49 protein-coding genes and 1 riboswitch (1 of these 50 running past the window's edge) are annotated in these 57,671 nt (G+C 58.2%); of the genes, 23 read left to right on the forward strand and 26 right to left on the reverse strand.

All coding sequences use genetic code 11. The features are described from left to right. Positions 1 to 295 (forward strand): transposase (locus KEHDKFFH_RS20355; RefSeq protein WP_241956433.1); only part of this gene is annotated, 295 nt, incomplete at its 5' end. Positions 296 to 297: 2 nt separating this feature from the next. Here KEHDKFFH_RS20355 and KEHDKFFH_RS04650 read toward each other — a convergent pair. From KEHDKFFH_RS04650 to KEHDKFFH_RS04680, 7 genes are all read right to left on the reverse strand, one after another. Continuing rightward, positions 298 to 453: a type II toxin-antitoxin system RelE/ParE family toxin gene (locus tag KEHDKFFH_RS04650; protein ID WP_198412745.1), complete on the reverse strand. Its 156-nt coding sequence runs from the start codon at positions 451 to 453 to the stop codon at positions 298 to 300. 114 nt (positions 454 to 567) lie between these two features. Continuing rightward, on the reverse strand, positions 568 to 840 hold the full coding sequence (locus tag KEHDKFFH_RS04655; protein WP_104320837.1) for an antitoxin: 273 nt from the start codon (positions 838 to 840) through the stop codon (positions 568 to 570). After that, on the reverse strand, positions 837 to 1,115 hold the full coding sequence (locus KEHDKFFH_RS04660) for a BrnT family toxin (protein WP_104320838.1): 279 nt from the start codon (positions 1,113 to 1,115) through the stop codon (positions 837 to 839). Before KEHDKFFH_RS04660 ends, KEHDKFFH_RS04655 begins: the two co-directional genes overlap by 4 nt. 226 nt (positions 1,116 to 1,341) lie before the next feature. Beyond that, positions 1,342 to 2,106, reverse strand: coding sequence for an ABC transporter ATP-binding protein (locus tag KEHDKFFH_RS04665; RefSeq protein ID WP_104320839.1), 765 nt, complete (start codon positions 2,104 to 2,106; stop codon positions 1,342 to 1,344). Next, complete coding sequence (locus KEHDKFFH_RS04670; protein ID WP_104320840.1) at positions 2,106 to 3,080, reverse strand: FecCD family ABC transporter permease; 975 nt, start codon at positions 3,078 to 3,080, stop codon at positions 2,106 to 2,108. The genes KEHDKFFH_RS04665 and KEHDKFFH_RS04670 overlap by 1 nt, the downstream gene beginning before the upstream one ends. Next, positions 3,067 to 3,951 carry a cobalamin-binding protein gene (locus KEHDKFFH_RS04675; RefSeq protein WP_104320841.1) on the reverse strand — a complete coding sequence of 295 codons (885 nt, stop codon included), beginning with the start codon at positions 3,949 to 3,951 and terminating at the stop codon, positions 3,067 to 3,069. Before KEHDKFFH_RS04675 ends, KEHDKFFH_RS04670 begins: the two co-directional genes overlap by 14 nt. 30 nt (positions 3,952 to 3,981) lie before the next feature. Next, entirely contained in the window at positions 3,982 to 5,820 is a 1,839-nt protein-coding gene (locus KEHDKFFH_RS04680) for a TonB-dependent receptor plug domain-containing protein (RefSeq protein WP_104320842.1), read from the reverse strand. Between the two features lie 135 nt (positions 5,821 to 5,955). Further along, a riboswitch (cobalamin riboswitch) is annotated at positions 5,956 to 6,178 on the reverse strand. 122 nt (positions 6,179 to 6,300) lie between these two features. Here KEHDKFFH_RS04680 and KEHDKFFH_RS04685 point away from each other — a divergent pair. Continuing rightward, complete coding sequence (locus KEHDKFFH_RS04685) at positions 6,301 to 8,175, forward strand: putative nucleotidyltransferase substrate binding domain-containing protein (protein ID WP_104320843.1); 1,875 nt, start codon at positions 6,301 to 6,303, stop codon at positions 8,173 to 8,175. Then, positions 8,168 to 8,896, forward strand: a complete 729-nt coding sequence (locus KEHDKFFH_RS04690; protein WP_104320844.1) for a 3'-5' exonuclease — start codon at positions 8,168 to 8,170, stop codon at positions 8,894 to 8,896. Before KEHDKFFH_RS04685 ends, KEHDKFFH_RS04690 begins: the two co-directional genes overlap by 8 nt. 67 nt (positions 8,897 to 8,963) lie before the next feature. On the opposite strand, the gene msrB is transcribed toward KEHDKFFH_RS04690, so the two are convergent. The 3 genes from msrB to KEHDKFFH_RS04705 all read right to left on the reverse strand — a co-directional run bounded on the left by msrB (position 8,964) and on the right by KEHDKFFH_RS04705 (position 12,479). Next, on the reverse strand, positions 8,964 to 10,196 hold the full coding sequence (gene msrB / locus KEHDKFFH_RS04695; RefSeq protein WP_104320845.1) for a peptide-methionine (R)-S-oxide reductase MsrB: 1,233 nt from the start codon (positions 10,194 to 10,196) through the stop codon (positions 8,964 to 8,966). Between the two features lie 79 nt (positions 10,197 to 10,275). Further along, the gene (locus KEHDKFFH_RS04700) at positions 10,276 to 11,775 is read right to left on the reverse strand and encodes a sensor histidine kinase (RefSeq protein WP_104320846.1); all 1,500 of its coding nucleotides are present in this window, start codon (positions 11,773 to 11,775) and stop codon (positions 10,276 to 10,278) included. A 2-nt stretch (positions 11,776 to 11,777) separates the two neighbouring features. Next, complete coding sequence (locus KEHDKFFH_RS04705) at positions 11,778 to 12,479, reverse strand: response regulator transcription factor (protein ID WP_104321088.1); 702 nt, start codon at positions 12,477 to 12,479, stop codon at positions 11,778 to 11,780. 160 nt (positions 12,480 to 12,639) lie between these two features. On the opposite strand from KEHDKFFH_RS04705, the gene KEHDKFFH_RS04710 reads away from it, so the two are divergent. After that, complete coding sequence (locus KEHDKFFH_RS04710) at positions 12,640 to 13,221, forward strand: QsdR family transcriptional regulator (protein ID WP_104320847.1); 582 nt, start codon at positions 12,640 to 12,642, stop codon at positions 13,219 to 13,221. 312 nt (positions 13,222 to 13,533) lie between these two features. On the opposite strand, the gene KEHDKFFH_RS04715 is transcribed toward KEHDKFFH_RS04710, so the two are convergent. From KEHDKFFH_RS04715 to KEHDKFFH_RS04735, 5 genes are all read right to left on the reverse strand, one after another. Next, the gene (locus tag KEHDKFFH_RS04715; RefSeq protein ID WP_104321089.1) at positions 13,534 to 14,949 is read right to left on the reverse strand and encodes an aldehyde dehydrogenase family protein; all 1,416 of its coding nucleotides are present in this window, start codon (positions 14,947 to 14,949) and stop codon (positions 13,534 to 13,536) included. A gap of 10 nt (positions 14,950 to 14,959) precedes the next feature. Next, positions 14,960 to 16,066, reverse strand: coding sequence for a zinc-binding dehydrogenase (locus KEHDKFFH_RS04720; protein ID WP_104320848.1), 1,107 nt, complete (start codon positions 16,064 to 16,066; stop codon positions 14,960 to 14,962). A 104-nt stretch (positions 16,067 to 16,170) separates the two neighbouring features. Then, positions 16,171 to 17,355: an acetyl-CoA C-acyltransferase gene (locus KEHDKFFH_RS04725; RefSeq protein WP_104320849.1), complete on the reverse strand. Its 1,185-nt coding sequence runs from the start codon at positions 17,353 to 17,355 to the stop codon at positions 16,171 to 16,173. A 248-nt stretch (positions 17,356 to 17,603) separates the two neighbouring features. Further along, on the reverse strand, positions 17,604 to 19,697 hold the full coding sequence (locus KEHDKFFH_RS04730) for a 3-hydroxyacyl-CoA dehydrogenase NAD-binding domain-containing protein (RefSeq protein WP_104320850.1): 2,094 nt from the start codon (positions 19,695 to 19,697) through the stop codon (positions 17,604 to 17,606). A gap of 309 nt (positions 19,698 to 20,006) precedes the next feature. Next, a complete protein-coding gene (locus tag KEHDKFFH_RS04735; protein WP_104320851.1) occupies positions 20,007 to 20,831 on the reverse strand; it encodes an IclR family transcriptional regulator in 825 nt (274 codons plus the stop codon). 276 nt (positions 20,832 to 21,107) lie between these two features. Between KEHDKFFH_RS04735 and KEHDKFFH_RS04740 the strand changes: the two genes are divergently transcribed. Beyond that, positions 21,108 to 22,037, forward strand: a complete 930-nt coding sequence (locus tag KEHDKFFH_RS04740; protein ID WP_104320852.1) for a 2-hydroxyacid dehydrogenase — start codon at positions 21,108 to 21,110, stop codon at positions 22,035 to 22,037. Here the strand turns inward: KEHDKFFH_RS04740 and KEHDKFFH_RS04745 are convergent. Beyond that, a complete protein-coding gene (locus KEHDKFFH_RS04745; protein WP_192875750.1) occupies positions 22,031 to 23,380 on the reverse strand; it encodes a hypothetical protein in 1,350 nt (449 codons plus the stop codon). The two genes, KEHDKFFH_RS04740 and KEHDKFFH_RS04745, sit on opposite strands and share 7 nt — an antisense overlap. Positions 23,381 to 23,572: 192 nt before the next feature. On the opposite strand from KEHDKFFH_RS04745, the gene KEHDKFFH_RS04750 reads away from it, so the two are divergent. From KEHDKFFH_RS04750 to KEHDKFFH_RS04770, 4 genes are all read left to right on the forward strand, one after another. Beyond that, positions 23,573 to 24,742 carry an acyl-CoA dehydrogenase gene (locus KEHDKFFH_RS04750; protein WP_104320854.1) on the forward strand — a complete coding sequence of 390 codons (1,170 nt, stop codon included), beginning with the start codon at positions 23,573 to 23,575 and terminating at the stop codon, positions 24,740 to 24,742. A gap of 30 nt (positions 24,743 to 24,772) precedes the next feature. Further along, positions 24,773 to 25,969, forward strand: coding sequence for an acyl-CoA dehydrogenase family protein (locus KEHDKFFH_RS04755; RefSeq protein ID WP_104320855.1), 1,197 nt, complete (start codon positions 24,773 to 24,775; stop codon positions 25,967 to 25,969). 10 nt (positions 25,970 to 25,979) lie between these two features. Then, positions 25,980 to 27,116: an acyl-CoA dehydrogenase family protein gene (locus KEHDKFFH_RS04760; RefSeq protein WP_104320856.1), complete on the forward strand. Its 1,137-nt coding sequence runs from the start codon at positions 25,980 to 25,982 to the stop codon at positions 27,114 to 27,116. An 87-nt stretch (positions 27,117 to 27,203) separates the two neighbouring features. Next, positions 27,204 to 27,758, forward strand: a complete 555-nt coding sequence (locus KEHDKFFH_RS04770) for a MaoC family dehydratase (RefSeq protein ID WP_241956434.1) — start codon at positions 27,204 to 27,206, stop codon at positions 27,756 to 27,758. 4 nt (positions 27,759 to 27,762) lie between these two features. Here KEHDKFFH_RS04770 and KEHDKFFH_RS04775 read toward each other — a convergent pair whose 3' ends face one another. The 6 genes from KEHDKFFH_RS04775 to KEHDKFFH_RS04800 all read right to left on the reverse strand — a co-directional run bounded on the left by KEHDKFFH_RS04775 (position 27,763) and on the right by KEHDKFFH_RS04800 (position 33,989). Then, on the reverse strand, positions 27,763 to 29,430 hold the full coding sequence (locus KEHDKFFH_RS04775; RefSeq protein ID WP_104320858.1) for a long-chain fatty acid--CoA ligase: 1,668 nt from the start codon (positions 29,428 to 29,430) through the stop codon (positions 27,763 to 27,765). 22 nt (positions 29,431 to 29,452) lie between these two features. Beyond that, positions 29,453 to 30,232, reverse strand: coding sequence for a 5'/3'-nucleotidase SurE (surE, locus tag KEHDKFFH_RS04780; RefSeq protein ID WP_104320859.1), 780 nt, complete (start codon positions 30,230 to 30,232; stop codon positions 29,453 to 29,455). Continuing rightward, the gene (locus KEHDKFFH_RS04785) at positions 30,229 to 31,293 is read right to left on the reverse strand and encodes a phosphotransferase (RefSeq protein WP_104320860.1); all 1,065 of its coding nucleotides are present in this window, start codon (positions 31,291 to 31,293) and stop codon (positions 30,229 to 30,231) included. Before KEHDKFFH_RS04785 ends, surE begins: the two co-directional genes overlap by 4 nt. Before the next feature lie 171 nt (positions 31,294 to 31,464). Then, positions 31,465 to 32,232, reverse strand: coding sequence for an SDR family NAD(P)-dependent oxidoreductase (locus KEHDKFFH_RS04790; protein WP_104320861.1), 768 nt, complete (start codon positions 32,230 to 32,232; stop codon positions 31,465 to 31,467). Positions 32,233 to 32,274: 42 nt separating this feature from the next. Continuing rightward, the gene (locus tag KEHDKFFH_RS04795; protein ID WP_104320862.1) at positions 32,275 to 33,477 is read right to left on the reverse strand and encodes an acyl-CoA dehydrogenase family protein; all 1,203 of its coding nucleotides are present in this window, start codon (positions 33,475 to 33,477) and stop codon (positions 32,275 to 32,277) included. A gap of 71 nt (positions 33,478 to 33,548) precedes the next feature. After that, positions 33,549 to 33,989: a PaaI family thioesterase gene (locus KEHDKFFH_RS04800; protein WP_104320863.1), complete on the reverse strand. Its 441-nt coding sequence runs from the start codon at positions 33,987 to 33,989 to the stop codon at positions 33,549 to 33,551. Positions 33,990 to 34,423: 434 nt separating this feature from the next. On the opposite strand from KEHDKFFH_RS04800, the gene dctP reads away from it, so the two are divergent. The 4 genes from dctP (at position 34,424) to KEHDKFFH_RS04820 (ending at position 38,097) form a co-directional block, all read left to right on the forward strand. Then, positions 34,424 to 35,470, forward strand: coding sequence for a TRAP transporter substrate-binding protein DctP (gene dctP, locus KEHDKFFH_RS04805; RefSeq protein WP_104320864.1), 1,047 nt, complete (start codon positions 34,424 to 34,426; stop codon positions 35,468 to 35,470). Between the two features lie 85 nt (positions 35,471 to 35,555). Further along, positions 35,556 to 36,104 carry a TRAP transporter small permease subunit gene (locus tag KEHDKFFH_RS04810; RefSeq protein ID WP_104320865.1) on the forward strand — a complete coding sequence of 183 codons (549 nt, stop codon included), beginning with the start codon at positions 35,556 to 35,558 and terminating at the stop codon, positions 36,102 to 36,104. Then, entirely contained in the window at positions 36,101 to 37,411 is a 1,311-nt protein-coding gene (locus KEHDKFFH_RS04815) for a TRAP transporter large permease (RefSeq protein WP_104320866.1), read from the forward strand. Before KEHDKFFH_RS04810 ends, KEHDKFFH_RS04815 begins: the two co-directional genes overlap by 4 nt. Before the next feature lie 101 nt (positions 37,412 to 37,512). After that, on the forward strand, positions 37,513 to 38,097 hold the full coding sequence (locus tag KEHDKFFH_RS04820; protein ID WP_104320867.1) for a hypothetical protein: 585 nt from the start codon (positions 37,513 to 37,515) through the stop codon (positions 38,095 to 38,097). Positions 38,098 to 38,188: 91 nt separating this feature from the next. On the opposite strand, the gene KEHDKFFH_RS04825 is transcribed toward KEHDKFFH_RS04820, so the two are convergent. The 3 genes from KEHDKFFH_RS04825 to KEHDKFFH_RS04835 form a co-directional block, all read right to left on the reverse strand. Beyond that, positions 38,189 to 39,586 (reverse strand): sodium-dependent transporter, encoded by a 1,398-nt coding sequence (locus KEHDKFFH_RS04825; protein WP_104320868.1) that lies wholly within the window; start codon positions 39,584 to 39,586, stop codon positions 38,189 to 38,191. Positions 39,587 to 39,751: 165 nt separating this feature from the next. Continuing rightward, positions 39,752 to 41,326: a methyl-accepting chemotaxis protein gene (locus tag KEHDKFFH_RS04830; protein WP_104320869.1), complete on the reverse strand. Its 1,575-nt coding sequence runs from the start codon at positions 41,324 to 41,326 to the stop codon at positions 39,752 to 39,754. Between the two features lie 153 nt (positions 41,327 to 41,479). Further along, positions 41,480 to 42,352, reverse strand: coding sequence for a carboxylate/amino acid/amine transporter (locus KEHDKFFH_RS04835; protein WP_104320870.1), 873 nt, complete (start codon positions 42,350 to 42,352; stop codon positions 41,480 to 41,482). A gap of 85 nt (positions 42,353 to 42,437) precedes the next feature. On the opposite strand from KEHDKFFH_RS04835, the gene KEHDKFFH_RS04840 reads away from it, so the two are divergent. Then, positions 42,438 to 43,859, forward strand: a complete 1,422-nt coding sequence (locus KEHDKFFH_RS04840; RefSeq protein WP_104320871.1) for an MATE family efflux transporter — start codon at positions 42,438 to 42,440, stop codon at positions 43,857 to 43,859. On the opposite strand, the gene KEHDKFFH_RS04845 is transcribed toward KEHDKFFH_RS04840, so the two are convergent. Next, a complete protein-coding gene (locus KEHDKFFH_RS04845; protein WP_104320872.1) occupies positions 43,823 to 44,833 on the reverse strand; it encodes a GGDEF domain-containing protein in 1,011 nt (336 codons plus the stop codon). The genes KEHDKFFH_RS04840 and KEHDKFFH_RS04845 overlap by 37 nt on opposite strands. Before the next feature lie 389 nt (positions 44,834 to 45,222). Between KEHDKFFH_RS04845 and KEHDKFFH_RS04850 the strand changes: the two genes are divergently transcribed. The 9 genes in view from KEHDKFFH_RS04850 to KEHDKFFH_RS04890 are tightly spaced (at most 12 nt apart) and all read left to right on the forward strand, a layout consistent with a single transcriptional unit that may run on beyond the window. After that, on the forward strand, positions 45,223 to 46,074 hold the full coding sequence (locus KEHDKFFH_RS04850; RefSeq protein WP_198412747.1) for a sensor histidine kinase: 852 nt from the start codon (positions 45,223 to 45,225) through the stop codon (positions 46,072 to 46,074). Between the two features lie 2 nt (positions 46,075 to 46,076). Then, entirely contained in the window at positions 46,077 to 47,450 is a 1,374-nt protein-coding gene (gene nosR, locus KEHDKFFH_RS04855) for a response regulator c-di-GMP phosphodiesterase, NosR family (RefSeq protein ID WP_104321090.1), read from the forward strand. Next, positions 47,447 to 47,977, forward strand: a complete 531-nt coding sequence (locus KEHDKFFH_RS04860; protein WP_104320874.1) for a response regulator — start codon at positions 47,447 to 47,449, stop codon at positions 47,975 to 47,977. The genes nosR and KEHDKFFH_RS04860 overlap by 4 nt, the downstream gene beginning before the upstream one ends. A gap of 11 nt (positions 47,978 to 47,988) precedes the next feature. Beyond that, entirely contained in the window at positions 47,989 to 48,663 is a 675-nt protein-coding gene (locus KEHDKFFH_RS04865) for a GTP-binding protein (RefSeq protein WP_104320875.1), read from the forward strand. After that, positions 48,650 to 49,807 (forward strand): sensor histidine kinase, encoded by a 1,158-nt coding sequence (locus KEHDKFFH_RS04870; RefSeq protein ID WP_104320876.1) that lies wholly within the window; start codon positions 48,650 to 48,652, stop codon positions 49,805 to 49,807. The genes KEHDKFFH_RS04865 and KEHDKFFH_RS04870 overlap by 14 nt, the downstream gene beginning before the upstream one ends. Beyond that, positions 49,808 to 52,054, forward strand: a complete 2,247-nt coding sequence (locus tag KEHDKFFH_RS04875; protein WP_104320877.1) for an ATPase, T2SS/T4P/T4SS family — start codon at positions 49,808 to 49,810, stop codon at positions 52,052 to 52,054. It abuts the gene before it with no gap. Beyond that, complete coding sequence (locus KEHDKFFH_RS04880; protein WP_104320878.1) at positions 52,047 to 55,688, forward strand: PAS domain S-box protein; 3,642 nt, start codon at positions 52,047 to 52,049, stop codon at positions 55,686 to 55,688. The genes KEHDKFFH_RS04875 and KEHDKFFH_RS04880 overlap by 8 nt, the downstream gene beginning before the upstream one ends. Then, on the forward strand, positions 55,681 to 56,130 hold the full coding sequence (locus KEHDKFFH_RS04885) for a response regulator (RefSeq protein WP_104320879.1): 450 nt from the start codon (positions 55,681 to 55,683) through the stop codon (positions 56,128 to 56,130). Before KEHDKFFH_RS04880 ends, KEHDKFFH_RS04885 begins: the two co-directional genes overlap by 8 nt. A gap of 12 nt (positions 56,131 to 56,142) precedes the next feature. Further along, positions 56,143 to 57,671 carry the 5' portion of an EAL domain-containing protein gene (locus tag KEHDKFFH_RS04890; RefSeq protein WP_104321091.1) on the forward strand. It continues 1,336 nt past the right edge of the window, so only the first 1,529 of its 2,865 coding nucleotides appear in the window; its start codon is at positions 56,143 to 56,145; its stop codon lies off the right edge, out of view.

A 57,671-nucleotide genomic window follows, 5' to 3' on the forward strand; every position in this document is an offset into this window, starting at 1 on the left:
GCTCTACAAACGACGGCAGGAAACCGTGGAGCGATCGTTCGCCGATGCCAAGCAGTTACATGGTCATCGTTACGCTCGCTTGCGAGGGCTCTCGAAGGTGCGTGAGCAATGCCTGTTGGCCGCCGCAGCCCAGAATATGAAGAAGATCGCGCAGATCCTGGCGCGTCTTTTAGGGCTCAAATCCCTTGGGATACCTGGCTTGCAGCGCCAAATTCAGAAATGGGCCCGGAAACTGGCTTATCTGGCGTATTGGCAATCCGATCGGGAATACTGGTCTCAATCCACCGTCAACTGAATTTAAAGCGCCCAAATACAACAAACCCCGGAAAAACCGGGGTTCGTCAGCAATCTGAGCTGCATACGCAGCTTTTTGGCGTGGTCGGGTTGAATGCCAGACGTGTGGCCGGTCGAGTAAAACCGCCTCAGTCCTTTGTGACGGAATGATTTAATCATGAGGGAATAATAGCATGTTGCGCACCACGCAACAATAGAGCTTAACGCCCGCCCCACCGGTGACAGAACCGCAGCGAACAGGAGGTTTCGGCATCCGGCGCATGGCCTGGTTAGCTATCGATCCTCGTGCAAGCGACCTTCCACATATTTATGAAGGATACTGGCAACAAGTGTTTGGTAGGGGATTCCTTCTGCCAGGGCTTTCTTCTGGAGCCCCCTAAGATCCTTGGAGGATAGTCTGATGTTAATACGGGCATCTTTCTTAAACATAGCCTCGGCGTACTGTTGATGCCTCGCTTTCCTGTCTTCACTGTCTGGCGCCCGCTGCAGCTCTCCTGCATCGAATGCATCCAGGATTTCCTGCTCTTCTTTATCCAGCCTACTCATTTTGGACCTCCCAAATAGGTTTTGGTCGCTTTCCGGCTCGGGATGATCGTTTTCAGAAAAACCTCATCCTCTGACTCCACAAAGGGCACCAAATACGCATACCCCTCAATCTCAATCACATGAATTTGTTGCCCCGGATATCGCTCCTGATCTGGATGCTCGAACGTATCCAAGATGCCTCCAACCGAGATATGCAAAACCACATCCTCGAAAGAGACGTTCCGTTCTGCTTGGAGAAGCTTGTTCTTCTCTGGGTTCCATGTGATAGGTTTCATGGGTCAAAGCTTAGCACATTGTGTGCTTTTTGTACTCAACAGCTAATTCAACGACAAATGACATCTATCCCAACTTCACCTTTCCACCACTCGGCGCATTAGATTTCGACGCTGCATCAAATAATTACCAGCCTTAAACCGTAGCCGGGCCGGGGATGGGCGTCAATTTTCGTCCGGCCGCCTGCTCGTTTATTCCCAGGCTCTTTGTGGTCCGTGATTTTGGCCTTTAGCCCGGCACAAACACCGGAAAACCATCCAGTTCAGCAGATAGCAAACGCTGGCCAAACAGGCTCTCAAGCGCCGAGGTAACGAGCATGTCGCGGGCCGGGCCCCAGCAGGCCTGGCCGTCGGGGTACAGGAGGAGGATCTGGTCGCACCATCGGGCGGCCAGATTGAGGTCGTGGAGGCACATGAAGACAGCCCGATCGCAGGCTGCCTGCTGGCGCAGCAGCTTCATAACGGCGGTCTGGTGCTGTAAATCCAGGTGATTGGTGGGTTCGTCCAGGAGCCAGATTTCCGGGCTTTGGGTCATCAGGGTGGCAATGGCTACCCGCTGGCGTTCGCCGCCGGATAGGGTGTTCACCAGGCGATCTTTCAGGTGGATCACGTCCAGGGCTTCAAGGGCCCGTTCTGCAATCGCCAGATCCTCACCACTCTCCATCTGCCAGGGTGACAGCCAGGGGTGGCGACCGATCAGGGCGGTTTCCAATGCCGTTGCCGGGAATCCATCCTGCCGGTCCTGAAATACCAGGCCCATCCGTTGCGAGACGGTCTTGCGGCGGATGTTGCCCAGCGGCGTGCCGTCGAGCAATAGTTGTCCGCTTCGGGGCTCCCGCAATCCTGCCAGGGTATGAAGCAAGGTGGTTTTGCCCACGCCGTTGGGGCCCAGCACGCCCCAGACCTGTCCCGGTTCGATGGCCAGATTCAGGGGAACAACTGAGGCGCGCCCCGGAATGTCGATGATCAGCGCTTCGGTGGTCAGGCGTGTCATCATCGGCTCCTATACAGCAGATACAGGAAGGTCGGGACGCCGATCAGCGCGGTGATCACTCCAACCGGCAACTGTTCCGGTGCGATGACCACCCGCGCCAGGGTGTCTGCCAGCACCAGCAGCGTGCCGCCAGCCAGTGCGCAAGCCGGCAGAATCAGCCGCTGGTCGTTGCCCAGCACCAGCCGCAACATGTGCGGCACTACCAGACCAACAAAGCCTACCGAACCGGCCATGGTGACGGCGGTTGCGGTCAGCAGGCTGGCCATCAGGTAGATCGACCATTCCAATGGCCGCACCGAAACACCCAGGGCGGCTGCCTGCAGGGAACCCCGGGCCAATACGTTCAGGGCCCGGCCCAGCGGAAACACCATCAGGCATACCAGCAACAAAATGATCAGTCCCGGCCACGGCGTGGCTGCGTGGGAAAGATCGCCCATCAGCCAGTACAGCATGCCCGGCAATCGGCTGGCCGGGGTCATCGAGAGGATCAGGGTAATGATGGCGCCCCAGCCGGCGGCGACCACCACACCGGTGAGCAACAGCCGCGAAGGTGTCCAGCTGCCGCTGCCGTGGGCCAGACCAAACACCAGCAGGGTGGCCAGCATGGCGCCAGCAAACGCGGAGCCGGATACGAGAAAACCGGCAGCGCCGGCCAGCATGGCCAGTAACGCACCCACTGCCGCGCCACCGGAGAGCCCCAACACGTAGGGATCGGCCAAGGGGTTTCGCAACAACACCTGCATCAAAGCCCCGGCCACGGCCAGCAAACCGCCGGTTGCAAAAGCGCTCAGGGTGCGGGGCAGCCGGAGCTCCAGAATCAGCGTTTGCTGTAACTCGGTGCCGCTGCCGGTTATCACCCGCAGCGTGTCTTCAAAGCCGATGGCCGTGCTGCCGATGCTGACGGAGATCAGGGCCGCCAGAAACCCTGCCAGCAGCAGAATAAGGAGTGGTTTGTAAGGGCTAGAGATTGGCACGTGCCTGCTCCAGGGTCTGGCACAGGTGCCTGGCGCCGTCTGCCATCCGCAGCGTAGGCCGCGCCAGCAGGTCCGGCGGTTCGAGGAAGAGGTTGCCGGCGGCTACCGCTGCCAGGCCCGGAAACTCGCGCCAGGCTTCCAGCCACTGCCTGTCATCCGCCGACCCGGCGGTAATAATGGCTTCGGGGTTGGCTTCCAGAACCGCCTCCCGGCTTATCCGGGGCACCAGCCGTGGCAGCTCGCCGAACACATTAACGCCGCCGCACAGGGTGATGGCCTTGCTGATCAGCTCGTCCCGGTTCACGGTCATCAGTGGCTGGTCCCATATCTGGTAGAACACCTTAACCGGTCTGGCATCGGCATACTGCGCTTGCAGCGTGGCCATTTCTGCACGAAACGCTTCGGCCCGCTCATAGCCAAGCTCCGGTGAACCCGTCAGCAACGCCAGATCCGATACCGCCGCGGCAATATAGCCAAACGTCCGCGGAGCAAGCCAGAAAACAGGAATGCCAAGGCCGGACAGCCGTTCCAGTTGGCTGCGGGAATTGCCATCCACCCAGGCCACCACCAGCTCCGGTGCCAGCGAAACAATGGCTTCCAGATCCAGGCGATTGCTGTCGCCCACCTGCGGCAAATCCGCCGCTTCTGGGGGATGGTCACTCCAGGCGCTCACCGCAACCACCCTGGCACCGGCGCCTGCAGAGAACAACAGCTCGGTGGCACCCGGTGACAGGGAGACAACCCGTTGAGCGGGTTGGGCCAGGCATACACGCTGGTTCAGCGCATCGCTTACACAGGGCCCCTCCGCCTGTGCCAACAAGGGCGCAAGCAGAGACAGCACACATAATGCAGCCAGCCCGGGGTGTCTCATAGAGGGCGGAAGCCTCTCGGAACGGTGAATTTACTGCTGGAAATCATAGCGCACCGAGGCCATGAAGGTTCGGCCGGCGGCCAGATAGTCGAAAGGCGCGAAGGTCGCACTGTCATATCCGATGCTGGTGGCATAGCGACGGTCCAATACGTTATCGACCTTGAACGAGGCCGACCAGCCAGGCTGGAAGTTCCAGGCTGCCCTCAAGTCCACAGTACCGTAGCCTGGCAGCAGGCTGGTATTGGCTGCATCGTTATAGCGGTCACTCTCGGCGATAAAGCTGGCTCCCACAGACCACTGAGAAAACAGGCGATCAATATCCAAACGCACATTCTTTTCCGCGCGACGCGGTAGCCGTGCGCCGGTATCGCGGTTCTCGGTATCCGCGTAGGTTAGTGCTGCCGCCAGATTCCAGTCCGCAGTCTCGATACCCGAAGAAACCTCAACGCCACGGATTCTGGCCGTTTCGACATTTTCCATGGTGCCCTCAAACGTCACGGGGTCAGAGACGTAGGTAATCAGGTCTTTCACATCGTTCTGGTAGATCGCAATGTCCCAGAACCAGCGATCGTAACGTCCGGAGAAGCCCGCCTCGACCATCTGCCCCTCTTCCGCATCAAGGTCGGGATTACCGGTGTAGAAGGGCACCGTCAGGTAGAGGTCATTAAAGGTTGGTGCCCGGAATGACGTTGCATAGCTGAGGCGAAAACGATGGGCACGATCCAGCTGGTGACCTAAGGCCACACCGCCAGTCTCCTCTTTGCCGTATGCCTCGTTGTCATCAAGACGCAGACTGAGCATCAGATCGGTGGCATCAAAGTTCAGACGGCCCTGGCCAAAGACCGCGCTGTTGGTCCGGCTGTCTTCGGTGAAATTGCTGGTGCCGTCCACTTCGTCAATCATGACTTCCGTGCCCAGAACCAGCTCATGAACACCGGCCGTCAGGGTGTTTTCCCAGCGCGCTGAGCGAGACAGTGTGTCGAAAGTGCTGGGATTGGCTCCGAAGGTATCCTGTTCGTCTCGGGCTTCCGAGAACTGGATCCGTGTGCGCCAGTAGTCACTGGCAACCGCTTCCAGATGTAAGCCCATGGCACGGATCAGGAAATCGGTATCGCCGCCTTCAAACTCGGTGTTACCTTCAGACTGGAACACGGTTAGCCCTGCGCCGCCACCCTGGTCAAAACTGTGGCTCAGCTTGGCCAGGCCGCCGGTGTTCCGAAAGCCCTTGTCTTCACCGCCATCTCTCAGATTGGTGCCATCGGTGTCCGAATAGACGCCACTGGCCAGGAACGAGGAACGGCCTTCCCGGCCAGCCAATCCAGCGGTAACCTCACGGGTTTTATGGGAGCCTGCTGTTAGCTCGCCCCAACCCTGGCGCCCGGCCTCAGGTTCCAGGGTGAACGCCTGGATGACACCGCCCACCGCATCGGCACCGTAGAGGGAGCTCTTCGCGCCCCGCACCAGCTCAACCCGTTCCATCAATTCCGGAGGCAAAAACTGCCAGGGCGGGATGCCCGCAGAGGCAGAGCGCAGTCGGATACCATCAAGAAGCAGCACGGTACCTGAGCTCCCCGCGCCCCGCAGGAATACGCTGGTGGTCTTGCCGTAACTGCCGTCCGACACCACGTTGATCCCCGGCTGGGCGCGCAGCAGATCGCGGAATTCCGCAGGCTTTTGCCGAACAATATCTTCCTTCTCGATGACCGTAACCGAAGACAGACTCTCCCCAACGGTCTTCGGCCCCAACGTCGCGGTAACCACGATGGGATCCAGGGCATCGGATTCTGGGGCAGACTGGGCCGAAACGGCCAGAGGCAGGGCGGCCATTGCAACACCGGCCAGTAAAACAGGGCTTTGAATTCTGAACATGAAACTTGCTCCGCACTCCGCGCGCACCCGCACGGGAATCTGGGTTTTGTTGCGGAACAGGGAATGGGGGCAGGCGGTAGACTGGCGTCAGGAATGCGGAACCGGCATATCACCCACCCAGGTTGCCCACCGCAACATCGGGTGTTTTTCCAGGCCGGTCTCCGGGCTGGCAGGCGGAACTCTGGGTTCCCGGGCAATCACCTTCCCATGTCTTGGCGACACAGTGGCGCACAGATTGCCGTTGTCCTGCTTACCGTTGCGGGGGCAGCATCGGACTTGCACTGGCGTTACCAGGCTCACCGATTTCCCGTTTCACCCGTCGCGCTTTGCGACGGGCACCTGAAAAAAGTGTGGCAAGGCTAGCAACACCGGGGTAAGCGGTCAATGAAATCCATCAAAGGTCGACATGGCCGCAGGCCTCTGCCACTGCTATATTCCATGGCTGACAAACACTTTTTCTTCGCCACAACAGGGAGTTTTATGCAGGCCGAGCTGGTCGACATCCGCAATCACATGGCCCAATATCCGCCGTTTGACGAGATGCCCGAGCAACTGCTCGACAGAGTGGTTGGCGACATAGAGGTTGTGTACTTCAAGGCCGGCAGCCAGATCCTGGAATTGGGCGACCCGAGCAGCTGGCTGTTTTACGTACGCAGTGGCGCCGTCGAAATCTATCGCAGAACCGGAGAACTCTATAACCGGATCAGTGAGGGCGAGGTCTTTGGCCAGTTTGGCCTTCTGATGAACAGGAAAGTGCGTTTCCCCGCCAGAGCCCTGGAAGACTCCCTGCTATACAAGATCCCCTACGAAACCTTCCAGTACCTCTGGGAGAACGACGACAACTTCGCCGATTTCGTCGAGATTGAAGACCGCAGCCGCCTGCGCTCAGCGGTTTCCCGCCGGGAGAAATCCAACGAGTTGATGACCTCCAAGGTCACGCGGCTGATATCCCGGGAACCGATTATGGCGCCCTGCACTGTCCGGCTTCAGGAAGCCGCCCGGATCATGACTGAAAACGGCGTTTCCGCGCTGCTATTGATGGATGAGGAAGGTGAGAAGCCTCGGCTCAAGGGCATCATCACCGACCGCGACCTGCGTACCCGGGCCCTCAGCGAAGCGCTGGCCTCGGAAACCCCCATCAGCGAGATCATGTCTGAAGACCTGATCACCATCCGCTCGAACATGTTCATATTCGAAGCCATGCTCACCATGCTGCACAACAACGTGCACCATCTTCCGGTGATGGACGGAGACGAGGTTCGTGGCGTGATTGCGCTGTCTGACATCGTGAAATACGAGAGCCAGAGCAGCCTGTACCTGGTCAGTAATATCTATCACCAGCAGGATGTAAAAGGCCTGAAGAAAATCAGCCTGGATGTGCGCGACAGCTTCGTGCGTATGGTGAACGAGGACGCCAACTCCCACATGATCGGCAGCGCCATGGCCGGCATCGGGCGCAGCTTTACCCAGCGCCTGCTGGAACTGGGCGAAGAGAAATTTGGACCACCGCCGGTGCCCTACTGCTTCATGGCCCTTGGCTCCATGGCCCGGGACGAGCAGCTGGTAGTCACCGACCAGGACAACGCCATGATCCTGGACGATAGCTTTGTGCCGGAGGCCCACGACGAGTACTTCCGGGCGCTGGCGAAGTTCGTCAGCGATGGACTGGCCGAGTGTGGCTACTCCTATTGCACCGGCGACATCATGGCCACAAACCAGAAATGGCGGCAGCCTCTGAGCGTCTGGAAGGGCTATTTCACCGACTGGATCGAGAATCCAAAAGCCGAGGCCCTGCTCAACAGCAACATTTTCTTTGACCTGGATGGCATCTACGGCGAGACCGAATTCGCCGAGCAACTGAAGGCCCTGGTGGCCGAAAAAGCCAGCAACAGCCAGCGGTTCCTTGCCATGATGGCTCGCAACGCCCTGAACCGAACGCCGCCGATTGGCTTCTTCCGCACCTTCGTGCTGGAAGAAGACGGCAAGCAGCAGAAGACCTTCAACCTGAAACGCCGTGGAACGGCGCCCCTGTCTGATCTGATCCGGATCCACGCCCTGGCCTGCAAATCCCGCGCACAGAATTCCTTTGAACGCCTCAAGGCCATTGGCAACACCAAACTCCTGATGGAAGACGATCTTGGCAACCTCAGGGACGCACTCGAGTTCATTTCCATTGTCCGGATCCGGCATCAGGCCCTGGCGATAGAAGCCGGGCGCGAGCCAGACAACAATGTTCGCCCGGAAGACCTTTCACCCTTCGAGCGAAGCCATCTCAAGGATGCGTTCCAGGTGGTCAACAATGCCCAGAAATTCCTGAGATTCCGGTACAACGCCCAGGTGGCCCGTAATGTCTGATGCCTCTTCTGGCGAGCCGTCCGTTCACAGCCTGCCGTGGCCAGAGCAATACCAAGCCCTGGCCCAACAGAGCAAATCACCGATCCTGAAAGCGTTTTATGAGAGCGGCTGTCCCGCACCCGATACGCCCATTTCAGAGGTCCGGATGCTGGCCATCGATTTCGAGACCACCGGGCTCGATGCCAGCCAGCACTCCATTGTCAGCATTGGTCTGGTGCCCTTTACTATGGACGGTATCCAGCTGTCCCAGGCAAAACACTGGGTGGTGCGTCCGAAACTGCCCTTGCACCAGACCTCAGTGACCATCCATGGCATTACCCACAGCGACATCGACGAGGCGCCGGATCTGGAAGAGATTCTGGGGGAGTTGTTCAGCTACCTGAATGGCCGCATCCCGGTGGTTCATTACCGGAACATCGAGCGACCGTTCCTGGATGTGGCCCTGCGCTGGCGACTGGGCGAGGGCATACGGTTTCCGGTTCTTGATACCATGGCCATCGAAGCTCACCTGCATCCGGATCGCAACCCTTCCCGGTGGCAACGACTGATGGGCAAGAAGCCGGTATCGATCCGGTTGGCCGACAGCCGGCTGCGTTATGGGCTGCCCCATTATGCCGCCCATAACGCCCTGATTGATGCCATTGCCACGGCGGAGTTGTTGCAGGCGCAGGTGCTGCACCACTTCAGCCGGGAGACGCGGGTGGCGGATCTTTGGCTATGATGCGGGTGTCGGATTACGCTGCGCTAATCCGACCTACTCGTTAATCCGATGTGCGCTGGTAAGACAGTCACTGGCTGGCCATGTCGGTTTCCGGTTTGACGTCGTCCATCCACTTGCCATAGCCGGCCTGTTCCATGTCCTCCAGGGGGATAAAGTCCATCGCCGCGGAGTTCATGCAGTAGCGCAACCCGGTCGGCGCGGGGCCATCGTTAAAGACATGGCCCAGGTGGGAATCCGCGTGAGTGCTGCGAATTTCCGTACGGGTCATGAAGAACGACTTGTCCTCGCGTTCCACCACGGCCTCTGGCGTGATGGGCCGGGTAAAGCTCGGCCAGCCGGTACCGGATTTGTACTTGTCACGGGATGAGAACAGCGGCTCGCCCGAGACAATATCCACGTAAAGCCCTGGTTTCTTGTTGTCCCAGTATTTGTTGTTGAACGCCGGCTCGGTGCCATCTTCCTGAGTGACCTCGTACTGCATATCGGTCAGGCGCTGCTTCAGGACATCCTTGGCCGGCTTTTCAAAGCTTACCGGATCAAAGCCACTGCCCATCTGGCCGGGCTCTGTGCTGACGCTTTCATCGCCCACCAGATCGTCACTGGCGTCCACAGTGGCATTCTCCTGGAAGCGGGTGTAATCGAGCTCGTAATCCTCGCCATACACCTTCTCGATAAACTGATAGCGGCCAGAGTTGAAGGTGTAGAAGTTGTAGCGCACCGGATTCTTGTCGTAGTAGTCCTGGTGATATTCCTCGGCCGGGTAGAATTTCTTGAATGGCACGATTTCGATCACCACAGGTTTCTGGTAAACGCCGGAAGCCTCCAACTCTGCAACGGCCGCTTCGGCCAGGCGCTTCTGCTCAGGGTTATGGTAGAAAATAGCCGGTCGATACTGCTGGCCACGGTCCACAAACTGACCCTGATTGTCGGTCGGGTCCATCATCCGCCAGAGCGCCTGCAGCAGGCCCTCGTAGGTCATTTCGCTGGGATCGTAATAGACCTGTACCGCTTCGGTATGGCCAGTCTGCCCCGAGGCAACCTGCTTATAGGAAGGGCTTGCCTCTTCCCCACCGGAATAGCCCGAGACGACTTCCACCACGCCCGGCACCCGCTTCTCGTACCCGGCCTCGACACACCAGAAACAACCGCCAGCAAAGGTTGCCACAGCCAGACCCGGCTGATCCGGTGCGTATTTGCTCATCTGCGACTCCGACTTTTCGGCAACCGCGTAGGTGGTGAACAGACCAGCTACAGAGACAAGTGCCACAGCGGAAAACAAACCCAAAATCTTGCGTTTCATCAGACTTCTCCTTCACGTGATTCCATACCTACAGCGTAGGGTCGTGGATTCACGAAAATGTTCACCAGGTATTACGAATTCATAACGCTGTGGATTTTTCTCCGCCCGGCGCGGAACTGTCACCGACCAGAGGCAGCCAGACGCTGAAAACGGCGCCACCAGCATTGCGGACAGAGAGTCTCCCCTGCTGCAGTGACACCATCCTCTGGGCAATGGCGAGCCCAAGCCCGGCATGGCCTGTCCTCGAAGCGCCTGCGGCCTGGTAAAAGGGTTCGAAGACGTGTTCCAGGTCCGCCTCATCAATGCCGGGGCCAGCATCCGCGACGGTAATCTCCGCACCGCCGTCCCGTTCGGCAACGCTCAGTGTGATCTCCGTGTCCTGTGGCGAATGGCTGATGGCATTGCTGATCAGGTTATCCAATACCCGCTCGGTCATGGCGATGTCCGCCAGCACCCTGACCGACGCCACGGAGACAATCGACAGGGCTACGCCTGCACGCTCTGCTTCGGGATGGTGTTTCTGCACCACATCATGCAGGAGTTCGGCAACCACAAACGGTTCCGTCTTCGGCTGCTTCTCGCGGGCATCCAGTGCCGCAAGCTCAAACAGTTCTTCTACCAGCCGACCCAGCCGGTGGCTTTCAGCCAGGGCCACATCCAGGAAGCGCGCCCGCTCCTCGGGACCAAGCGTGTCCTGTTTCAGGCGCAAGGCTTCAATGTAACCCTGGATGGATGCCAGTGGCGTTCTCAGGTCATGGGAGACCTGGGCAACCAGTTGCCGGCGCTGGGCATCCTTGTGCTTCAGCAGATCCAGTTGGGCGACAATCCGCTGTGCCATCTGATCAAACCGGGCGGCCAGGTAATCAATGTCATCACCCTTGCCGGCCACCGCCGCCATGCTCTCCGGTGTCATTCCGCGCTCGAAGGATTCCACCCGCTCGGTCAGCCGCGACAGCCGGCGCGTCAGCAGCCGGAAGAACACCAGGCCGGCCAGCAAACCGACAAACAGGCTCACGGCGAGCGCGCCTGCACCCATCTGCAGGAGGCGGTTGCTGTGCACCATACTCTCTGCCAGATCGTATTCCTCGCCCCGCAGAACAACGTACAGGTAACCCGTTGGATCATCTGCTGATGGCACCGGCGTTACCGAGAAAACTTTTCTCCGGTCATGGCTGCGCGGGTCATCGCCGGGCAGTGGATAGGCTTCAGGGGTTTCCAGCAGTGTTCTGATGGGAGCCAGGGACACCCGATTGCGCTTGATCTTGTTCGGGTCCGCCGAGTAGGAAAGGATGTTGCCGTCGGTATCCAGAAGATAGATCTCGATGCTGGGATTGATGGTCATGTACAGCTCAAACAGCTGCTTCAGGGCGTCGCGGTTGAGTTCGCCATCAGTTACCAGGTTTCGGTCAGACACCAGATTGCGGGCAAGATCCCGGTTCAGTTGCTGGTTAACCGCGGCCGAGTATTCCCGCACCGAAGACAGACTCAGAAAAGTGAAGAGCCCTCCCACCACGAGCAGCAACAGGAACAGACCAATGGCCAGCCGGGCATAGAGGGTTCGGAATACAGACAGGGCCATGATCAATCCATAAACCGATAGCCAACACCCCAGACTGTCTGGACGTATCGGGGCTCGGCGGGGTCGGCTTCAATCTTGTTACGCAGGCGGTTGATGTGGGTGTTCACGGTGTGCTCATAACCCTCATGGTTGTAGCCCCAGACCGCATCAAGCAACTGCGCCCGGCTGAACACCCGGCCCCGATGGGAGGCAAAGTGCCAGAGCAGGTCAAACTCACGGGCGGTCAGATCCACTTCCCGGTCGTTCACAAATACCCGCCGGCGAACCGGATCAATTTTCAGACCGTCCACCTGAATCTCTTCCACGTCCTTGCTTGCAGACGAGCCCTGAGAGAGGGCGTCGACCCGGCGAAAAAGAGCTTTGATGCGGGCCGCCAGTTCCGCCACGCTGAACGGTTTTGTCAGGTAGTCATCCGCTCCCATCTCCAGGCCCAGAACCCGGTCCAGCTCCGTGCTCTTCGCCGTCAGCATCAGAACGGGCACATAACCAGGGCAGGATCGTATCTCGCGGCACACCGCCAGACCATCCAGGCCGGGCAGCATCAGATCCAGAATTACCAGATCGATGCCACCCTCACGGAACCGTTCCAGACCGGTATCACCCCGATCCACCAGAACGGCCCTCATGCCCAGATCCGACACCTGCATACGCACCAGCTCACCGATGCCCGGGTTGTCTTCGATAATCAGTACCGTTCGCGTCATGGTCTCGTGGCTCATTGCCTTCGCCGGTGGCTTTCGTTGCTTTCAGAGCAGAGTGTAGGCGGAAAAGTTCACAAAACCATCACAGGCCCTGGACACCGCGCGCATAGCCGGCTCCGGGTTTAGCCGTTAAAATGAATCCAAATTCCGGCACGAGGTTTCAGTGGCAGACAAGACCGTAACCAGGGCAACACCCGCCGACGCGTTCAAGCGGGCACGTCGCATGTGGCTCAAGGGTGAACGCATTCACCTGGCGCCGCTGGCTGATGAGCTTGGAATTGGCCGGGCTACGCTGTTTCGCTGGGTCGGCAATAAGGATCTGCTGATCGGCGAGATTCTCTGGTCCCTGTACGAACCCCTGTGGCGACAGGCCATGGCCGAAACCCCCGGCGTGGGCGTGGACTACATCGTCGGCGTATACCGCCGCACCAATTCCGCCATCCTGCACTTCGAGCCGCTACGGCGCTTCATCAACCAGGACCCGGAATACGCCCTGAAGATCCTCACCTCGTCCCAATCGATCCTGCATACCCGCACGGTCGAGACCAACACCCGCATGCTGAAAGACCAGGTAGCGGCCGGGCACATCAAGCCGCCGATGAACATCTTTAGTTTGTCTTACTTCATGATTCGACTGGCAGAGTCCTGCCTGTATAGCGACATCATTGCCGGGCGGGAGCCAAGGGAGGCGGAGTTGGAGGATGCCTGTACGGCGGTTCGGATTCTGCTTGGGGGGAAGGCCTGAGGCTTATAGGCTTTGGTGGCTGGCCCCGAGGCGGGGTGTCTTTTCTTCTGGGAAAAACACCCCACCCCGTGGCCGATCTATCTTTGGCAGATCTGTCGGATTACGGCTTCGCCTAATCCGACCTACATTCTGAACCTTACAGTAGGTCGGGTTAGGCCGAGCCGTAACCCGACACCAATCCGATCCACATTCCGAACCTTACAGTAGGTCGGGTTAGGCAAAGCCGTAACCCGACACTAATCCGACCCACATTCCGAACCTTACCGTAGGTCGGGTTAGGCAAAGCCGTAACCCGACACCGAGCTCCAGCCCTTACAACTGAAGCGACCGGATTTCCAGAAACTCCTCCAGTCCCCACTTGCCGAATTCGCGGCCAATACCAGAGTGGCCAAATCCGCCGAACGGCGCCATGGGGTTGAACGCGCCACCGTTCACGAATACCTGGCCGGTGCGCAGCTTGCCGGCAATTTTCTTGGCCTTGGCATCATCACCTGACCAGACCGCGCCGGAAAGCCCGTACTGGGTACCGTTGGCGATTTTCACCGCCTCGGCTTCGTCGTTGTAGGGAATCACGCATAGCACCGGCCCGAAGATCTCCTCCTGGGCGATGCGGCTATCCGGCTTGACGTTGCCGAAGACTGTGGCCTTGACGAAGTAACCCTTGTCACAACCCTCGGGCGCCTCAGGGCCACCGGCAACCAGCTTGGCACCTTCCTCGATACCGAGCTTGATGTAGTCGATCACCTTGTCACGCTGCTGGGCTGAGGACAGCGGGCCCAATCGTGTGGTTTCTTCCAGCGGGTTACCCGGAGTCATTTTCGCCACGGCCGCGGCGGCCAGCTCGCAGGCTTCATCGTGCTTGTCGGCCGGAACCAGCATGCGGGTGAGTGCGGTACAAGTCTGGCCGGAGTTCAGCAGGCAGTTGTTGATCGTGCCTTTCACGGCAGCCGCCAGGTCGGCATCCGGGAGGATCACCGAGGCGGATTTGCCACCCATCTCCAGGGCGATTCGTTTGAAATCGTCGGCAGCAGCGTGGGCAATCAGATTGCCGGTACGGGTAGAACCGGTGAAAGACACCATGCGCACATCCGGATGCTTGATCAGGGTGTCACCCACGGTGTGGCCATAGCCGCACACCATGTTGAACACACCCTTGGGCAGGTCGGTACCGTCCAGGATCTCGGCAAGAATGAACGCCGTCTGGGGAGCAATCTCCGAGGGCTTCAGTACCACGGTGCAACCGGCCGCAATCGCCGGAACGATTTTCAGGATCACCTGATGCAGCGGGTAGTTCCAGGGGGTAATGCAGCCAACCACACCCACCGGGGCGTATTGCACCTCGGAGTTTCCGGATTGCTCGGTAAACTCGAAGTCCGGCAACAGTTTCAGGTAGCTCTTGGTCACCGCAGCCGGCATACCGGCCTGGATCGGCGTGGCAAGTTTGATGGGCATGCCCACTTCGCGGCAGACGGTTTCGGCAATTTCCGGCGCACGTTCTTTCAGGCCTGCGTGAAGCTGTTCCAGAACCTTGATTCGCTCTTCCAGGGTACTTTCCGACCAGCTTTCAAACGCCGCATCGGCGGCGGCAATGGCCTGTTCCATTTCATCCGCGCCGGCGGCGGGCACGCGGGCAATCACATCACCAGTGCCAGCTTCGTGAATGTCGATCATGTCACCGGCCCAGCTAACCCATTGGCCGTTGATGTAGTTCCTGTTCAGTTCGTTCATGCTCTTCACCTCAATCAAATACAATTACGCCCCGGGCATTCTTGCCCGCCACCATATCGTCGAACGCCTGCGCGGCATCTTCTATGGGGTAGGTCCGGGTAACCAGTTCGTCCAGCTTGAGTTTACCAGCCTTGTAAAGACCCAGGATTCTGGGGAAATCGTGCTGCGGCCTTGCCGAGCCCAGCCAGCTGCCTTTCAGGGTGCGCTCATCCGCTGGCAAAGTCAGGGTGGTCAGCGTGGTCTTGTCTTTCGGATCGGCCACACCCACCACGACAGCGGTACCACCACGGCCGAGACTCTTGTAGGCCTGTTCGACCACCGGCCCGGCGCCTACGCATTCGAAGGCGTAGTCGACACCGCCGGTCAGTTTCTTTACCGCCTTGGCCGCATCATCCACGTCGTTGATATTGATGGTATGAGTGGCGCCAAATTCTTTTGCCATCTCCAGCTTTTTGGGGTTGCTGTCCACCGCCACGATCATCTCTGCGCCAGCGGTGACACAGCCCTGGACGGCATTGAGACCAACGCCGCCGATACCGAACACGGCGGCGCGGGAGCCGGGTTCAAGCTTTGCGGTGTTGAAGACAGCACCAACACCAGTCATTACGGCACAGCCGACCAGGGCGGCGTTCTGCATGGGCACCGTTTCATCCACTTTGACGCAATTATCCACGTGCATGGTGGCGAACTCGGCCATCACCCCACAGGCGCCGAAGACGTTCAGGGGCTCGCCGTCTGCACCTTTGGTTCTGACCGTGCCATCCGGCAGGTTGAACATGGCCTTGCGGGCGTTCTCGCACAGCACCGGGCGGCCACGGACACACTGGCTGCATTTGCCGCACATGGAGATAAACGTGCTCACCACATGGTCGCCTTCCTTGAAGGCAGTCACGCCCTCACCGACTTCGACAACCACTCCGGCGGCTTCATGCCCTAATATCAGGGGAGGCGGATAGGGAATCTTGCCCGTGGTGGCGGACAGATCGCTGTGGCAAACGCCGCAGGCCGCGATCTTGATGGTGATTTCATCCCGCTTGGGGCCTTCCACCGTGATGGTTTCCACCTGAACGGGCTGTCCCCATTCCCGGCAGACGACTGCTTTGGCTTGTCTGTCCATGCTGATCCCCTTTTGGTGAACAAGGGGTCAGAAGAAAGCCTTCATCTAACCCCGGTAATCTGATGAAGAAGGGGGCAGAAGAACGCGTTCTTCTGACCCCAATTTCACAATACTTCGAACAAGCCAGCAGCACCCTGGCCGCCGCCTATGCACATGGTGACCACCACGTATTTCGCCCCACGGCGCTTGCCTTCGATGAGGGCGTGGCCTGTCTGGCGGGAGCCGGTAACACCAAAGGGGTGGCCGATGGAAATAGAGCCACCGTTAACATTCAGCTTCTCCATAGGAATGCCAAGACGGTCACGGCAGTAAATCACCTGGGACGCAAAGGCTTCATTCAGCTCCCAAAGATCAATATCGTCCATGGTCAGGCCCGCACGCTCCAGCAGACGCGGGATCGCATACACGGGGCCGATGCCCATCTCATCCGGCTCGCATCCGGCAACAGCGAAGCCCCGGAAAATGCCCATGGGTTCGATGTTGTGCTTCTCGGCGTAGGTGCTGTTCATCACCGTACACACGGAGGCGCCGTCCGACAGCTGGCTGGCATTGCCGGCTGTGATGAACTGCTCCGGGCCACGCACGGGCTCGAGACCTGCAAGGCCCTCAAGGGTGGTGTTCGGGCGATTGCATTCGTCACTGGTCAGGGTCACCTGTTTTTCACTGACCTCGCCGGTTTCCTTGTCCTTGACCAACATGGTGGCATCGAAAGGCACGATTTCATCGTCAAACTTGCCGGCCTGCTGGGCCGCCGCCGTGCGCTGCTGGGAAATCAGCGAATATTCATCCTGGGCTTCACGGCTGACGTTATAGCGCTTGGCCACGATATCTGCCGTCTCGATCATCGAAAGGTAGAGCTCGGGCTTGTTCTTCATCAGCCACTCGTTAGTGGCATGAAAGCTGTTGATCTTGTCGTTCTGCACCAGGGAAATGGACTCAACGCCCCCGGCCACCATGGCCGGCACCTTCTCGGACACAACCCGCTGGGCAGCCAGGGCAATGGACTGCAGACCCGAGCTGCAGAACCGGTTGATAGAGAACCCGGCGGTAGTCACGGGCAGACCGGCACGAATAGCCGCCAGACGGGCAATATTCCGGCCCTGGGCGCCTTCCTGGAAAGCCGCGCCCATAATCACATCTTCGACAATAGCGGGATCAATACCGGCACGATCAACGGCGTGTTTGATCACATGCCCCGCCAGATCGACACTGTGGGTGTTATTCAAAGAGCCCCGGTAGGATTTACCCAGAGCAGTACGGGCGGTGGAAACGATGACTGCATCAGACATAACAATGCCCTCAATTTTCGAAACATGTAGGTCGGATTAGGCGAAGCCGTAATCCGACATCGATTTGATCGTTTACCTATGGTTGTCGGATTACGGCTTCGCCTAATCCGACCTACAGGTCCAAAGTACTAACTGAACCGGTCGTGGGGCGGGGTGTCTTTTCCGCCGGGAAAAGATGTCTGAGCGAAGCGAGTTGCTTTTCCCAGAGGAAAAGACACCCCGCCCCGCGACCAGCCCCAAGCTATAATTTAAAGATCGCCGAATTTCTTGCCTTCACTGACCAGCTTCTCAAGCAAAGCCGCCGGCTCCCACTGCTCACCACCAACGGTATCCTGGTACTTCTTCACCGCAGAAAGAATCGTATCCAGACCTTCCTGATCGGCCCAGAACATGGGGCCACCGCGATAGGCCGGGAAGCCGTAGCCGTAGATCCAGACAATGTCGATATCCAGCGGGCGATCGGCGATGCCTTCCGCGAGGATCTTCGCACCCTCGTTGATCATCACATACACGCAGCGCTCGAGGATTTCCTGGTCGGTTATCTCCCGGGGCGTGATTCCCTGCTCCTTGCGGAACTGCTCGATCAGCTGTTCCACCTCCGGATCCGGAATCGGCTTGCGGCTGCCTTCCTCATACTTGTATACACCGGCCTGGGTCTTCTGGCCAAGGCGACCCTGCTCCGCGAGTTTGTCCATCCAGCTGGCCGGGATATCCTCGCCAGCCTTGCGTCGCTCTTCGCGAATCCGGTAACCCACATCAATACCGGCCAGATCAGACATCGCGAACTGACCCATGGGGAAGCCGAGATCGGTCAGCACCTTGTCGACCTGCTGCGGGGTAGCGCCCTCATCCACCAGTGACATGGCTTCGGTGCCGCGCTTGTGGAGCATCCGGTTGCCGACAAAGCCATAGCAGTTGCCCACCATGACACCGACTTTCTTGATCTTCTTGGCGACTGCCATCACCGTGGCTTTGACCTCGTCGGAGGTCTTGCTGCCGCGCACGTTCTCCAGCAGCTTCATCACGTTAGCCGGGCTGAAGAAGTGCATACCCACCACGTCTTCCGGGCGCTTGGTGGCAGACGCAATCTCGTCGATATCGAGGGTTGAGGTATTGGACGCCAGAATCGCGCCCGGCTTGCAGACCTCGTCAAGCTTGGCAAAGATTTCCTTCTTGATGGCCATGTTCTCGAATACCGCCTCGATCACCAGGTCAACGTCCCGGAAATCGTCGTAGGTCAGGCTCGGGGTGATCAGTGCCATCCGCTGCTCCACCTGCTCCTGGGTCAGTTTGCCCTTCTTGGCGGAGTTCTCATAGTTGCGACGAATGATGGCCAGGCCCTTGTCCAGAGCGTCCTGTTTTACTTCGACGATGGTGACCGGAATGCCCACATTGACGAAGTTCATGGCAATACCGCCACCCATGGTGCCGGCGCCGATAATGCCAACGCTCTTCACGTCACGAACCGGCGTATCCTTGGGCAGACCCTTGACCTTGGAGACCTCACGCTCGCCAAAGAACGAATGGATCAGGCCAGCGCGCTGGGGTGATTCCATGCATTCCATGAACAGTTCCCGCTCGCGCTTCATACCCTCGTCAAACGGCAGATTGAAGGCCGCTTCCACGGCATCGACACACTTGAACGGGGAGAACAGACCCCGGGCCCGCTTCTTCAGCTCGGCACGGAACTGGTCAAAGACATCGCTGCCCTTGTCCGCCTCGATTTTGTCGGTGATATCGCAAACACGACGCACCGGCTTGCCTTCGTCGACCACTTTCTGCGCATAGGCCATGCCCACTGCGCGGATATCGTCGCCTTCTTCCACGGCATCAAGAATGCCCAGGGCCAGGGCATCGTTGGCGCCGACAAACTCACCGGTGGTGATCATTTCCAGCGCCTTTTGGGCGCCGGTCAGGCGCGGAAGCCGCTGTGTGCCGCCAGCACCGGGCAGAAGGCCCAGCTTTACTTCCGGCAGACCCACCTTGGCGCTGCTGACCGCAACCCGGTAGTGACAGCTCAGCGCGGTTTCCAGACCACCACCCAGGGCGGTGCCATGGATCGCGGCAACCAGCGGCTTGTCGCTGTTTTCAAAGGTATTCACGAGTGTCGGCAGTGTGGGTTCCTGCATGGGTTTGCCGAACTCACGGATGTCGGCACCGGCAATAAAGGTGCGTCCTTCGCAAACCAGCAGCAGCACCTTGGCCTCTGTATCTTTCTGGCCCTGCTCCAGGGCTGCGAGCAGACCGGAGCGAACAGCCTGGCCGAGGGCGTTTACCGGCGGGTAATTCACGGTAATCACGCCGATGTTGCCTTCCCGGTTATAGCTAACGACCTCAGACATAATTTCTCCTCGCACTCTTTCTGAAATATGGTTTTAACTAGCGAAACATGCGTACGATTTAATACAAGTTCCGTGACGGTTTCAACCACCCATTAAACTACAGGTATAAAAAAACCGCAGAGTTTCTTCTGCGGTTTCTCTAATTCAGGGCTCGTCTGTAAGGGGCTCCCCATAACTTATGGGAGCTGTCGGGCAGGGCATTCCGAAACCTTGCGGAGCCAGGGATGGCGGAGCAGAGCGTACATGGACGTATTCACAGCGTGTTTCGGAATGCCCTGTCCGACAGCTCTTCCCCCAAGGTTGCGAAAATCAGACTCCCAATGATTCTATATCGCCTGCCAGCATGGCCAGCTGGTGGGCAATGGAACCCCGAAGCTTTTCAGCCGGCACCAGGTAGGACGGCGCGGCACAGGTCAGGGCCATGATGGTGCCGTCCTGCAGGTGGATGGGCACGCCGGCGGAGTTGATGTTGCGGTCCCACTCTCCGATGGACAGGCAGAAGCCGTGTTCATTGTAATCCTTCATGGCCTGGTCGAGGCCGGCCTTTTTCTCTGGCCAGTCGTCACCGTATTTGGCGGCCATGGCGTCGTCGATCACCAGGCGGGCCTTGTCACTGACGGCGCAGTAGTAGGCGCGGCCGGCGGAGGTGCTGGCCATGGGCAGTTTCAGGCCGATGTCCATGCGCAACAGGGACGCTTCCGGTGGCAGACGGTTTTCCACGTAGATCATGTGCAGCCGGTCCCGACAGGTGAGGCCAACCGACATGTTGGTCTGGCGGGCGAACTCGTCCATGTAGGGCTTGGCCAGCTGGCGCACCTTGAGGTTGGACACGTAGGCATAACCGAGTGCCAGTACTCCGGAACTGAGCTGATACTTCTCCAGCTGGGTGTTGTAGCTGAGGTAACCCAATTTGGTGAGGGTGTAGGTCATCCGCGACACGGTCGGCTTGGGCAACCCGGTGATGCGGGCGATGTCCTGGTTCCCCAGGATGACAGGACCCTGGCTGAAGGCGCGGAGCACGTCGAGGCCGCGGGACAGGGCCTCGACAAACTTGCGGTCTTTTTCCGGCTTCACGGGCTCACCGTCAGTGGATGCCACTTTCAGTTCGGGTGAGATCTGCTTTTTTCCTGCCATAATGGGACGTCCTCCAACCGCGTCGCCCGCTCCGGTGCCCGGTGTATTAATTTGGTGAATAACTAAAGATGCGCCATTTTAATCGCTGCAGAAATCAAGTACCAGAAAGTCTTTTCAAAATCCGTACCAAATATGAAACACTTATCAGTAATGTTTCAAATCTCGAATCGCATGGCGGTATCTGGTACCAACTTTAATCTGTTTAACCGATACCCTATTCTGCATTGCAAAACAAATTAACAGTCAACGCCCCCTGTGGCGACCCCCGGAGGCAAAATGAAGATTCTTTTTGTGGCAGGCGACCCGAAACCGGAGCGCTGGACGGTGCCTATCCAGGAGCAGTTACCGGATGCAGAGATTTTCGTCTGGGATCCGGAGGGGCCCGCCGTTGACGCCGATTACGCTATCGTGTGGCAGCCACCTGAAGCGCTGTTCGAGCGGGAAACGCACCTGAAGGCGGTGTTCAACCTGGGTGCCGGCATTGACGGCCTGCTCAAGGTTGCCAACCTGCCGCAAAACCTCACGATTGTGCGCCTGGAAGACGCGGGCATGTCGGTGCAGATGGCTGAGTACGTGCTGCACCAGCTGTTGGAAGCCAGCCGCGGGATGGAAACCTATCGGGAGCAGCAGCGCGAGGGCGTCTGGAAGATTCATCGTCCGATCAAGCGCAGCGAATGGCCGGTGGGTGTCATGGGATTGGGTCATATCGGCAAACGGGTGGCCCGCACTCTGGCCGACCTGGATTACCAGGTGAGTGGCTGGGCCCGCGGAGAACACAGCGTCGAGGGTGTCAGCACCTACGCCGGCCCGGGCCAGTTGGGCGACTTTCTGCAATCCACCCGTGTTCTGGTCAACACACTGCCCCTGACCGACGAAACCCGGGACATCATCAACTATGATCTGCTTAGCCGGCTCCAGCCGGGTGCCGTGCTGATCAATGTTGGCCGGGGTGAACACCTGGTTGACGAGGACCTGCTTCGGGCGCTGGACGAGGGCAAACTGCTGCGCGCCTCCCTCGATGTGTTCCGAAAGGAACCCCTGCCGGAAGGGCACCCGTTCTGGCAAAGAAAGGAAATCACCATCACCCCGCATATCTCGGCCCGGACCCTTCGGGATGCCACCATTGAGCAGATCACCGGCAAGATCCGGGATCATGCCGCCGGGCGTGCTATTTCAGGGATTGTGGATACTGACCGGGGCTATTGACCCGGTGCCAGCCAGGCCACCAGCGCTGTCAGTACCAGAAGCACTGGCAGCGCTATCAGCGCAAACAACCCATTCCATCGAAACGCGACCACCCACCGGGAGATCTGCCCGAATCGGGACAGCAGCATGACCGAGGGGCCGAAAGGCGAGAGCATCATGGCCAGGGAAAATCCGATCACCAGGGCCACGGCAACCGGCAGCAGCTCCATTCCCTCGGCCACCAGCTGTGGCAACAAACCCGCCTGAACACTCAGAACTGTGATGGGAATGATGCCGATCATGGAGAACATGGGCAGCATCAGCATGCCAACAACTGCGACCAGGAAAACGCCGCCGCCAGTGGCGACCAGGCCTGCAAGCGCATCTGCCGGAATGACCGCAGACAGGGCAACACCGAGGATGGCAGAAGCGGCGAAAATGGCCATTTCATTCTGCATACCCCATACCTGGCCAGCGCCTTCCTTGAGAACCGGCATCAGCCCCCGTTCCTGCCACAGCATGTAAACCAGTGTCACGGTCGGCACCGACAGCATGGCTGCCACCGACACCTTGAAGCCGGTGGTCGCCACCAGGCCCGCCATCACCGTGAATACCAGCAGGATAAGGAACAGAAGACGCCCGGTGCCCGGGAGCCAACCTTCTACGGCGATGCGTTCACTGCTGACCTCGCGGAACCGACGCTGTTCCAGCACCCAGCCAATCAGCACCATCAGAATCGCTGCAACCACTCCGAATGGCAGCAGCTGAGACCAGCTCAACTGGGGAAGCTCCCGGGTAAGGATCGCCACAGCCACACTGGTGGGCGCCACCAGAGGCACCAGGGCAAAGCCTCTCAGGGCACTAATCAGAACACTGCGTAACCACTGGAGACGGGACTCGCCGGTAATCCCGCGCTCACGAAGGGTTTCGGAGAGGCTTCCACACAGGAGGTTCATCATGCCAAAGCTCAGAACCGTGGCAACGCCACAACTGACCAGGGCGTATTTGGGATAGAGCAGTATGGGCTTGCCGCCCAGCAGCACATCGTGAATCCGCCGCAAGACTTCGAACCTTCGCACCAGGCACTGCATCATGCCCAGGCTGCCCAAAAACGCGGAATAGAAGGCCGCGTCGGACGCAGCCTTCAGCAGCTGCTCGTTGTCCAGAGAACCACGCCAGGCGAGGCCCGCCAGCACCACAAGGGCGACAACCAGGAGCATCCGGGCATACCCCTGCAGGCGCCCGGCACCAATCAGAAAGGCAGTAACGAACATCAGGCCCGCCAGGGCACTCAGTAGCCGGTGTTCCAGGCAGATGGCCACCAGCTCTGTAACGACGGCCAGGGAGACCAGCCACTGCAACATGCCGCTCACAACAGGGTCACCTGGTCAGGTTTGAACACTGCTTGCATTTCCACAACACCCGGATTAGTCTTTCAGGAGCAAATTACAAAACTGTGTTTCGCTTAATGAAACACCGTTAACACAAAGATAGCACAGATTGGTCCGGCGGCCCTAGAACCGGACTTTCGATATTCGCTTTCAGGAGAGTACAAAATGGCTTCCGCACCCTGGAATGATCTGCTCGGTTTCGATTCCCAACTGGATGAAACCGAGCGGCAGGTTCGAGACAGCATCCGCAGCTTCTGTGATGAGCAACTGATGCCCGGCATCACCGAGGCCAACCGGCATGAAACGTTCGATCGCACCATCTTTAACCAGATGGGTGAACTCGGCATGCTGGGCGCTACCCTGCCTGAAGAATACGGCGGCCCGGGTCTGAACCATGTCTGCTACGGCCTGATTGCCCGGGAGGTAGAGCGGGTGGATTCGGCCTACCGCTCGGCCCTCAGCGTTCAATCGTCCCTGGTGATGTACCCGATCTATTCCTACGGCAAGGAAGCGATGAAAAAGCGCATCCTGCCCAAGCTGGCCTCGGGCGAATACGTCGGCTGCTTCGGCCTGACCGAACCCAATCACGGTTCCGACCCGGGCGGCATGGAAACCCGGGCCAAGAAAGTGGACGGCGGCTACCTGCTGAGTGGTTCCAAAACCTGGATCACCAACTCACCGATTGCCGACGTCTTCGTGGTCTGGGCCAAGCTGGACGGAAAGGTGAACGGTTTTGTGATCGAGCGCGAGGGCGCCAAGGGTCTGGACACGCCAAAGATCCAGGGCAAGTTCTCCCTGCGGGCGTCGGAAACCGGCTCCATCTTTATGGACGAGGTGTTCGTTCCGGAAGAAAACCATCTTGAGGTAGAGGGATTGAAAGGACCGTTCAGCTGTCTCAACAAGGCCCGCTTTGGCATCAGCTGGGGCTCACTGGGCGCCGCTGAGTTCTGCTGGCACGCGGCCCGCAACTACACCCTGGAGCGCGTGCAGTTCGGCAAGCCCCTGGCCGCCAACCAGCTGATCCAGAAAAAGCTGGTGGATATGCAGACCGAGATCACCATCGGCCTTCAGTCGGTTCTGCAACTGGGCCGCATGATGGATGCCGGCACGGCAACGCCGGATGCCATTTCACTGCTCAAGCGCAACAACTGTGGCAAAGCCCTGGACATCGCACGGGTTGCCCGGGACATGCACGGCGGCAACGGCATTTCCGACGAGTACCACGTGATCCGCCACGTGATGAACCTGGAGGCCGTGAATACCTATGAGGGTACCCACGACGTTCATGCCCTGATTCTGGGTCGTGGTCAGACCGGCATCCAGGCTTTCAGCTGATTTACAGATCAACGCGAACGAGGTTTTCCCATGAACTTGAACTACACCGCCGAGGAACTCGCCTTCCGTGACGAAGTGCGCGCGTTCCTGGATGAGAAGTTGCCCGCGGATATCGCCGCCAAGGTGAAAGGGTTCCGCCGGCTGTCCAAGGAGGACCATCAGCGCTGGCAGAAAATCCTCAATGAACAGGGCTGGTACGCTACCCACTGGCCGGAAGAATATGGCGGTGTGAACTGGAGTCCGGTTCAGAAACACATCTGGGATGAAGAGTCCTCCCGCTATGGTGCACCCCGTTCCGTGCCTTTCGGCGTCAACATGGTGGCGCCGGTGATTATCAAGTTTGGCACCGAAGAGCAAAAACAGAGATACCTGCCACGCATTCTCAGTGGCGAGGACTGGTGGTGCCAGGGCTATTCCGAGCCTGGCGCCGGCTCCGACCTGGCGTCGCTCAAGACCCGGGCCGTTCGCGACGGCGACCATTACATCGTGAATGGCCAGAAAACCTGGACCACCCTGGGCCAGCACGCCAACATGATCTTCTGCCTGGTGCGCACCAATACCGAAGTGAAGGCCCAGGAGGGCATTTCCTTCCTGCTGATCGACATGGATACGCCGGGCATTACCGTACGCCCGATCATCACCCTGGATGGCGAGCATGAAGTGAATGAGGTGTTCTTCGAAGACGTGAAAGTCCCGGTTGAGAACCTGGTGGGCGAGGAAGACAAGGGCTGGACCTACGCCAAGTACCTGCTGACCTACGAACGCACCGGCCTGGCCGGCATTGGCATCTCCAAGGCCGCCCTGCAGCACTTGAAAGAGCTGGCGACCCGCCGGATCAAGAATGGTCGCCCGCTGATCGAGGATGCCTCATTCAGCCAGCGCATCGCCCGGGTTGAAATCGATCTGATGGCGGCTGGAATCAGTAACCTGCGCATTATCGCGTCCGTGGAAGGCGGCGGAATGCCGGGGGCGGAAAGCTCCATGCTGAAAGTCCGCGGTACCGAAATTCGCCAGACCATCAACGACCTGGCTCGCCGTGCCCTTGGCCCCTATGCCATTCCGTTTGTGGAAGAGGAAATGGATCTGGATTACGACGGCGACTTCCTTTCTGACGAGAACGCTGCACCGGTGACTCCCCAGTACTTCAATAACCGCAAGTTGTCGATTTTCGGCGGATCCAACGAGATCCAGAAAAACATCGTGTCGAAAATGATTCTCGGGCTTTAAGGAGGCGACCATGGATTTCCGACTGAACGAAGAGCAGCAGATGCTGCAGGACACCGTGGCCCGCCTGGTTCGCGGTGAATACAGTTTTGAAAAGCGCCTGGAATACAGCGAATCGGAGCTGGGTTTCAGTGCCGACTTCTGGAAACAGCTGGGTGGGCTGGGCCTCACGGCAGTGCCCTTCCCGGAAGAGCTCGGGGGCTTTGGTGGAACTGGCGTTGAAGTGCAGAGCGTGATGACTGAACTGGGTCGTGGTCTGTGTATCGAGCCCTACCTGCAATCCGTGGTTCTGGGCGGCGGGCTGATCAGCCAGGCCGGCAACAGCGAACAGCAGGAACAGTGGCTTGGCGGTATCGCAAGCGGCGAGGTACGGGCAGCCGTGGGTCTGCAGGAACCCCAGAGTTTCTACAACCTGAACGATGTCGAAACCCGTGCGGAGAAATCCGGTGAGGGCTATACCCTGCACGGACGAAAGGCCGTGGTGATTGGTGGCCATTGCGCCGATGTCCTGGTGGTGTCTGCCCGTACCTCTGGCGACAGCCGCGATGCCGAAGGCATCAGCCTGTTCCTGGTACCCGCAGACGCGGAGGGCCTGGAACGCCGCACCTACCCGACCATTGATGGCTCGAAGGGCTGCGATCTGGTCCTGAACGACGTCAAGTTGGGCCCCGACGCGCTGCTGGGCGAGGAAGGCAAGGCTGCAGACGTCATTGAATACCAGACCGGACGCGCCATTTCCGCACTGTGCGGTGAGGCGGTGGGCGCCATGGAAGTGGCCTGTGACCTGACTCTGGACTACCTGAAGCAGCGCAAGCAGTTCGGCGTACCCATCGGCAAGTTCCAGGTGCTTCAGCACCGGATGGTGGACATGATGTCGGAGCTGGAGCAGGCCCGCTCCATGGCTATCCTGGCAGCCAGCGTCGCCGACGAACCCCAGAGCGACGAGCGCCGGCGGATTCTCGCAGCCGCCAAGAACGTGATTGGCCGCAGTGGCCAGTTCATTTCCGAGCAGGGCATCCAGTCCCATGGTGGTATCGGCATGACCTGGGAATATAACTTCGCCCATTACGCCAAGCGCCTGATCATGATTAACCATCAGCTCGGCGATGATGACTTCCATCTGGAGCGTTACGCTGCCCTGCTACAGTAAACGGCAAACGACTGTTATTCCGGGGATTGGGGACAACACAATGACAACAAGCGAACAGTCGACTGAACAGGATCTGAGAAAAGCCGTATGGAAGGTCCGGACCGAACTGGCCAGCGCTGGTTCGGCTTCTGGACAGTAAAAATCTCGGCTACGCGGTCTGACGAACCTGCCTGGAGCGCAGACATGCTGACAGTGGAACTGGACGACCTCGCTCGCCACAAGAACTCGGTGATTGGCTACAGCCCCTGGAAAACCATCACCCAGGAGATGATACAGGCCTTCGCCGACGCCACCGGTGACCATCAGTGGATTCACCTGGATGTGGAGCGGGCAGAGCGTGAGTCACCGTGGAAGAGCACGGTGGCCCACGGTTATCTGACCGCCTCCCTGACTCCACTGCTAAACCAGCAGGTCATTGACGTGCAGGGCAAGAGCGCCAGCATCAATTACGGCCTGAACAAGCTACGCTTCCCCGCCCCCGTGAAATCCGGTGCCCAGATCCGCAGCAAGATGGAACTGCTGGATGTGGTCCGGGTAGATGACCAACGCACGCTGGCCACCTATCGCACCACAGTGGAAATTCGCGGCGGGGACAAGCCCGCCTGCGTGGTGGAAAATCTCGCCATGTACGTGCGGAGCTGACCCCTCAGGACCTGGCCTCCCACTCCTCTTCCTGCAGCGCCCGCCACATCAGCTTGCCGGTGGGCGACTTCGGCAACTGGTCGACAAACTCGATGAGGGTTGGAATCTTGTAGGCCGCCATCTGTTCCTTGCACCAGGTGGTGATGTCTTCAGCCGAGGTCCTGCCCTCTGCCTCCGGGGTCAGCACGATACAGGCCTTCACGGTCTCACCGCGCTTGGGGTCCGGCGAGGAGATAATACAGACTTCGTGAATAGCGGGATGACGATACATCAGGCCCTCGACTTCGGATGGCCAGACCTTGTAACCGGACGCGTTAATCATCCGTTTGACCCGGTCCACCATGAAGAAATAGCCCTCCTCATCGTAGTAGCCCAGATCACCCGTGCGGAAAAATCGCTTGCCGTCGATCTCCACGAACGCGGCTTCGGTTTCGGCAGGACGGTTCCAGTAACCAATGGTGACCTGAGGCCCGTTAGAGACGATTTCACCGGTCTCGCCAGGGCCCTTCTCTTCCAGGGTGTCGACATCAATGATCCGGCTATCGACATCAAACACCGGAATGCCAAGACACTGGGGTTTCGGGCGATTCGAGGGGTTGATGTGCGTGGCCGCCATGGTTTCCGACAGGCCATAGCCCTCGATGTAATCCAGACCGGTCATGGTCTTGAGCTTGGCCGCCACGGCCTCGGGCATGGCGGCCCCGCCGCCGCCGATGGTGGTGAGACTGCTCAGGTCGTACTGGCCGATGTCCGGGTTGGAGAGAAAATCCACCGCCATGGTGACGATGTTGGTCCAGCCGGTAACTTTATACCGCTCGATCAGCCGCGCTGCGGTGGTGCGGTCCCAGCGGGTCATGATCACCGTGGTGGAACCGCTGTAGATAGGGCTGTTCATGGAGCCGGTCATGCCGGTCACGTGGAAGAACGGCAGGGTCGCCAGTTGCACCGTGTTGGCGGTGCTCAGGTTCCAGAACGCCCGGTGCACAGCGGTGGCCATCACGCTGCGGTGGGTGTGCATGCAGCCCTTGGGTGCTCCGGTGGTGCCGGAACTGTAGGGAATCACGGCCAGATCTTCAGGGCCGGCGGTATGGACAGACGGCGTATGATCCTTCGCCAGCGCCTGTTCCCAGCTAACCACCCCGGCCATCTCTTTCGACCAGGCTGGGGCGGCGACTTCGTTAGGCAGATCCAGGTCGGTGTCCGAGTCAATATACGTGCTGTAGGAGGCCACCAAGATGTGCTCGAGATCGGTGGTTTCCAGCAAAGGGGCAATAAAGCCGGCCAGTTCCTGACCCGCAAGGCAGACCTTGGCACCGGTATCAGCAACAAAGTGCTCCAGTTCCGCCGCCCGGTTCATTGGATTGATGGGAATCACGACTGCATCGGCGCGCAGGATGGCGTAGTACGCAATCACATACTGGGGAGAGTTCTGCATGTACAGCAACACCCGGTCACCTTTTGCCACACCCTGTGCCTGCAGATAGCCGGCCATCATCTCCACTTCACGGAACAGCCGGCTGTAGGTCATCGGCGCATCGTAAAAAATAATCGCGTTACGGTCAGGATAACGCCGCGCGGAAATTTCCAGGTTGGTAAACACGCTGGTTCGGGGCAGCGCCATGCTCTTGGGCAGTTCTCTGGGCCAGACGGCGTAATGGCGGGTAAATGTCATTGTTGTGATCCCCTTATTCGGTTTACTGAGCCGCTGTCGCGGCCAGATCAAAAACGTCGGTGCCGCCGGGCAGAGCTTCCCGGTGGCGCAATGGTGTGATGGCGATGGCGTTGTCCCGCAACACGCTGACGTCCTCATCGGGCGCCACGATGTGGCGGGAGCTGCGATCAAAACCCAGCCACCAGTACGGCAGGCTTCGGGCATCCTGGCCCGCCAGCAGGCGCGCGCGCTGAATCGAGCCGTTGGACTGCTTGCACCGCCGTGCCTGAGTGATGGCCGCCGCCTCGCAGGCAGGGAAATTCACGTTCCAGGCCCGGTTCTGTCCCGGCTGCCACAACTGGCGTATCACGGTTTCCCCATAGAGGGCGACCGGTGACCAATCCACACCTTCGCGGCTCAGAAACGCCTGGCTCAGTGCAATGGCAGGTATGCCCATGTGCTCGGCACTGAGCACCGCCCCAACGGTGCCCGAATACTGCACGGAATCGCTGATATTAGCGCCGCAGTTCACCCCGGACAGCACCAGATCCGGCGGCGTTTCCCCAAACCACTGGGCCAGCGAGTACAGGACACAGTCCGCCGGTGTACCGGAGACTGCATAGCGCCTTTCGGCATGCTCATACACCCGTAACGGGTCATGGATGGAGATACTCTGGCCGGCGCCACTGCGGTCGTGCTCGGGCGCGACTACCCAAACTTCCTCGGCGAGGTTGCGGGCGATCTGCTCGAGCACTTTCAGACCCGGAGCGTTGATGCCGTCGTCGTTGGTGATCAGGATGCGTTGAACCATCGGCTCGTTCATGACCGCTCACCCTCACTGGCAATCCGCCAGCCGGCCTCCGCCAGCAGACTGGCCCGCTTGCCCACCTGCAGTGCGTCGGCATTCGCGGCGTTGCCGTCCAGGGCACGCTTGTAGACGCCCTGAACGATCGCCGCCAGGCGGAACAGCGAAAACGCCAGGAACACGTGCCAGTCAGCGATGCCGTCACGACCAGTCTGGCGGCAGTAACGCGCGATGGTTTCCTGCTCGTCGGGAATACCTAAAGCCTCCAGATCCTCACCCACCAGTCCGCGCATGCCTTCCATATCGGACGGCAGGTGATAAGGCAAACAGTAGTAGGCCAAATCTGCCAGCGGGTGCCCCAACGTCGACAGCTCCCAGTCCAGAATGGCAATTACTTCCGGTTTGTCCAGCGCCAGCATCAGATTGCCAAAACGGTAATCACCATGGGCAATGGCGCACTCATCGGTGGACGGCAGGTTCTTCGGTAGCCACTCCATGAGCTTGTCCATGGCAGGCATTTCGTCGGTCTTGGATGCCAGGTACTGTTTGGTCCACCTCGACACCTGTCGTGCTACATAACCTTCCGGACGACCGTAGTCACCAAGGCCGATTTGGTTTACATCCACAGAATGCAGCGCAGCCAGGGTGTCGATGGCGGACAGGTGAGCCGGCATCCGTTCCCCACGATCCAGCGCCCGCAGCGCCGGATGGCTTACAATGCGGCCCTCCAGATAATCCATGACATAGAACGCCGTGCCGATAACGCTGCTGTCCTCGCAAAGCGCACGGGTGACCGGCACCGGAACCTCTGTGTATTCGGAAAGCGCACGCATGACTTTATACTCTCGCTCCACCATGTGAGCCGAAGGCAGCGTCTTTCCCGGTGGTTTTTTCCTGAGCACGTATCGACCGCTGATGGTATCCAACAGAAACGTTGGATTGGACTGTCCGCCCTGGAACTGTTTCACGTCCAACTTGTCTCCGAAACCGTTAATAGCGTGCTGAAGCCAGCTCAGGAGTTTGGTTTCATCAAATTTGTGGGCTGGCAGGACGTCTACCAGTTCTGGGGTCATGCTCATCTTTTTTGTTGCCTTCATTTATGGCGTATCAGCCCCGTGTGCGGGGGCAGCGGCAGGCAGGTGGGGGTGTCTTTGTTCCGGGAAAAAGAACTCGCTTCGCTCAGACACCTTTGTTCCCTGCACAAAGACACCCCCACCTGCCTGCATCGGCATACTTTCGGTGATGCCTTCTTAACAAATCGTTTCGCCGCCGTCGGCGACGATGACCTGGCCAGTGACGTAGGCGCTGGCCTTTGTCGACAAGAAGACGGCCAGGCCGGCGATGTCGACCGGATCGCCTATTCGTCTAAGCGGCGTCTTGTCTTCCGCACGTTTCACGCGCACCGGGTCCTCCCACAGAGCCTTGGCGAAATCGGTCTTGATCAGGCCGGGAGCGATGCTGTTAACACGAATACCCTTCGGACCCCATTCCACGGCGAGGTTCCGGGCCAGCGCGGCTTCGGCGGCCTTGGAAACACCGTAAGTGCCGATGGTGGTGTTGCCGCGGATGCCCGCAATACTAGATAGAAGAACAACCGCGCCTTCGCCTTTTTCGGCCATCTGAGGCAACACCATGTTGGTCAGCCAGAACGTGCCTTTGACGTTGGTGTCCATGATCTTGTCCCAGGCGTCGTCGGTCATCTCGGCGGTGGTGCCGTAAACCGGGTTGGTGGCGGCGTTGCACACCAGTACGTCGATGGTGCCCCAGGCTTCGTTGGTCTTGTCGACGAGGTTCTGAAGGTCTTCTTTTTTACCAACGTGGCAAGGAATTGCGATGGCTTCATAGCCCTGTTGTTTCAGCTCGCTGGCGACCTGCTCGCAGGCATCCGCCTTGCGACTGGAGATCACCACTTTGGCGCCCAGACGGGCCATTTCTTCGGCGATGGCGCGGCCAATGCCTTTAGTGGAGCCGGTGATCAGGGCGACCTTGCCGGTCATATCAAACAGTGGGTTAGTCATTAATCGATCCTCATGCTCAAAACTTTGAGAACGAACGGGGAATCAGCGGTATTGGCGAAGCTCAATCTTGGCCACAGAGTCCAGATGCACCTCATCGGGCCCATCCGCCAGACGCAGAGTGCGCACCTTGGCCCAGGCTTCGGCCAGGAAGGTGTCCTGCGATACACCGGCACCGCCATGAATCTGAATCGCCCGGTCCAGAACTTTCAGCGCCATGCTTGGCGCAATCACCTTGATCATCGCGATTTCCTGACGCGCCACCTTGTTACCGACGGTGTCCATCATGTGCGCTGCCTTAAGGGTCATCAGCCGCGCCTGCTCAATCTCGATGCGGCTGCGGGCGATATCCTTGCGGATGGAATCGAAACTGGACAGCGGCTTACCAAACGCCTCGCGGGCATTGGCACGCTTGCACATCAGTTCCAGTGCCCGCTCAGCCACACCGATGGTGCGCATGCAGTGATGGATACGGCCCGGCCCAAGGCGCCCCTGGGCGATTTCGAAACCCCGGCCCTCACCCAGCAGGATGTTTTCCACCGGCACTCGCACGTTCTCATAGTGAATCTCGGCATGGCCGTGGGGCGCATGGTCGTAGCCAAACACCGTCAACGGGCGAATCATCTTCACGCCTGGCGTGTCCAGAGGAACCAGAATCATCGACTGCTGCTTGTGCTTCTCGGCCTCCGGATCGGTCTTACCCATGACGATGGCGATTTTCGAGGTGGTGGTCATGGCGCCGGAGGACCACCACTTTTTGCCGTTGATCACATACTCGTCGCCCTCACGGCGGATTTCACAGGCGATGTTGGTAGCATCGGACGAGGCCACATCCGGCTCGGTCATCGAGAAACAGGAGCGGATCTCGCCGGCCAGAAGCGGTTTCAGCCACTTGTCCTGCTGCTCTTTATTACCGTAGCGGGCGATGGTTTCCATGTTGCCGGTATCCGGCGCGGAACAGTTGAACACCTCCGGCGCCATGGCCGAGCGGCCCATGACTTCACACAGATGGGCGTATTCGTAGTTGGTCAGCCCGGCGCCGAATTCACTTTCCGGCAGGAACAGGTTCCACAGGCCGGCGGCTTTCGCCTTGACCTTCAGTTCCTCGATGATCGGTACCGGCGCCCAGCGGTTCTCGGCATCTTCGATCTGTCGATGATGTGTCTCTTCGTTCGGATAGATATGGGCAGCCATGAACTCGTTTAACTCAGACTGCAGCTGTTTCGCCCGGTCAGACAGCTCGAACATTGCCGTTTCCTCTTGTTGTTTTGTTTCGTGACCGCCATAAGACCGGCAATCACCTGTTTAGATTACGCCATTCAGATCGGCACGCCCTCCGGCTTTTCGCTGCCGGATCGGATACGGAATGTGGCCTCGGCAATGGCCAGAAGATTGCCCTGTTCGTCATGTACCTCGCCCGTGCTGTTGAAGATCCGGCTACCACCGGCGCGTTTGCGCCCGGTTACCCGGATCACACCTTCGGAACACTGGCCGGTAAACGTAGTGGTGAGGGACAGGGTGATGGCCTTGCGCATTCTGCCTGGATACGGGCAGTAAGTACCCGCTTGCGCCATGGCAATGTCCAGCAGGGACGTCAGTACGCCACCATGGATAACGCCGCCCAGATTCAGATGCCCGGGCCGAAGTTCAAGCTCGATGACCGCTTTGTTTTCTTCCCAGGACGCCTGACGGTAGCCAAGCAGACTATGGAAGCCGGGCAGGTCCTGCCCTTGGGTAATGTGGCGGTTTTCCTCATCCATCAGATATTGGTTCCAGGTGGGCCGGGGGCCTCATGTTGTCTTTGTGGTCCTGTTGTTTTCGTAATTTGTCACGCCTTACGGTTTTGAGTCAATATATTTGGAAGTCGGTTTCATCTGGTAAAACATAACCCATCAAGAACGCCGAAAAATGAAAAAGACAACGAGTAGCCGGCCGAACCTTTTATTTTTCATCGCCGCTGGACGCCTTCAATGAGCAGGCTTCAGGCGCTGATACCGCACTTCCAGGGGTCGGTGAAAATGAGACTGATGAACTACCCTTACAGGTAGACGGACTGCAAATCCGAACGACAAACATCCTATTGCAAAGCCCCAATGTTGTGATAGATTCAGAGAATAAAATTCACCCTGCAGTTACGAGTTCTGCACAGTGAAACACAAAGCAAAGCCACTACAACAATGAACGAGGCACGCTCATGAAACTCTTTGCTACTGCTCGCAAGACTCTGACGGTGTATGCGTCAGCCCTTACCCTCGGTATTACCGCTGCCCTGTCCGCAGCGCCCGCCGCTGCCCAGGACACCTTTACCTGGAAAGTCCAGTCCCACTGGCCCGGCTCCAGCAGCTCCTACACAGATAGCCTTGGCCGGATCAAACGGGTTCTGGAAGAGCGCACTGATGGCCGTCTGAAACTGCAGCTTTACGAGGCCGGCTCGCTGTTCAAGGCCACGGACACTTTCAACGCGGTAAGCCGTGGCATCCTGGAAATGGGCACCATTTCCCCGGCCTATGCCCAGGACAAGATCTCCCTTGCCGGCATTGCCTCTGGCCTGCCGTTTGCCTTCCGCAACGTTTGGGAGGCCGCCTACTTCCACCAGAATCTGGGGTTCGAACAGATGCTCCGGGACGAAGCGGCAAAGCATGACGTTTACTGGGCCACAGACAAAGTCTACCCCACTGAAATGGTGGTCAAGGAGCCGATTGAAAGCGTGGAGGACTTCAACAGCCTGAAGATCCGCTCATCCGGTGCCCTGCAAACCTTCCTGACCGAAGCCGGGGCCGCCGCCTCGTATATTCCGGGCAGTGAACTCTACTCAGCTCTGGATTCCGGCATCGTGGACGGCGCCCACTGGGGTGCGGCCCAGGGTGCCTACAGCATGGGCCTGTATGAAGTGGCCAAGTACCATGTGCAGCCGGCCCTGAACATTGCCGGTACCGACGTCATCATCGTCAGCCAGAAGGCTCTGAACAAGCTGCCGGAAGACATGCAGAAGATCGTCAAGGATGCTCTCAACGAGCAGTTCTGGATCCGCACCAACGAGTATCAGTACAAGGAGCGCATCACCCTGGCCAAGGCCATTGAGGAACAGGGCGTGCAACTGAATGTTCTCCCGGATGAAGTCCAGGACAAGCTGGTCGCCACCGCCCAGGCCATGTGGGATGAAGAAGGCAAGCGCAGCGAGAACGCCAAGAAGGCGCTCGACATGCTGAAAGGCTACTTGGCCGATCTCGGCTATCTCTGATCAGCCAGTGTTCTGACCAGGGCCGGGGTCTTCGACTCCGGCCTTTCTTTCCCCGAACCAAACTAGCATCCCGTGGGAGAATGCCATGAGTGTGATGATCGCCGCATTCATGAGAGGGGTTACCCGTCTCAACGATTTCATCGGCCGGTGGGTTGCCCTCCTGATTTTCGCGATGTTCGTGTTCCTGCTTCTTGAAGTCGGGTTCCGCTATCTTCTCAACTCTCCCACGGTCTGGACCAACGAACTGACCCAGATGCTTTTCGGCGTCTACGCTGTGATGTCCGGTGGCTACATCATGGCCCATCGCGGCCACGTCAACGTGGACCTGTTGCATTCGCACCTGAAGCCCCGGAAGCGCGCGGCACTGGATATTGTTACCTCGGTGGTTTTCTTCATTTTCACACTCGCCCTGCTGTGGTTCGGGATCGACATGGCCCAGGAATCCATGTCCGGCTGGGAAACCTCCTACTCGGCCTGGAATCCACCCATCTGGCCGGTGAAGCTGGCCATTCCCATCGGCACCGCGCTGCTGGTTCTGCAAGGGCTGGTCAAACTGCTTGAAGACATCGCCGTGGCCTTCAACCTCGATTACTACACGCCTCAAGAGTCCGAACCTGAAGGAGATCAGCTGTGAGCATTGAAGCCCTGACTCTCCTGTTCTTCGGTTCGCTGCTGTTTTTCCTGCTGCTGGGCCTGCCGCTGGCGTTTGTTCTCGGTGGCGTCTCGGTGGTGTTCCTGTATTTCACCTGGGGTTTTGATTCCTTCTACATGGTGGCCTCCCAGATCTGGGGCACAATGGAAAGCTTTACCCTGGTCGCCATCCCTCTGTTCGTGTTCATGGCCATGATTCTGGAGCGTACCGGTGTGGCCCGGGATCTGTACCGGATGATGCACCTGTGGTGCGGCGGCCTCAGAGGCGGCCTTGCCCTCGGCACCCTTGGCATCTGCGCGGTGTTTGCCGCCATGGTCGGCATCAGCGGTGCCGCAGTAGTTGCCATGGGAACCATCGCCCTGCCGTCCATGCTCGAGCGTGGCTATGACAAGAGCATGGCCCTGGGTGTAATCAATACTGGCGGTGGCTGGGGCATCCTGATTCCGCCCAGCATTTTGATGATCCTCTACGCCCTGATCACCGGTGTTTCCGTTGGCAAGATGTTCGCTGCGGGCATCATGCCAGGCGTGTTGCTGATGGTGCTGACCGCCATCTACATCATCGTACGCTGCCACCTGCAGCCGGAACTGGCACCGGCGCTGCCAAAAGAAGAGCGGGGCACCTGGCCGGAGAAATTCCGGGCTCTGCGAGCCGTGCTTCTGCCCATTGGCGTGGTAGTGATGGTGCTGGGCTCTATCATCGGTGGTATCACGACCCCGACTGAAGCCGCTGCCATGGGTGTTTTCGGCGCCCTCATTTCCGCCGCCGTGTACCGGCAGTTCAAGTGGAGCATTCTCAAAGAAGCCGCGATCCGCACCTTCAAGCTCACCGGCATGATCATGTGGATCCTGTTCGCGGCCCACGCGTTCAGCGCCGCCTACCAGAGCATGGGCGCCCAGGAGCTGATCGAAGGCCTGATGAACATGGTTCCCGGCGGCCCCTGGGGCATCATCATCGCCATGATGGTGATCGTGTTCCTGCTGGCCATGGTGCTGGACCCTGTGGGCATCATGCTGATCACCCTGCCGGTATTCATGCCAATTGTGGAATCCCTGGGCTTCGACCCGATCTGGTTCGGCATCCTGTTCGTGATCAACATGGAAATCGGCTACATGACGCCACCGTTCGGCTTCAACCTGTTCTACCTGAAGGGCATCGTGCCACCGTCGATCACCATGAAGGATATCTACAAATCGATCATTCCCTTCGTGATTGTGGAGATCATCGGCATCATCCTGATCATGATCTTCCCGGAGATTGCCACCTGGTTGCCGGATCTGTTTTTCTGAGTCTGGGCACACCAAAAATTTGGCAGTGAATCCGTGAAAGCGCTACTCTCATAGGGCTCCCGGCATAAGGAATCCGGGGCCCAACACAAGGAGAGACACTTATGCGCGGCCCATTACCTGCATCAATCCACACTGCAGTCATCACCACCCTGTTTACCCTGCTCGCATTTTTTTCCGCGGGCACCCAGGCCCAGGGCCTGTCAGACCAGACCATCTCATCGTTTATTGATAGCTTGAAAGCAGCAGAGCAGCTGAGCTCCGAATTTGAGGACCTGAGTGACGACATGGACAGCCAGAATGATGGCACCATGCCCGACTTCTCCCGCATTTTCTCCGATTCGCTGAAGGAACTGGAAGGTCACCAGGCCTATGGTCAGCTTGAGGATCTCGTGCAGAACCACGGCTTCAATAGCCTTGAAGACTGGGCTGCAACCGGCGACCGGATCTTCCAGGCCTGGATGGCCATCGAGATGGAGCAGCAGAATCCTGCCGCCCGTCAGGAGATGGACGCGGCCATGGCGGAAATTGAAAACAATCCCAACATGACCGCCGAGCAGAAGGCCCAGATGCGGGCCATGATGCAAAGCGCAATGGGTGCCATGGAGAGTGCCAGCAATGCACCTCCGGCAGACATAAAAGCGGTTCGCCCCCATGTCGATGCCCTAAGAGACGCTGGCAACTACTGATACTATGAGGGCCGGAAAAACAAAAAGCCCGACGGTTTAACCCGCCGGGCTTTTTTGTGCGCGAGCAACCATCAGGTCGCTCAGACAGGCGTCACGACATCAGGTTGTAAACAAACACGATGGCAACGGCAATAGGCGTGACGAACCGGATCAGGTTGTACCAAAGGGTGAAGGCTCCACCCTGAAGCGCCAGATCGGTTTTCAGCGATTCCCTGGCCACGAACCAGCCGACAAATACCGCCGTCAGTAGGCCGGAAAGCGGCAGCAGCACGTTGGCAGTAAAGAAGTCCAGCAGGTCAAAGATGGTCTTGCCCTCGAAGCGCTCGAACATGGCGAGCGGCGCCACGTCGGCCCAGACGTTGAGCGACAGGATCGAGGCAATACCCAGTGCCCAGCAAAGCACACCTACCAGAACGGCACTACCTGTGCGGGCCAGGCTGGTCTTTTCCTCTACCCATTCAACCACCGGCTCCAGCAGGGAAATGCCGGAGGTCCAGGCAGCGAACAGCAGCAGGATAAAGAACAGAGTGCCAAACAGGCCGCCCATGGGCATATTGCCGAATGCCAGCGGCAGGGTCTGGAAAATCAGTCCGGGGCCGGCACCGGCTTCCAGGCCGTTGGCAAACACCACCGGGAAGATGGCCAGGCCGGCCAGAAGGGCGACGACGGTGTCCATGATTGCAACGCTGACGGCCGTTCGGCCAATGGACACATCCCGGCCCAGATAGGAACCGTAGGCCATCATGATGGCCATGCCCAGGCTGAGGGTGAAGAAGGCGTGACCGAGGGCTATCAGAACCCCGTTAATGGTCAAAGCCCCAAAATCCGGCGTGAACAGGAAGCTGACGGCCTCACCAAAATGCCCCGTCGTGGTGGCATAGCCAACCGCCACTAGCAGCAGAATGAACAGAGCCGGCATCAGGATGGTAACAGCCCGCTCCAGACCACTTTTAAGTCCCTGGGAAACCACCAGAATCACCAGCGCCATAAAGAGGGTGTGCCAGAGCAGCAACTGACCGGGACTGGCCAGCAGGCTGCCAAACAGCTCACCGATGGAATCCGCGGTGCCGCCGGTAAAGTCACCCATGGCGGCATGTCCTACGTAGGACGCCGCCCAGCCACCAATCACGGAATAGAAGGACAGAATCACGAAAGCCGCGATCATCCCGATGATGGCAGAGATCCGCCAGCCCGGGGCGCTGAGATTGCGCTCTGCCACCAGGCGCATGCTGGTGATGGGGTTATGGCGGCCATTTCGGCCGATAAACACTTCCGCCATCATGATGGGAATACCGATTACTGCGATACACAGCAGGTAAACCAGCACGAAGGCGCCACCACCGTTCTCGCCGGTAACGTAAGGAAACTTCCAGATATTGCCGAGACCGACGGCCGAACCGGTTGCCGCCAGAATAAACGCCAACCGGGAGGACCAGAGACCACGGGCGGCCCCTGAACCGTTGCCCGAAACCGAGTTGGACTGAGTCATGTTGTGTTCCTGTGCTTTTGGCTGAGGAATGTCTTAAAAAGGGATAGCCACGGCGTTGCCGGGGCAATTGGGGCGGGATTCTGCCAGCACTGGCGCGTCGATGCCAGTGCTGGCGCCCTCTCGAACCGGGTTGATCCGGCGGGAGGGCAAGGAAGAAAAAGCTAACTAGCCGTTTTTGCTGATAAACCTGGCGATCAGGTCTTTCAGGCCACGGGACATGGCGCTGAGCCGGTCGCTGCTCTGCTTGGCAGAGTCGGCCTGGGCATCACTGTGATCGGCCAGTTCGGCAATGTTGGTGATCTGGCGATTGATCTCGTCGGACACCTGGCTCTGTTCTTCAAAGGCTGCAGACATGCTGATAAAGCTGTCAGAAATGGTCTGGATGGACGTTACGATATCCTTCAGGGAGTTCTCCGCTTCCCTGACCTTCTCAAGCCCCTGGCCTGCCACTGCCTCGCCGTCACGGGTAGCCTGAACCGCCGAGTCCACCTGCTGCCGGAAGTCGTCGATAACGTTCTGGATCCGCACCGTGGAATCCCGGGTCCGACGGGCCAGGGAGCGCACTTCATCCGCCACCACCGCGAAACCGCGACCCTGTTCACCCGCGCGGGCCGCTTCAATGGCTGCGTTCAGAGCCAGCAAATTGGTCTGCTCGGCAATCTCGGAAATCAGGTTGGCGGCTTCACCGATGCTGTTGGTGGACTCACCCAGCTTGCTGATGGTTGCGCCAATCCCGTTTACACGGGTTACCAGCTCCTCGATGGCCACCAGCGCCTCGGCGCTCCGGTCGCTGCCAACACCGGCCAGACGATTGGCCTCTTCGGCTTCCCGGGCATTGCTGGTGACCGACTCGGCCACTTCCTGGATCGAAGCCGTCATTTCATTGATGGCCGAGGCCGTCTGGTCGGTTTCCGCCCGCTGCCGGGCAATGGCCGATGCACCGTCACTGATATAGCCGTGAGAGGCTCTCGCCTGCTCGTAGAGCAGTTCCGCCTGGTCATCAATACGCGCCAGGGCGGTCCGAACCCGGGCCTCTTCACTGACCAGCAACAGCGACAGCTGGGAGAACAGTCCGCGTTCGTCGCTGTAGGTACGAGCAACAATGGGATCGCGGAAGGCATCTGGGCGCAAGTCCAGCAGCTTGCGCAAACGGGCGGCCAGCGAGCTGAAGACGAGGCCAAAACCCAGGGCGTGACCCACAACGATCAAACCTGCTGCCAGCCAGGGCTGGTTGATCTGGAGGGCACCGAGGCTGAGCACCAGCGACACCAGGAACGGCCAGCCGGAGCGAAGCATCGACAACGCCCGGTTACTGAAAGATGAGGTCAGCTTGCCTGCCGAAATCTTGCCATAGAGCCGCTCGGCCCGGGCAATCTGCTCGCGGGTAGGCTCGACCCGCACCGACTCGTAGCCCACCATCTGGCCGTTCTCTCGAATCGGCGTAACGTAGGCGCTAACCCAGTAATGGTCGCCGCTCTTCGCGCGGTTCTTGACCACACCCATCCAGGCTTTGCCGGCCTTCAGGTAATCCCACATATCCTTGAACACAGCCTGGGGCATGTCGGGATGGCGGATGATGTTGTGGGCCTGGCCAACCAGCTCTTCCCGGGAGAAACCGCTGATTTCCACAAACTCTTCGTTGCAGTAGGTGATCACCCCTTTCAGGTCCGTGGTGGTAATCAGCCGCCCGCCTTTACGCATTTTGACTTCACGCTGGGTAACCGGGAGATTCTTACGCATAAACGGACCTTTTGACTCGGAACGGTGATCACAGGAATAAAAACAGGCGCACAAGGGTAAGCCTTGATGAACATCATTGATATTCACCAAAAGTTACCCTGCGTATGGGAGTGTAACGGCAGAGGTTTTCGGAACCTTAGTGCGTGCAGTTACTTATGTTGAAACCGCCAGCCGGGCTCGGGGATGGAAGCGCGCGTTTACCCATAGGGAGAAGGCAATCACGCCACCGCCAATCGCCAGCCTCAGCAAATCGGCATCGCGATTCCAGATCAGCAGGTTCACGATCAGGCCCGCAGGCACCAGGGCATTGTTCATGATAGCCAGGGTGCCGGCATCAACCACACAGGCACCGCGGTTCCACAGGAACAGGCCGAGACCGGAGGCTGCAAGCCCCAGCCATGCCAGGATGCCCCATTGAACCGGGGTGGTGGGCAGCTTGTCGGCATTGCCGAAAATCAGGAAGGATGGCAGCGCAATGATCAGGGCACCGAAGAAGAAATAGCCAAAGGTGCGGTAGGCAGGCATATCGCTCTGGTAGTGCTGCATCACATGCTTGTAACCCACCTGGCCGGCGGCAAAGGTAAAATTCGCCACCTGGAGCAACAGAAAGCCGGTGATGAAGTCCTCACTGAGCCCATCGTAGCGTATGATACCCGCCCCGACGGTAGCGATAGCCGCCGCCAGAAGCGCCACCGGAGAAAAGCGGCGAAACAGGGCGTCATCCAGCAGGGTCACATACAGCGGGGTGAAAATCGTGAACAGCAGTACTTCCGGGACGGTCAGGTAGCTGAAAGACCGGTACAGACACAGGTAGGTGATCCCGAACTGCAACATGCCGGTTACCAGGATGCCCAGTTTCTGTCCGGAAGCCACGCCGCGCCAGCGGGTGAACGGCAGGAACACCAGAGCACCGAGCAGAACACGGCTGAGCACCGCAAAATCGCTGTCCACCTGGCCGGCCAGAAATTCGCCGATCAGACTGAATGAAAACGCCCACAGAACGGTAACAAAAACCAGAAGTCCCATCGCCACTGCCATCTGTTGTGATCAAGGCGCGTACTTTAACGGTTTTGGGAGAAACTTGCAGTGCAGAAACAGCGGATAGCACCCCATGGATGAAACCCACCAGCCATTACCGGAACCCCGGCAGCCGCTGGTCGCCAGAACACTCACCGAGTGGCGAACCCTCGCCATTCTGGGCGGGCCGATCCTGATTGCCCAGGTCGCTCAGATGGCCAACGGCGTGATCGATACCATCATGGCCGGTCACGCCAGTGCCGAGGATCTGGCCGCGGTGGGTATTGGCAGCAGTCTGTGGATGCCCCTTTTCCTGTTTTTCATGGGCATGCTGGGGGCGCTGCAACCCATCATTTCCGGTTACAACGGTGCCCGGGAAGTTAACAAAATCATGCCCGCCACCTGGCAGGGCCTGTATCTTGCCGCCGCCGGGTCCGTCATCATGATCCTGCTGCTGACCCATGTGCACCCGGTACTCGCGCTTCTGAACCTGGAAGCCAACACCGCCCGCATTACCCAGGGCTATCTGAACGCCTTTGCCTGGGGCATACCGGCACTGCTGTTACTCACAGCACTCCGGGGCCTGACCGATGGCCTCGGGCACACTCGAGTGATCATGGCGTTCTCTGTGCTCAGTACACTGATAAACCTGCCCATGAACTACATCTTCATCTACGGCAAGCTGGGACTGCCAGCGATGGGCGGGGTCGGCTGTGGCTGGGCCACATCCATTTCCAACGGCGTCGCGGCAGCGGCATTGCTGGTGTACCTGAACCGCAGCCGGGTTTACCGTCAGTTTCACCTGATCTCCGATTGGGTAAAGCCGGACCTGGCAGGCATTCGCTACATCCTCGGCATCGGCGTACCCATCGGCTTTACCATCTTCGTTGAGGCCAGCCTGTTCTCGGTGATCGCCCTGTTTCTGGCGCCCCTCGGCCCGGTTGTGGTCGCCGGCCACCAGATTGCCCTGAACGTGGTGTCTTTACTGTTCATGCTGCCATTAAGTATAGGCATGGCGCTGACACTTCGAGTAAGCTTTCTGATGGGTGCCCGGGCGCCTGCCACTGCACGACTGATCTCACGCAGCTCGCTGATTCTCGCTTCCGCTACGGCGCTGGTTTTTGCCATACTGCTGTTTGTGTTCTCCCGGGAGATCGCAGCACTCTACACCAGTGATACCGAGGTTCAGGCGGTCACTGTCAGGCTTCTGATGTTCGCAGCTCTGTTCCAGATTGCCGACGTTATCCAGGTAACCTGCATCAGCGCTTTGCGCGGCTACAAGGATACCCGCATACCGATGTTTATCATGCTGTTCTCATTCTGGGGCGTGGGCATGCCACTGGGGTATATGCTGACTTTCATGGACTGGCCGGTGCCGCCCATGGGAGCTGCCGGCTTCTGGGTAGGCCTGACGGGAGGGCTGGCATCGGCCAGCATTCTGTTGGGCTGGCGACTGTTCCTGTTTGCCCCGGATGACAGTCAGGCTGGATTGGCTGCCGGTTCCCGCGCGCCCTGAAGATCGGCAAATACAATTCGGTCTCGACCGGTATCCTTGGCTTCGTATAGCGCGGCATCGGCCCGGGCCAGCCAGCTATCGACACTTTCGCCATGCCGGAGCAGCGCCACACCAAATGAGGCGGTGACGGAACCCCCGGGATGCTTCATGTACTTGCGCAGAACCTGCTGTAGATTATTCATCACTGCCTTGAGGCCAATGCCATCAACCCCTGGCAAGAGCAGCACAAACTCCTCACCGCCGTACCTGAACAGCTGGTCTGATTTGCGCGTGTTCTGTTTCAGCAGGGCAACCAGATCGGTCAACACATCATCGCCGACACCGTGGCCATGCTCATCGTTGATGCGCTTGAAATGGTCGATATCCAGCAGAACCAGGGCGTAGGGTAGCCCAGTGCGCTCGGCATCCGCTGCGGCCAGATCCAGCTCCTGATCCATGGAACGCCGGTTTTTGATGCCGGTGAGCGGATCAATGGTTGCCAGGTGCTCCAGGCGCTCTCGCTGATCGTGGTTCCTGTGGGCAAACACATAGGCGCAGGCGCTGACCACAAATGCCGTTGAGGCAAAAGACCACATCTGGACATCAGAGCGGAAGGCACCGCCATGAACCATCAGGGCAACCACCGAGGCGACGTTCAAAAACACCGCGATACGGGGACTGGCGAGGAAGAAGGTGGTAACAAGACAGGGATACAGCCAGAAAAGCCCGGGTTCGCCAACTAAAACTCCGACGACCACTGCACCACCACAGGCGACACTCGCCACAACCACGCCACTTCTTCGCGTGTCTCCGGTTACCCATGCATACACAAGTGCTGAACAGATACCCAGGAGAATTGTTGTATCCACCAGGCCGGCCAGCAGGTTGCCTTGCATATAGCGCATAGCGGCAAAGGGAGTAATCCCCAACACCGCGCTGACGCCCAGCAGTGTGATAATCGACAACCTGAAATCGGTCTTGAGGCGATGGAGCATTAAGCGTTTTCGTCCGACAAAAGTATGATTCCGGATCCAAGAATAGCGGAAGAGTCTTGAGCGGTCGCTATAGAACTACGTTTTTTAACAATTTTTGAATAGTTACCTAAGTTCGACCGTCAAATCGCCGCCTTCCGTGAGAATTGCGACATGAGGGCCAGCCCCCGAAACACAGACCGAGCCTGCAAAGCCAGATCCCATAGCCGCCAATTAATAAGCATTAGATGTATAACTTAACCCTCTAGCAAATATACAAATAGTAACGCCCCTCCCAGCTGCAAGTAGCTATACTTGATCTGGGTCACAAAACTTAAAACTCATTGCAAATGCGTGAAATGTCGACCACCTTTGACCAAAAACAATACTCCAGGGTCAGGCAGGATTCGCCCATGTCCAACGCAGCTATCCCACAGTCCGAAAAAGAATTGATGAACGCCCGGCTTGACCAGGCCAGACGGCAATTGATGCAGTCTGAAAAACTGGCTGCCATCGGCCAGCTGGCTGCCGGCGTTGCCCATGAGATCAATAACCCCGTCGGTTATGTCTATTCCAACCTGCAGAGCCTGGAAAGTTACCTTACAGACCTGTTCCGGCTTACTGATGCAATCGACAGCACAGAGTCATTGGACAGCCTCAGGGCTATCAAGCAGAGCATCGATTACGAGTTCGTGCGAGACGATCTCAACGACCTCCTAGCTGAATCACGGGAAGGCATTGAAAGGGTAAAAACGATTATCTCGGCCATGAAGGATTTCTCCCACATTGAAGAGGAGGAGTTCAAGCCGGCTGACATCCAGCGAGGCATCGAAACCACGCTGAACGTGGTTAATAACGAGCTCAAGTACAAGGCCCAGGTCATCCGGGAATTTGGCGAGCTGCCTCCTGTTGAGTGCATTATCTCGCAGGTCAATCAGGTTGTGATGAACCTGCTGGTCAATGCCGCCCACGCCATCGATGAATTCGGGCAGATCCATATCCGTACCCGGACAGACGGAGATAATGTCGTCATTGAAATCGAGGACACAGGCCAGGGCATTTCCGAGGAAAACCTGAACCGCATCTTTGAACCTTTCTTCACAACCAAACCCATAGGCAAGGGGACCGGTCTGGGCCTCTCTCTGTCGTTCAATATCGTTGAAAAACACAACGGCCGCATCGACGTGGACAGCAAACCCGGTAAGGGCACCTGTTTCCGAATTACGCTCCCGGCCAAACAACCCCAGACACCTGAAGCCGCATGACCATGAACGAATCGGCAACCGGGCCCAACCAGGCCGGGGAATCCCAGGCGATCAGCGCAAAACTGCTGCTGGTGGATGACGAGGATAATATTCTTCGCAGCCTGAAACGGGTGCTGCGCAAGGAGCCCTACGAGCTTGTCACCGCCGGCTCGGGTGACGAAGCATTAACGCTGATGGAAGACCAGCGCTTTGATCTGGTGATTTCCGACGCCCGGATGCCGGGGATGGATGGCCCGACCCTGTTGGCCAACATCAGAAAGCGGTTCCCCTGGTGCATACGGATTCTGTTAACCGGATACGCTGACATCAATTCGACCGTTTCGGCCATCAATGAGGGCCAGATATACCGCTACATCAGCAAACCCTGGGATGACGACGAGCTTCGGCTGATTCTTCGCCAGGCGCTGGCCTTTCAGCAATCCGAACGTCGACGTTTGGCGCTTGAAAAACTAACCCGCAAACAGAACCGTGAGCTCAAGGAACTGAATGCTACCCTCGAAGAAAAGGTTCGTGACCGCACCGCCGAGCTCAAAGAAACCGCCGACATGCTGGATCTTGCTTACCAGGAGCTTCGCCAGAGCTATGTAACAACCACGGAAGTTTTCTCTTCCCTGATTGATAAACGCCTGCCCGCCAACCGCCAGCCGAACGCCAAAGTCATTGCCCTGGTCAAGGCCTTTGCCGACTACCACAAGCTTGATGAAGAACTGAGCCGCAACCTGACAATGGCGGCGGCTCTCTACAACCTGGGCAAGCTCAGTTGGCCGGATGAGCTGTTCACGGCGCCATCGGACCTGCTCAGCAAAGACCAGCGCCTGGAGTACATGAAGTATCCGATGGCCGGAGAGCAGCTGCTCATGGCCCTGGAGCCTCTGCGGGACACCGCCAAAATCATTCGCCACCACCAGGAAAAGTGGAATGGTTATGGCGTGCCGGACCGGCTGGAAGGAAAGGATATTCCGCTCGGGTCACGAATTCTTCGGCTGGCAGTCGATTTCATCGAACTCCAGTACGGGCTGATACTTGAGCGCCGGGTGCCAAGGGATAACGCCATCAAACTGATCAAGCGCTACCGCGATCGGCTGTACGATCCGGAAGTAGCGGATCAGTTTCTGGAAATGGTGATCGAGGTCGCCCCGGACATCGAGCACGAAGATCCGGACGTTCTGGTCCTGGACACACTGCGATTAAAGCCAGGCATGGTGCTGGCGCGAAACCTTTACGCGGCCTCGGGCATGTTGCTATTGAATGAAGGCAAGGTGCTGACATCCATTCTGATCGACAAGCTTGCAGCCTTTGAAAAGGGCGAACCGGACGGCCACCGCTACACTTTGTATGTGCATCGGCCGGAAGAAGATACGGAGACCACCCCATGATCAAGATCCAGCTCGTGGACGACGAGCCCAATATCCTGAGCGCCCTGCGCCGGCTTCTGAAGCCCCAGGGCTGGGAAGTACACACCTACAACACGGTGGAATCCGCCCTGGGCGGCCTGCTCGAACACGATTATGCCGTGATTGTTTCGGACTACCAGATGCCGAGCGCCGACGGTGTCACTTACCTGCAATTTGCCAAGCAACGTCAGCCCGATGCCATGCGCCTGGTACTAAGTGCCCACGGCGATCGAAGCTCGATGATCAAGGCCATCAACCAGGCGGAAGTCTACCGATTCCTGTCCAAGCCCTGGGATGATTATGAGGTGGTGGCATCCATTCAGTCAGCAATCGACCTGTATCGGCTGAAACTGGAGAACCGGCAGTTGCGCGAAGAGGTGGATACCCAGAAGGCGATGCTCCGTGCACGGGAGCAGGAACTGTTGAGACTGGAAACCGAAAACCCCGGCATAACACGGGTACACCGTGATACAGACGGCTCGGTTCTGATCGGTGACCATGACGGATAGCGATATCGCCAATGCCTGATTTCGATGCGGACGACAACAAGCTGACGCTCAAGGTGGTATTTTACGGACCAGCCCTCAGCGGCAAGACCACCAACCTGATGCAACTCCATTCCCTGCTGAATCCGCAGCGGAAGGGGGAGCTGATGGTGCTCGAAACCCGTGACGACCGCACTCTGTTCTTCGATATGCTGCCCATTGGTCTGCGCGGTAATTCCGGGCTGGACCTGCGCCTGAAACTCTATACCGTGCCGGGACAGGTACAGCACGACAGCACCCGCAAGGCGGTGCTTTCGCGGGCGGATGGCGTTGTCTTCGTTGCTGATTCACAGCCCTCCCAACAGGACAACAATGCAACCGCCTTCGGAAACCTGGAGGAAAACCTGGAAAAGGTCGGGCTGGACATCGACACCCTGCCCATGGTGGTTCAGTTCAACAAGCGGGATATCCCCGGAGTGGTGGACGAACAGGACCTGCAGACACGCTGGGCCTCAACCCCGTGGGCCCCGCTGGTCATGGCCTCGGCGCTTCAGGGCAAAGGGGTGATCGATACCTTCAGGCTGCTGCTGGACCGGCTGTATACGGTCATCAACGGGGAATACGATCTGGAGATGCTGCACAGCATCGACCGACACACGTTTATTGAAGGCCTGAGTGCCAACTACGGGGAACGTCATGCGCACCTTTGAAGACGATCCTTCCCTTGAGGATTTGCTCAGTCCGGAGCAGCGGGAGCGCCTGGAACGACTCCTGAGCGACCTGTGCACTGAACCCGTCAGGCTGACTGAGCAGAAATCGGAAGGTTCCGTGCCGGTGGAGTTCAACCTGGAGACCATCGGCTGGCTATCCGGTGGCTCGAGGGATGAACGGCGGGCCGCGGCAAACCTGATCGGATTTATCATGATGTTCGTGGCCAAGTATCGACTGGCGGCCAACCTTCATCATGACACCACCGAAGCCAGCTACGCCGAACTGCAGCGTCAGAACGAAGCTTTGAAAGCCTCGGAAGCCCGATACCGTGAGCTGTCGGAGCAGCTTCAGGACAAAGTGGATGAGCAGGTCAGGGTCATACAGAAAAACCAGCAGGAGCTGTTCGAGAGTGCACGGCTGCGGTCGGTCGGTCAGCTGGCGGCGGGTGTAGCCCACGAAATCAACAACCCGATCGGATTCATCAGCAGTAACCTCAGGGTGGCGCGAGATTACCTGGAAGACCTTCGGGAGATGGTTCCGGCCTCACCAAACAATCAGGAGTTGCTCGACGACTTCCGGGATCTGCTCACCGAATCCATGGACGGCACAAGTCGAGTTGCGGGTATCGTTTCGGACCTGAAAACCTTTTCAAGCATAGATCAGGCTGACTATTCTCTATGCAGGATCAATGAGTTGCTGAAAAGTGCGGTCCATCTGGTGCAGACAGAATATAACCACAGCCTGCAGATATCCGAGCGCCTGGCCCAACTTCCCGCCGTGACCGGCCATCCCTCCCGGCTGTCCCAGACCTTTTTCAATGTACTGGACAACGCAGCCCAGGCGCTCAGGGATACAGATCAGGAGCCAGCGCAAGGGCGCATTCTGGTTCAGTCCAGACTGGAGGGGGACACTATCCAGGTTGTCATCCAGGACAACGGTTGCGGCATTTCAGAGGCCGACCGGGGACGGGTTTTCGATGCATTCTTTACCACGCGACCCGTGGGATCAGGCACTGGCCTTGGTCTCACTGTAGCCCGGGACACCTTGCGGGCTCACAAGGGCAATGTGCAAATTGACAGCCGCCCCGGTACAGGCACCCGCGTGACACTCACAATTCCCATGCAAGGCGCCCAGGAATCCTAAATGGCAAAACGCTACGCATCCCTTTTTCACAGTGAGGAATCCCAGAGCGATCAGGGCAATGCTCCGGAGACCAAAAAAGCCCCCTACCGGCTCCTTCTCGTGGATGACGAGCCCAATATCCTGGCCTCGCTGCGCAGGGTCTTCCAGCGTGAGAATTACGAACTTCTCTTTGCCCGCAGTGGCGAAGAAGCCCTTCGCATTATGGAAAAACAGCCGGCAGAGCTGATCATGACCGACTTCATGATGCCGGGAATGAACGGTAGTGAACTGCTTCGGGAGGTCCGGGAACGCTGGCCCCAGACCATTCGGATCATGCTCACCGGCCATGCCAATACCGATGCTGTAATGGGTTCCATCAAGGACGGGGCGGTTTACCGGTTCATCCTGAAACCCTGGAATGACGACGACATCCGGCTAACCATCGCTCTGGCCCTGGAACAGTATGAGCTGATTCAGCGCACTCGCGCACTGGAACAGCAAACCAAAAAACAGAGCCGGGACCTGGAGACCATCAGCAAGCTGACCGCGACCAACCGGAGCCAGTTGGCGATCCTGCTGCACAAGAAAGGCTGGCTGAACCCACAACAGATTCAGCAACTGCATCGGGAAATGCAGAGCCAGAAAACGCCGGTGGTCCGGCAGTTGCTCAAGCACGAATGGGTGGACTTCCGGAAAGTCTTCGAACTCTTGCGGGACGAAATGCTGTTTGAGGAAATCGATCTGCGGGAGTTCCAGCCCGATCCGAGCCTGTTATCACTGGTGCCCCAGAAGATCTGTACACGCCAACTGGTCTTGCCATTACGCACCAGTGGGCAGCGTCTTCGGCTTGCCATGGTTGATCCCATGGACATCAACCTGATCGACGAGCTCGGTTTCATGACCGGCTACACCATCCACCCCCTGCTCTGTGAAACCTCGCAGATGCAGGCAAAGCTGGCGGAGGTATTTGGAGAAACGACCGATCTGGATGACATCACCACCCGGGTTGGTACCGATGATCCGTATGAAGGTATCGAGATTGTTCTCGACGAGGATTCAGACCAGGAATCCCTGGAACAGCTGCTGGGTAGCTCCGAAGAGCCTCCCGCCATCCGGCTGGTGAATGCCATCATTCTGGAGGCCCTGCGGCTTGGCGCCAGCGATATTCACGTGCATCCCCGCACCAAATCACTGGTCGTGCGCTATCGGATTGATGGGGTGCTGCAGGACAAAATACACATTCCCACCAATCTGTTGATGTCCGTTGTCTCCCGGATCAAGGTCATGGCGGAGCTGGACATTACCGAACGCCGCAAGCCCCAGGATGGGCGCATCACCGTCAAGACGCCCATGCGTATTGTGGATTTGCGGATTTCTACCCTGCCAACCATCAACGGCGAAAAAGTCGTTATGCGGGTACTGGAACGTCAGTCCTCGGCCCAGTCTCTGGAGGATCTCGGCCTCTCGGAGCACAACCTGAAACGGCTGATGCATGTGATCGCCAAGCCCCAGGGCATCATTCTGGCCACAGGCCCTACCGGCAGCGGCAAGACCACAACCCTGTATGCGCTGCTGCAACACAACGCCTCGCCGGAACGAAACTACGTCACCATTGAGGACCCGGTGGAATTTCATGTCGATATGGCCGGCCAGGTGCCGGTGAAAGAGAGAATCGGCCTGAACTTCGCCAGCGTGCTACGGGCGATTTTGCGGCAGGATCCGGATGTCATCCTGCTGGGTGAGATCCGCGACGAGGAAACCGCCGATGTGGCTTTTCATGCAGCCATGACCGGGCACCTGGTGTATTCCACCCTGCACACCAGTTCGGCGGCGGCAACCGTGGCCCGACTGCTTGACCTGGGCCTGAAACCCTTCGTGCTGGCCTCCGCCCTGGAGGCTATTATTGCCCAGCGGCTGGTTCGTAAAATTTGCACTCACTGCCGGGAAGAAACCCCGCCACCGTCTGAGGTTCTCGCTCAACTGGGTCCCGAATTCCAGAACACAGGTCTGGTGTTCTACAGGGGCAGGGGCTGCGAAAAATGCCATAAGGGCTATAAGGGGCGGGTAGCGATTCACGAAGTTCTGACCATGAACGAGGACCTCAGGATTGCGATTACCGAGGGCGCAAGCGCCATGCAGATCGAGACCATCGCCAGGGAGCAGGGCATGAAGGTTCTGCTCGATGATGCCCTTGAGAAACTGCGGGCCGGCCTGACAACGCCGGACGAAGTACTACGGCTACTGGGGCCACAGGTGCTGAATGGTTAGTACTCGCAACCGGGAAATCTTCTGGTTTTGCCTTGCGCTGGCACTGGCAATCTCGCTGGCCTCCGTGGGTGGCGTGATTCTCTATGACTTTTACACCGGAGGCTCAGACAGCCCGGGGAGAATCTCGTTGCATCCTGGTGGAGGGATTCTTGCCATCATTATCAGTGCCACGCTGCTAACACTGCTTTTCCAGTTGCCCAGAGCTGCCACCACCTTCGGTGTTCTTGGACTGCTGGTCGCGATCACCTTCAGCCTGGTGCCGGCACTGCCGTTCGGACCCGGCCTGCAATACACAAAGATCAACCCACTACTGCTGGTCGCGATCGGGTTGATCTTTCTGAGTGCACTGTCCGCGATACACCTGCCCAGGGGCTGGAGGTTCGGGCTGGTTTCGGCGCCCCTTGTGCTCGCCGTTGGCCTCACCTCATTCCTTTCACGCTGGTACCCTCCACTGGCGGCTGCGGGCGTCGGCAGCATTGCGGAGTCGACTCTGGTGGTCAGTCCCCTGCTCATGCTGGTTGGCCTGACCCTGCCTTTTCTTTACCGGATTTATCACCGGGAAATCCCGGTCTACTCCAGGGGGCTCATCCTGGTAAGCATCCTCGGCATTCTGATAACGACGGTTACCTGGCACACCATGAGGTTGCAATACAGCCAGAATCTAAAGCAGCGGGCACAAACCCAGGTCAGCCAACTGGCCGCTGCCACCGCGTCAGCCTTTCATGTAAAACTCGCGCTGGTACGACGGCTTGCTGAACGTTGGGAGGTTCTTGACGGGGCGCCATCGGAACAGCTATGGCAGCAGGAAGTGAGCAGCTACCTGAGAGACTTTCCCGAAATGCGGCTGATCGCTCTGCTGGACCGCAACCTGAATTCTGTTCGCGTAGAGTCCCGAACCCTTGATTATCACGCCTGGCTCGACAGGTTCCTTGCCCAGGAGGAAACCAGGAAATGGTTTGAGCATGTTGTTGACTCCAAGGCACCCCACCTGAGCTGGCCCCTGCCCGACCGGAAAGGCAGGGCACACGCGGTAATCTCTGTTCCAGCGACCCCTGAGCCGGGTAACCCCTGGCCCGTTGTTGCGGTTGTCGACCTCCACCATGTTTATCAGGGACTTACCCAGCAGCAGAACAACACTCTTAACCTGGCGGTGTTCTACGAGGAAGAACTGGTTTATGACACCTCTCCGAACATTCCAGAATCTGAGCAACTACACCTGGCCTCGGCTGTTGTGGAGGCCCACCATGACAACGTCTGGCGGATTGATGCGTACATAGGCCGGGGATCATTGCCACCGGACGAGCTATACCTGCCCCCGCTCATCCTGTTCGGCGGTTTGGGCCTGAGCTTTCTTGTGATGCTGATTCACCTGTTCTGGCGGGAATCCGAGCGCCGATCCGTCGTGCTCACCGAGCTCAACGACACGCTCAACTACCACCTGGAAGAGGAACGTGGCCTTCGCCAGACCAATGAAAAGATTATGGAATTTTCCCGGGATTTGCTGTGTTCCATCAGTCCCGCAGGACGGTTCCTGACGGTCAGCCCCGCCAGTGAAGCCATGCTCGGCTACGCTCCTGAAGAACTGAAAGGCCGACACTATAATCTGCTGCTTCTCACCGAAGACAGGGATTCAACCGTTGAGGAAGTCAGGAAACTCGCCTCGGGCCAGAGCAACAGGGCTTTGGGATTCCGGACCCGTCTCCGGCACAGGGACGGCCATACGGTTACCGTTTCCTGGACTGCCGAATGGTCACGGGAAGATAACGCGCTGTTCTGCGTTGGCCGGGACATCAGTGACGAGCTGGTGGCTGAGACGCTCAGCCGGGAGCGCGACCAGTTCTTTTCACTGTCACCGGACATGTTCTGCATTGTCGACCTGAACAGCCATTTCTTCGAAGTGAATAACACCTTCGTTGAGACACTTGGCTATACCCGGGAACAGTTGCTTGGTACTTCATACCTGGAAGTGATTCATACGGACGATCACCAGAAAGTGAATGACGCCGTCCAGTCCCTGACCGAAGGAGAGGATGTTCACAACCTGTTCATCCGGGCGATCGACACAACCCATAACGAACACTGGCTCCAGATCAATGCCATTCTCAGTGGCGACGATCTGATCTACGTCGTCGCCCGGGACATCACCGAATCACTGGAAACCCAAGAGCGACTCAGAAGCAGCGAGGCCCTGCTCAGCATCGCCGAAAAAACCGCCATGATTGGCGGATGGACCGTTGAAATCCCGCCCGGGAAAGTCGTCTGGACACCGGTCATGTTCGACATATTCGAGGTCCCGCCAGGTGAAGAGCCGGATCTGGAGACAGGCTTGAGCTTCTACACCGACGACTCACGTGCAACCCTCTCAACCGCGATTGATCTATGCGCCAGCACCGGCATCCCGTTTGACGAGGAGGTGCAGTTCCGCACCGCCAGCGGCCGGCTCCGCTGGGGGCGCGCCATTGGTCATGCCGTCAAGAACGAAAAAGGAAAGATCGTGCGACTGCAAGGCGGCTTCCAGGACATTACTGCCTCCCGTCAGGCCATGGACCAGATCAGACGCTACGCTGAACGACAGGCAACCATCTTCGAGAGCATTACCGATGCCTTTTTCACCGTCGACAAGGAATGGCGATTCACCTATGTGAACCGTCGCTCCGAAGAGATCCTCCACAAATCCCGCGAGGAATTGCTCGGCCATAACCTCTGGGAAATTTTCCCGGCAGCGATCGGCACCGAATTCGACGAAATGTATACCCGTGCCATGGAGACCGGCGAGTCGGTCTCTTTCGAGGGTTACTACGCGCCCCTGGACAACTGGCTGGAGATAAGCGCCTACCCATCCGAGGAAGGGCTTGCTGTCTATTACCGGAGTATTCGAGAGCGTAAGGAAGCCCAATGGAAGCTGGAAGAGACCCTGAAAGAACTGGAACGCAGCAACCGGGAGCTCCAGGATTTTGCCTTTGTAGCATCCCACGACCTTCAAGAGCCTCTCAGAAAGATAAGGGCCTTCTCTGACCGGCTTCTGGTCAAATCCGACAAGCTGGGTCCGGACGAGCGGGACTATCTTGAACGCATGCAATCGGCAGCCGCGCGCATGCAATCGCTGATCATGGACCTGTTGTCCTATTCCCGGATAACAACCCGCGCCAAACCCTTTGAAATCTGCGATACCGAGACAATCATCAACGGCGTACTGCAGGACATGGAAACTGCCATCGCCGCAGAGCAGGCGAGCATCAAGGTCTTGCCACTTCCGCCTATTACCGGAGACGCGACCCAGTTGCGACAGGTGTTCCAGAACCTGCTCAGTAACTCCATTAAATTTCATGAACCTGGCAAATCGCCGGAGATAATGATCTACCCTGAGGATATCAGGCAGGATTCCTGGACGCTGGTAGTTACCGATAACGGCATCGGCTTCGATGAGAAGTACGCGGAAAAAATCTTCCATCCGTTCCAGCGCCTGCACAAGCGTGACGCCTACAGCGGAACCGGAATTGGCATGGCCATTGTAAAAAAGATTCTTGATCGGCATGGGGCCAGTGTCCGAGTACAGAGTGCCCCCGGCGAGGGAACCACTTTCCGCATCCGTTTCGGGCCTCACGAAACGGTAGAAGGGGCCAATCATGGATAACATACAAGCGACGACTCCCCTGGTGCTTATCGCCGAAGACGATCCGGACGACCGTATGTTGATTCGCGAAGCTTTTGAGGAGAGATGCCCAAACTGCAGACTGCGTTTTGTCCAGGATGGTGAAGAGCTGATGGCATTTATCGGGGAGAGTCTCTCCGACGCACAGAACCTGTCGCCCTCGGTCCTGCCGGATATGGTCCTGCTTGACCTGAACATGCCACTCAAGGATGGCCGGGAATCGCTCATCGAATTGAGAAATATTGCGTTGTTCGAGCAGGTTCCGACGGTTGTCATGACCACCTCGGAAAGCGATGAGGACAAACAGTTCTGTCTTGCGAACGGGGCCGACGATTATCTTGTCAAACCCTCCAGCTATACCAAGCTATTGGACGCTGTTGAGTCTTTACAGCCGTATTTTTTGAAAAACACGGGCAACCATTAAAACCGTATGATTATGAGTAACAGCGACCCGACCCTTCGCATTCTGCTGATTGAGGATGATGAAGACGATTATCTGATTACCCGCGACTTGCTCAATGAAGCCAGTCCGGTAGCCACCGCGTTAAACTGGCGGGACAGTTTCAGCACCGGTTTGGAAGCGCTTCACACGCTTCATATTGATGTCGCGCTGATCGACCTCAGGCTGGGGCCGGATTCAGGTCTCGATCTAATCAGTCAGGCGCGGGAAGAGGGCATCACCACCCCCTTTATTCTACTGACCGGCCAGGGCGATGATGAGCTCGATTCGCGGGCGGTGGAACTGGGGGCAGCCGACTACCTCACCAAGGGCGACATCGACAGTCATACCCTGATCCGGAGCATCCGCTACGCCATCGATCGGGCCATGGCCAACGAGCACCTCGCCAGCAGCGAGGCACACTACCGTCTGCTGTTCGAGAACAATCCGGCGCCCATGTGTCTTATTGATCCGGAAAGCGGCGGCATACAGTCTGTGAACCGGGCGGCCCAGATACTGTACGGGTACTCAGCGGAAGAGCTTGAAGGCAATGACTGGAGCGTCCTCAGGAAATCCGGGACCGACGCCGATGTCTCCCCAGAGGGGCTGATCCTCAGGCCGGACGGAAAACTGGAGCATCATCGAAACCGGAACGACGAGGACCTGTTTGTTGAAGTCGTTTCAGAAGAGATTGTGATCAACCAGCACAACCTCATTCTCCAGATGCTGACGGACATGACCGCCCAGATTGCAAGCAATCGCAAGCTTCGGCTGATGCAACGATGCATAGAGTCGAGCTCCAACGGCATTGTCATCTGCGACGCCCATGTGCCGGATTTGCCCATGGTGTACGTCAACCCGACCTTTGAGCGTGTCACCGGTTATTCAAAGGAAGAAGCACTGGGCCGGAACTGCCGTTTCCTGCAGGGAGGCGACTCCGATCCCGACAACGCCCAGCCACTGGCCGAAATCAGGGCAGCACTCAGACAGGGCAAGGATGTATCGGCGGTTTTACGCAATTACCGAAAGGATGGAACACCCTTCTGGAACGATCTGTATCTGTCCCCGATCAGGAACCAGGAAGGCAGGATTACCCACTTTCTTGGCATACAGAACGATATTTCAGAGCGTAAATCCGTTGAGAGCGAGCTTGCCTACAACACCAGCCACGACGTGCTTACCCGTTTACCCAATCGGGCTTTGCTGGAAGACCGGCTGACTCAGGCCTGCCAGTTCGCCCATCGTTACGGAAGGACTGTCGGCCTGCTGTTCATCGATCTGGACGGTTTCAAATTGCTGAACGATTCCCTCGGCCATCGGATCGGAGATCAGGTTCTTGTCGAAGTGGCTAAACGACTGGAAGCCATGGTTCGCACGGGTGACACTGTCGCGCGGATGAGCGGCGACGAGTTCGTTATCGTCCTGCCGGACCTGGCCCACGCCAACGATATTATTCTGGTTGTTGAAAATGCCATCAGGGAGCTTTCCCAACCCTATCGGCTTGGCGATGAAAACCTGCATCTGAC

It is taken from the genome of Marinobacter maroccanus, from assembly GCF_002933275.1.
GTDB lineage: Bacteria > Pseudomonadota > Gammaproteobacteria > Pseudomonadales > Oleiphilaceae > Marinobacter > Marinobacter maroccanus.

Coding starts and splice junctions, on each gene's coding strand:
- msrB (WP_104320845.1), bottom strand. CDS start 10,196: ATGAAACGCAAGATTTTGGGTTTGTTTTCCGCTGTGGCACTTGTCTCT.
- KEHDKFFH_RS04690 (WP_104320844.1), top strand. CDS start 8,168: ATGTCTGATGCCTCTTCTGGCGAGCCGTCCGTTCACAGCCTGCCGTGG.
- nosR (WP_104321090.1), top strand. CDS start 46,077: ATGAACGAATCGGCAACCGGGCCCAACCAGGCCGGGGAATCCCAGGCG.
- KEHDKFFH_RS04775 (WP_104320858.1), bottom strand. CDS start 29,430: ATGACATTTACCCGCCATTACGCCGTCTGGCCCAGAGAACTGCCCAAG.
- KEHDKFFH_RS04655 (WP_104320837.1), bottom strand. CDS start 840: ATGAGTAGGCTGGATAAAGAAGAGCAGGAAATCCTGGATGCATTCGAT.
- KEHDKFFH_RS04730 (WP_104320850.1), bottom strand. CDS start 19,697: ATGTCTGAGGTCGTTAGCTATAACCGGGAAGGCAACATCGGCGTGATT.
- KEHDKFFH_RS04845 (WP_104320872.1), bottom strand. CDS start 44,833: ATGCTCCATCGCCTCAAGACCGATTTCAGGTTGTCGATTATCACACTG.
- KEHDKFFH_RS04865 (WP_104320875.1), top strand. CDS start 47,989: ATGCCTGATTTCGATGCGGACGACAACAAGCTGACGCTCAAGGTGGTA.
- KEHDKFFH_RS04860 (WP_104320874.1), top strand. CDS start 47,447: ATGATCAAGATCCAGCTCGTGGACGACGAGCCCAATATCCTGAGCGCC.
- KEHDKFFH_RS04700 (WP_104320846.1), bottom strand. CDS start 11,775: ATGGCCCTGTCTGTATTCCGAACCCTCTATGCCCGGCTGGCCATTGGT.
- KEHDKFFH_RS04665 (WP_104320839.1), bottom strand. CDS start 2,106: ATGACACGCCTGACCACCGAAGCGCTGATCATCGACATTCCGGGGCGC.
- KEHDKFFH_RS04820 (WP_104320867.1), top strand. CDS start 37,513: ATGCGCGGCCCATTACCTGCATCAATCCACACTGCAGTCATCACCACC.
- KEHDKFFH_RS04750 (WP_104320854.1), top strand. CDS start 23,573: ATGGCTTCCGCACCCTGGAATGATCTGCTCGGTTTCGATTCCCAACTG.
- KEHDKFFH_RS04675 (WP_104320841.1), bottom strand. CDS start 3,951: ATGAGACACCCCGGGCTGGCTGCATTATGTGTGCTGTCTCTGCTTGCG.
- KEHDKFFH_RS04835 (WP_104320870.1), bottom strand. CDS start 42,352: ATGGGACTTCTGGTTTTTGTTACCGTTCTGTGGGCGTTTTCATTCAGT.
- KEHDKFFH_RS04800 (WP_104320863.1), bottom strand. CDS start 33,989: ATGGATGAGGAAAACCGCCACATTACCCAAGGGCAGGACCTGCCCGGC.
- dctP (WP_104320864.1), top strand. CDS start 34,424: ATGAAACTCTTTGCTACTGCTCGCAAGACTCTGACGGTGTATGCGTCA.
- KEHDKFFH_RS04685 (WP_104320843.1), top strand. CDS start 6,301: ATGCAGGCCGAGCTGGTCGACATCCGCAATCACATGGCCCAATATCCG.
- KEHDKFFH_RS04705 (WP_104321088.1), bottom strand. CDS start 12,479: ATGACGCGAACGGTACTGATTATCGAAGACAACCCGGGCATCGGTGAG.
- KEHDKFFH_RS04680 (WP_104320842.1), bottom strand. CDS start 5,820: ATGTTCAGAATTCAAAGCCCTGTTTTACTGGCCGGTGTTGCAATGGCC.
- KEHDKFFH_RS04790 (WP_104320861.1), bottom strand. CDS start 32,232: ATGACTAACCCACTGTTTGATATGACCGGCAAGGTCGCCCTGATCACC.
- KEHDKFFH_RS04785 (WP_104320860.1), bottom strand. CDS start 31,293: ATGAGCATGACCCCAGAACTGGTAGACGTCCTGCCAGCCCACAAATTT.
- KEHDKFFH_RS04870 (WP_104320876.1), top strand. CDS start 48,650: ATGCGCACCTTTGAAGACGATCCTTCCCTTGAGGATTTGCTCAGTCCG.
- KEHDKFFH_RS04825 (WP_104320868.1), bottom strand. CDS start 39,586: ATGACTCAGTCCAACTCGGTTTCGGGCAACGGTTCAGGGGCCGCCCGT.
- KEHDKFFH_RS04770 (WP_241956434.1), top strand. CDS start 27,204: ATGGAAGGTCCGGACCGAACTGGCCAGCGCTGGTTCGGCTTCTGGACA.
- KEHDKFFH_RS04795 (WP_104320862.1), bottom strand. CDS start 33,477: ATGTTCGAGCTGTCTGACCGGGCGAAACAGCTGCAGTCTGAGTTAAAC.
- KEHDKFFH_RS04840 (WP_104320871.1), top strand. CDS start 42,438: ATGGATGAAACCCACCAGCCATTACCGGAACCCCGGCAGCCGCTGGTC.
- KEHDKFFH_RS04735 (WP_104320851.1), bottom strand. CDS start 20,831: ATGGCAGGAAAAAAGCAGATCTCACCCGAACTGAAAGTGGCATCCACT.
- KEHDKFFH_RS04650 (WP_198412745.1), bottom strand. CDS start 453: ATGATTAAATCATTCCGTCACAAAGGACTGAGGCGGTTTTACTCGACC.
- KEHDKFFH_RS04810 (WP_104320865.1), top strand. CDS start 35,556: ATGAGTGTGATGATCGCCGCATTCATGAGAGGGGTTACCCGTCTCAAC.
- KEHDKFFH_RS04660 (WP_104320838.1), bottom strand. CDS start 1,115: ATGAAACCTATCACATGGAACCCAGAGAAGAACAAGCTTCTCCAAGCA.
- KEHDKFFH_RS04740 (WP_104320852.1), top strand. CDS start 21,108: ATGAAGATTCTTTTTGTGGCAGGCGACCCGAAACCGGAGCGCTGGACG.
- KEHDKFFH_RS04720 (WP_104320848.1), bottom strand. CDS start 16,066: ATGGACAGACAAGCCAAAGCAGTCGTCTGCCGGGAATGGGGACAGCCC.
- KEHDKFFH_RS04745 (WP_192875750.1), bottom strand. CDS start 23,380: ATGTTGCAGTGGCTGGTCTCCCTGGCCGTCGTTACAGAGCTGGTGGCC.
- KEHDKFFH_RS04725 (WP_104320849.1), bottom strand. CDS start 17,355: ATGTCTGATGCAGTCATCGTTTCCACCGCCCGTACTGCTCTGGGTAAA.
- KEHDKFFH_RS04755 (WP_104320855.1), top strand. CDS start 24,773: ATGAACTTGAACTACACCGCCGAGGAACTCGCCTTCCGTGACGAAGTG.
- KEHDKFFH_RS04850 (WP_198412747.1), top strand. CDS start 45,223: ATGTCCAACGCAGCTATCCCACAGTCCGAAAAAGAATTGATGAACGCC.
- KEHDKFFH_RS04885 (WP_104320879.1), top strand. CDS start 55,681: ATGGATAACATACAAGCGACGACTCCCCTGGTGCTTATCGCCGAAGAC.
- KEHDKFFH_RS04880 (WP_104320878.1), top strand. CDS start 52,047: ATGGTTAGTACTCGCAACCGGGAAATCTTCTGGTTTTGCCTTGCGCTG.
- KEHDKFFH_RS04715 (WP_104321089.1), bottom strand. CDS start 14,949: ATGAACGAACTGAACAGGAACTACATCAACGGCCAATGGGTTAGCTGG.
- KEHDKFFH_RS04760 (WP_104320856.1), top strand. CDS start 25,980: ATGGATTTCCGACTGAACGAAGAGCAGCAGATGCTGCAGGACACCGTG.
- KEHDKFFH_RS04830 (WP_104320869.1), bottom strand. CDS start 41,326: ATGCGTAAGAATCTCCCGGTTACCCAGCGTGAAGTCAAAATGCGTAAA.
- KEHDKFFH_RS04875 (WP_104320877.1), top strand. CDS start 49,808: ATGGCAAAACGCTACGCATCCCTTTTTCACAGTGAGGAATCCCAGAGC.
- surE (WP_104320859.1), bottom strand. CDS start 30,232: ATGAACGAGCCGATGGTTCAACGCATCCTGATCACCAACGACGACGGC.